The sequence below is a fragment of the Lactobacillus sp. RTP31084st1_F9_RTP31084_210423 genome, assembly GCF_040919545.1.
Taxonomy (GTDB): Bacteria; Bacillota; Bacilli; order Lactobacillales; family Lactobacillaceae; genus Lactobacillus; species Lactobacillus paragasseri.
Window position 1 is genome coordinate 389,728 of sequence record NZ_JBCOVH010000002.1, and the last position, 43,389, is coordinate 433,116.

Annotated in this window: 38 protein-coding genes and 1 pseudogene; 30 read left to right on the forward strand and 9 right to left on the reverse strand. The window is 35.5% G+C overall.

Going from position 1 to position 43,389, the window contains the following annotated elements:
- From AB5359_RS07245 to trxA, 18 genes are all read left to right on the forward strand, one after another.
- Positions 1 to 888: Rib/alpha-like domain-containing protein (locus AB5359_RS07245; RefSeq protein WP_368287202.1), on the forward strand; the 888-nt coding region annotated here is incomplete at its 5' end.
- Between the two features lie 254 nt (positions 889 to 1,142).
- Positions 1,143 to 2,906 carry an ABC transporter ATP-binding protein gene (locus AB5359_RS07250; protein ID WP_048685490.1) on the forward strand — a complete coding sequence of 588 codons (1,764 nt, stop codon included), beginning with the start codon at positions 1,143 to 1,145 and terminating at the stop codon, positions 2,904 to 2,906.
- A 140-nt stretch (positions 2,907 to 3,046) separates the two neighbouring features.
- Positions 3,047 to 5,620: a DNA mismatch repair protein MutS gene (mutS, locus tag AB5359_RS07255; protein ID WP_077410156.1), complete on the forward strand. Its 2,574-nt coding sequence runs from the start codon at positions 3,047 to 3,049 to the stop codon at positions 5,618 to 5,620.
- Positions 5,621 to 5,625: 5 nt separating this feature from the next.
- The gene (gene mutL / locus AB5359_RS07260; protein WP_048685485.1) at positions 5,626 to 7,518 is read left to right on the forward strand and encodes a DNA mismatch repair endonuclease MutL; all 1,893 of its coding nucleotides are present in this window, start codon (positions 5,626 to 5,628) and stop codon (positions 7,516 to 7,518) included.
- A 5-nt stretch (positions 7,519 to 7,523) separates the two neighbouring features.
- Positions 7,524 to 8,102, forward strand: coding sequence for a Holliday junction branch migration protein RuvA (gene ruvA, locus AB5359_RS07265; RefSeq protein ID WP_003649357.1), 579 nt, complete (start codon positions 7,524 to 7,526; stop codon positions 8,100 to 8,102).
- A 27-nt stretch (positions 8,103 to 8,129) separates the two neighbouring features.
- Positions 8,130 to 9,149 (forward strand): Holliday junction branch migration DNA helicase RuvB, encoded by a 1,020-nt coding sequence (gene ruvB / locus AB5359_RS07270; protein WP_003649356.1) that lies wholly within the window; start codon positions 8,130 to 8,132, stop codon positions 9,147 to 9,149.
- Positions 9,150 to 9,209: 60 nt separating this feature from the next.
- Positions 9,210 to 9,662 (forward strand): preprotein translocase subunit YajC, encoded by a 453-nt coding sequence (yajC, locus tag AB5359_RS07275; protein ID WP_003649355.1) that lies wholly within the window; start codon positions 9,210 to 9,212, stop codon positions 9,660 to 9,662.
- A 106-nt stretch (positions 9,663 to 9,768) separates the two neighbouring features.
- Complete coding sequence (gene zwf, locus AB5359_RS07280) at positions 9,769 to 11,217, forward strand: glucose-6-phosphate dehydrogenase (protein ID WP_048685482.1); 1,449 nt, start codon at positions 9,769 to 9,771, stop codon at positions 11,215 to 11,217.
- Positions 11,217 to 12,338 (forward strand): DNA polymerase IV, encoded by a 1,122-nt coding sequence (gene dinB / locus AB5359_RS07285; protein ID WP_048685481.1) that lies wholly within the window; start codon positions 11,217 to 11,219, stop codon positions 12,336 to 12,338. The genes zwf and dinB overlap by 1 nt, the downstream gene beginning before the upstream one ends.
- A gap of 40 nt (positions 12,339 to 12,378) precedes the next feature.
- Positions 12,379 to 13,344 carry a bifunctional oligoribonuclease/PAP phosphatase NrnA gene (locus AB5359_RS07290; RefSeq protein WP_020807781.1) on the forward strand — a complete coding sequence of 322 codons (966 nt, stop codon included), beginning with the start codon at positions 12,379 to 12,381 and terminating at the stop codon, positions 13,342 to 13,344.
- Positions 13,328 to 14,713 carry a DEAD/DEAH box helicase gene (locus AB5359_RS07295; RefSeq protein WP_077410158.1) on the forward strand — a complete coding sequence of 462 codons (1,386 nt, stop codon included), beginning with the start codon at positions 13,328 to 13,330 and terminating at the stop codon, positions 14,711 to 14,713. Before AB5359_RS07290 ends, AB5359_RS07295 begins: the two co-directional genes overlap by 17 nt.
- A 231-nt stretch (positions 14,714 to 14,944) precedes the next feature.
- Entirely contained in the window at positions 14,945 to 17,593 is a 2,649-nt protein-coding gene (gene alaS, locus AB5359_RS07300; RefSeq protein ID WP_048685479.1) for an alanine--tRNA ligase, read from the forward strand.
- A gap of 54 nt (positions 17,594 to 17,647) precedes the next feature.
- A complete protein-coding gene (locus tag AB5359_RS07305; RefSeq protein WP_003647717.1) occupies positions 17,648 to 17,905 on the forward strand; it encodes an IreB family regulatory phosphoprotein in 258 nt (85 codons plus the stop codon).
- Positions 17,905 to 18,336, forward strand: coding sequence for a Holliday junction resolvase RuvX (ruvX, locus tag AB5359_RS07310; RefSeq protein WP_048685476.1), 432 nt, complete (start codon positions 17,905 to 17,907; stop codon positions 18,334 to 18,336). Before AB5359_RS07305 ends, ruvX begins: the two co-directional genes overlap by 1 nt.
- Position 18,337: 1 nt before the next feature.
- Positions 18,338 to 18,652 (forward strand): DUF1292 domain-containing protein, encoded by a 315-nt coding sequence (locus AB5359_RS07315; RefSeq protein ID WP_020807778.1) that lies wholly within the window; start codon positions 18,338 to 18,340, stop codon positions 18,650 to 18,652.
- A gap of 55 nt (positions 18,653 to 18,707) precedes the next feature.
- Entirely contained in the window at positions 18,708 to 19,250 is a 543-nt protein-coding gene (locus AB5359_RS07320) for a CvpA family protein (RefSeq protein WP_003649346.1), read from the forward strand.
- Positions 19,251 to 19,293: 43 nt separating this feature from the next.
- Positions 19,294 to 21,660 carry an endonuclease MutS2 gene (locus AB5359_RS07325; protein ID WP_020807776.1) on the forward strand — a complete coding sequence of 789 codons (2,367 nt, stop codon included), beginning with the start codon at positions 19,294 to 19,296 and terminating at the stop codon, positions 21,658 to 21,660.
- Between the two features lie 79 nt (positions 21,661 to 21,739).
- A complete protein-coding gene (trxA, locus tag AB5359_RS07330; RefSeq protein ID WP_020807775.1) occupies positions 21,740 to 22,051 on the forward strand; it encodes a thioredoxin in 312 nt (103 codons plus the stop codon).
- 102 nt (positions 22,052 to 22,153) lie between these two features.
- On the opposite strand, the gene AB5359_RS07335 is transcribed toward trxA, so the two are convergent.
- Positions 22,154 to 22,549, reverse strand: coding sequence for a YslB family protein (locus AB5359_RS07335; RefSeq protein WP_003647712.1), 396 nt, complete (start codon positions 22,547 to 22,549; stop codon positions 22,154 to 22,156).
- Between the two features lie 96 nt (positions 22,550 to 22,645).
- Here AB5359_RS07335 and murI point away from each other — a divergent pair, with 96 nt between their 5' ends.
- The 3 genes from murI (at position 22,646) to AB5359_RS07350 (ending at position 25,385) form a co-directional block, all read left to right on the forward strand.
- A complete protein-coding gene (gene murI / locus AB5359_RS07340; protein ID WP_048685471.1) occupies positions 22,646 to 23,446 on the forward strand; it encodes a glutamate racemase in 801 nt (266 codons plus the stop codon).
- Between the two features lies 1 nt (position 23,447).
- Positions 23,448 to 24,071 (forward strand): XTP/dITP diphosphatase, encoded by a 624-nt coding sequence (locus AB5359_RS07345; protein ID WP_048685469.1) that lies wholly within the window; start codon positions 23,448 to 23,450, stop codon positions 24,069 to 24,071.
- Between the two features lie 135 nt (positions 24,072 to 24,206).
- Positions 24,207 to 25,385, forward strand: a complete 1,179-nt coding sequence (locus AB5359_RS07350; RefSeq protein WP_020807772.1) for an acetate/propionate family kinase — start codon at positions 24,207 to 24,209, stop codon at positions 25,383 to 25,385.
- Between the two features lie 42 nt (positions 25,386 to 25,427).
- On the opposite strand, the gene AB5359_RS07355 is transcribed toward AB5359_RS07350, so the two are convergent.
- Positions 25,428 to 26,324 (reverse strand): mechanosensitive ion channel family protein, encoded by an 897-nt coding sequence (locus AB5359_RS07355; RefSeq protein ID WP_003649340.1) that lies wholly within the window; start codon positions 26,322 to 26,324, stop codon positions 25,428 to 25,430.
- Between the two features lie 126 nt (positions 26,325 to 26,450).
- Here AB5359_RS07355 and AB5359_RS07360 point away from each other — a divergent pair, with 126 nt between their 5' ends.
- Both AB5359_RS07360 and AB5359_RS07365 read left to right on the forward strand, forming a co-directional pair.
- Complete coding sequence (locus AB5359_RS07360) at positions 26,451 to 26,882, forward strand: DUF948 domain-containing protein (RefSeq protein ID WP_020807771.1); 432 nt, start codon at positions 26,451 to 26,453, stop codon at positions 26,880 to 26,882.
- Between the two features lie 22 nt (positions 26,883 to 26,904).
- Complete coding sequence (locus tag AB5359_RS07365) at positions 26,905 to 27,246, forward strand: hypothetical protein (protein WP_003647706.1); 342 nt, start codon at positions 26,905 to 26,907, stop codon at positions 27,244 to 27,246.
- Between the two features lie 91 nt (positions 27,247 to 27,337).
- Here the strand turns inward: AB5359_RS07365 and AB5359_RS07370 are convergent, their stop codons facing one another.
- Positions 27,338 to 28,444 carry an aminopeptidase P family protein gene (locus AB5359_RS07370; RefSeq protein WP_003649338.1) on the reverse strand — a complete coding sequence of 369 codons (1,107 nt, stop codon included), beginning with the start codon at positions 28,442 to 28,444 and terminating at the stop codon, positions 27,338 to 27,340.
- 143 nt (positions 28,445 to 28,587) lie between these two features.
- Between AB5359_RS07370 and AB5359_RS07375 the strand changes: the two genes are divergently transcribed.
- Positions 28,588 to 29,583, forward strand: coding sequence for a substrate-binding domain-containing protein (locus AB5359_RS07375; RefSeq protein ID WP_048685459.1), 996 nt, complete (start codon positions 28,588 to 28,590; stop codon positions 29,581 to 29,583).
- Between the two features lie 80 nt (positions 29,584 to 29,663).
- Here AB5359_RS07375 and AB5359_RS07380 read toward each other — a convergent pair.
- From AB5359_RS07380 to AB5359_RS07395, 4 genes and pseudogenes are all read right to left on the reverse strand, one after another.
- Positions 29,664 to 31,298 (reverse strand): annotated as a pseudogene (locus AB5359_RS07380) (ATP-binding cassette domain-containing protein).
- A gap of 166 nt (positions 31,299 to 31,464) precedes the next feature.
- Positions 31,465 to 34,293, reverse strand: coding sequence for a transglycosylase domain-containing protein (locus AB5359_RS07385; protein ID WP_003649335.1), 2,829 nt, complete (start codon positions 34,291 to 34,293; stop codon positions 31,465 to 31,467).
- A 97-nt stretch (positions 34,294 to 34,390) separates the two neighbouring features.
- Positions 34,391 to 35,788, reverse strand: coding sequence for a dipeptidase PepV (gene pepV / locus AB5359_RS07390; protein ID WP_126327859.1), 1,398 nt, complete (start codon positions 35,786 to 35,788; stop codon positions 34,391 to 34,393).
- 17 nt (positions 35,789 to 35,805) lie between these two features.
- Positions 35,806 to 37,188: a glycerophosphodiester phosphodiesterase gene (locus AB5359_RS07395; RefSeq protein WP_048685446.1), complete on the reverse strand. Its 1,383-nt coding sequence runs from the start codon at positions 37,186 to 37,188 to the stop codon at positions 35,806 to 35,808.
- Between the two features lie 100 nt (positions 37,189 to 37,288).
- Here AB5359_RS07395 and AB5359_RS07400 point away from each other — a divergent pair, with 100 nt between their 5' ends.
- Genes AB5359_RS07400 through AB5359_RS07420 form a run of 5 tightly spaced genes read left to right on the forward strand, consistent with a single transcriptional unit; the run spans position 37,289 to position 40,952 of the window.
- Positions 37,289 to 37,615, forward strand: a complete 327-nt coding sequence (locus tag AB5359_RS07400) for a hypothetical protein (RefSeq protein ID WP_003647701.1) — start codon at positions 37,289 to 37,291, stop codon at positions 37,613 to 37,615.
- 13 nt (positions 37,616 to 37,628) lie between these two features.
- Entirely contained in the window at positions 37,629 to 38,996 is a 1,368-nt protein-coding gene (locus AB5359_RS07405; RefSeq protein WP_144842154.1) for a bifunctional UDP-sugar hydrolase/5'-nucleotidase, read from the forward strand.
- Positions 38,997 to 39,007: 11 nt separating this feature from the next.
- A complete protein-coding gene (locus tag AB5359_RS07410) occupies positions 39,008 to 39,553 on the forward strand; it encodes a YutD family protein (protein ID WP_003649331.1) in 546 nt (181 codons plus the stop codon).
- Between the two features lie 2 nt (positions 39,554 to 39,555).
- Positions 39,556 to 40,338, forward strand: a complete 783-nt coding sequence (locus tag AB5359_RS07415) for a TIGR01457 family HAD-type hydrolase (RefSeq protein WP_368279887.1) — start codon at positions 39,556 to 39,558, stop codon at positions 40,336 to 40,338.
- The gene (locus AB5359_RS07420) at positions 40,326 to 40,952 is read left to right on the forward strand and encodes a TIGR01906 family membrane protein (RefSeq protein WP_003649329.1); all 627 of its coding nucleotides are present in this window, start codon (positions 40,326 to 40,328) and stop codon (positions 40,950 to 40,952) included. The genes AB5359_RS07415 and AB5359_RS07420 overlap by 13 nt, the downstream gene beginning before the upstream one ends.
- Here AB5359_RS07420 and AB5359_RS07425 read toward each other — a convergent pair.
- Both AB5359_RS07425 and AB5359_RS07430 read right to left on the reverse strand, forming a co-directional pair.
- Complete coding sequence (locus AB5359_RS07425) at positions 40,949 to 41,599, reverse strand: VTT domain-containing protein (RefSeq protein WP_003649328.1); 651 nt, start codon at positions 41,597 to 41,599, stop codon at positions 40,949 to 40,951. The genes AB5359_RS07420 and AB5359_RS07425 overlap by 4 nt on opposite strands.
- Positions 41,600 to 41,625: 26 nt before the next feature.
- Positions 41,626 to 42,582, reverse strand: a complete 957-nt coding sequence (locus AB5359_RS07430; protein ID WP_077410166.1) for an NAD(P)/FAD-dependent oxidoreductase — start codon at positions 42,580 to 42,582, stop codon at positions 41,626 to 41,628.
- A 100-nt stretch (positions 42,583 to 42,682) separates the two neighbouring features.
- Here AB5359_RS07430 and AB5359_RS07435 point away from each other — a divergent pair, with 100 nt between their 5' ends.
- The gene (locus AB5359_RS07435; protein ID WP_003649326.1) at positions 42,683 to 43,048 is read left to right on the forward strand and encodes a CvfD/Ygs/GSP13 family RNA-binding post-transcriptional regulator; all 366 of its coding nucleotides are present in this window, start codon (positions 42,683 to 42,685) and stop codon (positions 43,046 to 43,048) included.
- Positions 43,049 to 43,389: the final 341 nt, after the last annotated feature.

Sequence of the window (43,389 nt, forward strand, 5' to 3'; positions counted from 1 at the left end):
AAGACGCCAGACACAAGCGTCGCAGGAGATGTCCCAGCAACAGTAGTTGTTCACTACCCAGATGGTTCTAATAAGCCAGTTGATATTACTGTCCATGTTGTAGATGACACTCCAGTAGTACCAACCAAGAACCCAGATCCAGTTGGTCAAGATATCACAGTAAAGAAGGGCGATACTCCAGATCCAGAAGATGGGGTTAAGAACCACGGTGATTTAGATAAGATCACAGATCCAAAGCACCCAGGCACTAAGACAACCTACACCTGGAAGAAGACTCCAGATACAAGCGTAGCAGGCGATGTCCCAGCAACAGTAGTTGTTCACTACCCAGATGGTTCTGAAAAGACAGTTGATATCACAGTTCATGTTGTTGACAACACCCCAGTAGTACCAACAAAGAATCCAGAACCAACCGGTCAAGACATTCACACTCCACAAGGTAAGGTTCCAACTCCTGAATCAGCTATTACTAACAAGGATAAGATGCCAGATGGAACTAAATACACTTGGAAAGAAATCCCAGATGTTAATACTTTAGGTAAACATCCTAGTGTAGTTGTTGTAACTTACCCAGATGGAACTGCTGTTGAAGTGAAAGTTAATGTCTTTGTTGACGGCACTCCAGAAGCAAAGAAAGAAACTAAAGCTCCAGTAGTTAAGAAACAAGTTGTTGAACCAACAAAAGTTGAAACAAGACAAAAGTTGGTTAATAATTACGTGGCTCCTCGTGCAGTAGAAGTTCAAAGAGCTCAAGCTAAAGGTAAGCGTCAATTACCACAAACTGGTGCTAAAGAAAATATTGCAAGTGAAGTACTAGGCATGCTTTCAGTAGGCTTAGGTGCATTGACTGCAGGATTTGCTTCAAAGCGTCGTAAGAAGAATAGATAGTTTTTAGGATAACTAATTAAAAACACTCCATGATTTTTCAGAAATCACGGGGTGTTTTTGCGTAGAAAAAACATAAAATTTTAATTTTAAAATAATTTTGCATGATATAATTTAATAAAAATATTATCTTAGGAGGATGAAAAAATGATCATGGTAGTAACAAACGCTCATCAAAATGTACAAATCACTAGATAATAGATGAGCGGAACTTAATTAAATTTCATTTTGTTAAATCCGTTCATCGAGGAGGCAAAATGAAACATTTACATAAATTAAACCAATATTTCAAAGAATTAATTCAAACTTATCGTCTGTTCTTCAAATCAGCTCCTTTAGTTGCCACGTGTGTCTTATTACTTGCGCCACTTCAAGCTGTAATTCCTCTACTTGCCGTGTCAGCAGGGCAAAAGGTAATTGATCAAGTTACTAATCATTCACCTTTTATGGAAATGATCATTGTTTGGATTGTAGCTACGGCATTTCAACAATTTTTACCATCGCTTTCGACAATGGTTCAAGGAGTTCTAACTGATAAATTAACAGGTTTTATCAATATTAGCTTGATGAAAAAATCAGCAGACTTACAATCAATCAGTATTTTTGATGACAGCAAATATTTTGATGATTTACAAATGCTCAGAGATGATGCAAGCTGGCGTCCAGTTAATTTAATTGTTTTTGGTGTATCGGTTTTGCAATCATTTCTAACGTTAGCTTTTATGCTAATCTATCTAGCACGATACAATTGGTGGCTAGCTTTGCTTTTGTTAATTGTAATGGTGCCACAGAGTATTTCTTACTACCGTATTCAGCAGCAGTCATTTGAAACAATGGTTGAAAGAAGTAAGAACGCTAGGTATTTGCACTACTATAGTGGACTATTGCTTGATCGTAGGGATGCTAAAGAAGTTAGACTTTTCAATATGTTTCCAAAGATCATCGAAAAGTATATAAGCTTATTTGAACAAACTAAAAAAGATGTTAATCAAATTCGTAAAAAGCAACTTGCGACTAGTTCACTGTTTGTTGTATTAACTGTTGGAGTATTCGGCTATGGCTTTTATTGGTTCACTAATTCAGTAAGAATAGGTGCATTAGAAGTTGGCGTCTTATTGATGTTTGTTTCAGTGATTGGCTATATTTCTACTAGCATGGCTCGAGTAGTGGAAGACAGTAGCTTGTTATACGATTCATTATTATGGATTGAAAAATACTTCAATTTTCTTGAGTATCAAGATAACTTTGAAAACGGTACGAAAAATTTTCCCGATGATTTCGAGAATCTTAGCGTTAAGAATTTATCCTTCACTTATCCATTTTCTAATGCTGAGATTTTGCACAATGTTAGTTTTTCAGTAAAAAGTGGAGAAAAGATTGCAATTGTTGGAGAAAATGGGTCAGGAAAGTCTACTTTGGTAAAATTATTAATGCGTTTTTATGACCCGACTAATGGAAAAATTTCTGTTGATAATTATGATTTAAAAGACTTTAATATCTTCGACTTGCATAAAAATTTGTCAGCTACTTTTCAGGATTTTTCTCGCTTTAAATTAACTCTTAAAGAAAACGTGATTACTGGATATTCATTCAATAAAGATAGGGTAAATAATGTTCTTAAAGCATCTGGATTGGGTGATTTGTTAGCTAATGACCATCTTAATCTGAATACGATGCTGGCTAAAGATTTCAAAAATGGAACTGATTTGTCAGGTGGTCAATGGCAAAAAGTAGCTTTGGCACGAGACTTATATGCTGATGGTAAGATTGAATTTTTAGATGAACCAACGGCAGCTTTAGACGCTAAGAGCGAAGCAGAAATTTATCAACGTTTCTTGAAGGAAAATGATAAGAAGACAATTTTCTTTGTTACTCACCGCTTGTCAGCAGTTAGATTTGCTGATAAAGTGCTATTTTTAGATGGTGGAAAAATTAGCGGGTTTGACACGCATACTAATTTGTTGCAAACTAATCCAAAATATAAAGAAATGTATGACTTACAGAAAGATGCATATCTGTAAAGTTAAATTTTAAATAAGTAATAAAATTCTTCATGCAAGTAGGCATGGAGAATTTTTGCGTTTTAACAGTTAAGATTTTTTATCAGTTTTTACGTTATAATAGAACATAGGTTTTTGGAAGAAAGGATATTTGGTAACGAATGGCAAAAAAAGATACGACACCAATGATGAAGCAATACTACGAGATTAAGGAACAATATCCCGATGCGTTTTTGTTTTATCGTGTGGGCGATTTCTATGAATTATTTGAAGATGATGCAGTTAAGGGTGCACAAATTCTAGAATTAACGTTAACTCATCGTTCAAATAAAACTAAAAATCCAATTCCAATGGCAGGAGTTCCTCACCTAGCTGTGGATACTTACGTCAATACTTTGGTGGAAAAAGGATATAAGGTTGCACTTTGTGAACAACTTGAAGATCCAAAGAAAGCTAAAGGAATGGTCAAACGTGGGATTATTCAGTTAATTACGCCAGGAACCATGATGCAGGAGCGTCCTGACCAAGCAAAAGATAGTAACTACTTAACCTCAGTTATTTCAACAAATTCTGGCTTTGGCCTAGCTTACAGTGACTTATCCACTGGGGAAACTTTTTCCACACACTTAACTGATTTTGAAGGTGTCGCAAATGAATTATTATCCCTTCAAACAAGAGAAGTTGTGTATAACGGGCATTTAACAGAAGCAAACAAAGACTTTTTGAAGAAAGCTAATATTACTATTTCTGAACCAGTTAAAGTAGAAAGTGAACATGCAGAAATTTCTTATGTAGCCCAAAACTTAACTGACGATGCAGAAATTAAGGCCACTAAGCAACTAGTAGCTTACTTACTGTCAACGCAAAAGCGTAGTTTAGCCCACTTACAAGTTGCTCAAAGCTATGAACCGACGCAATATTTGCAGATGTCTCATACTGTGCAAACAAACTTAGAATTAATCAAGTCAGCTAAGACTTCTAAGAAGATGGGATCTTTATTCTGGCTCTTAGATAAGACAAGTACGGCAATGGGCGGCAGATTGTTAAAATCATGGATTGAGCGTCCGCTTTTATCAGTTACTGAAATTAACCGACGTCAAGAAATGGTTCAAGCACTTCTTGATGATTACTTCACCCGTGAAAAAGTTATTGACAGTTTAAAGGGTGTATATGACCTAGAAAGACTGACTGGTCGAATTGCTTTTGGTTCAGTCAATGCACGTGAAATGCTACAATTAGCGCATTCTTTAGGTGCAATTCCTGATATTTTGAATTCTTTGCTTGAAACGAATAATCCACATCTGCAAAACTTTGCTAAGCAAATTGATCCTTTAAAGGGAATCCATGATTTGATTGTTAATACTATTGTGGATAATCCCCCACTTTTAACGACAGAGGGTGGTTTGATTAGAGAAGGAGTTTCAGACCAATTAGACCGCTACCGGGACGCGATGAATAATGGAAAAAAATGGCTATCTGAAATGGAAAGTCACGAGCGTGAAGTGACTGGAATTAACAACTTAAAGGTTGGCTATAACAAGGTCTTTGGTTACTATATTGAAGTTACGAATTCAAATAAAGATAAAGTGCCCACTGATCGCTACACTAGAAAGCAAACATTAACTAATGCAGAGCGTTATATCACGCCTGAACTAAAGGAACATGAATCATTAATTCTAGAAGCAGAAGCTAAGTCAACTGGCTTAGAGTATGACCTGTTTGTAAAGCTAAGAGAGGATGTTAAAAAGTATATTCCAGCTTTACAAAAATTAGCTAAACAAGTTGCAAGCTTAGATGTTTTGATAGATTTTGCGACAGTTAGTGAACAAAATAATTATGTTCGTCCAGACTTTACAGTTGATAAGCAAGAAATTAACGTAGTTAATGGTCGCCACCCAGTTGTTGAACAAGTTATGACTGCTGGTAGTTATATTCCAAATGACGTGAAGATGGATCAAGATACTGATATTTTCTTAATTACTGGACCAAATATGTCTGGTAAGTCTACTTATATGCGTCAAATGGCCTTGATTGCAATCATGGCGCAGATTGGTTGTTTTGTCCCAGCAGATAGCGCAACTCTACCAATTTTTGATCGAATCTTTACTCGAATCGGAGCAGCAGATGATTTGATTTCTGGTCAGAGTACTTTTATGGTAGAAATGAGTGAAGCTAATGATGCTTTGCAACATGCGACAAAACGTTCTTTAATTTTATTTGATGAAATTGGACGAGGCACTGCTACTTATGATGGGATGGCTTTGGCTGGAGCAATTGTGAAGTATCTTCATGATAAGGTCGGAGCAAAGACGCTCTTTGCGACTCACTACCATGAATTAACTGATTTAGACCAAACACTAAAACATTTAAAGAACATTCACGTTGGTGCGACCGAAGAAAATGGCAAGTTGATTTTCTTACATAAAATTTTGCCAGGACCAGCTGATCAATCTTATGGTATTCATGTTGCTCAATTGGCAGGCTTACCACGTAAAGTTTTAAGAGAAGCAACTACGATGCTGAAGAGATTAGAGCAGCAGGGAGCAGGAGAGTTACAGCCGGCTAGTGAGCAACTTGATCTCTTTACCGCTGAAGAAGCAAGTGAACCGGCAATTTCAGATGATGAAAAAGATGTCTTGGATGATATTCAAAATGTGTATCTTGCTGACAAAACTCCTTTGCAGGTCATGGAACTTGTATCTCAGTGGCAGCAAGAGTTGAAAGATAAGGACTAATAATCATGAGTAAGATTCATGAACTTTCACCTGAATTAACTAATCAAATTGCGGCTGGTGAAGTTATTGAACGACCAGCTAGTGTTGTTAAAGAATTGTGTGAAAACTCCCTTGATGCTGGTAGCAGCCGTATTAGAATTGACTTTATTGATGCGGGCTTAAAGCAAATTACGGTTCAAGACAATGGAAGCGGAATTGCAAAAGATCAGCTTGACTTAGCTTTTACTCGTCATGCAACAAGTAAAATTGCAACTGAGCGAGATTTATTTAACATTTCTACTTTAGGATTTCGCGGAGAGGCCTTGGCCTCAATTGCCGCGGTTTCTCATGTTGAAGTAATAACCAGTAGCGATAATTTAGGCGGTGTTCGTGCAATTTTTGTAGGCAGCGAAAAAAAACTACAAGAAGATGCAGCTTCACCAAAGGGAACCAAGATTTCAGTTAGTGATTTATTTTTTAACACGCCAGCTCGGCTTAAGTATTTACGCTCTGAAAGAACGGAAATTCTAAAGATTGTTGATATTGTCAACCGACTTGCTTTAGGACATCCTGATGTTGCTTTTACTCTCACTAATAACGGTAAGATCTTACTAAAAACCAATGGACGTAATGATTTAAGACAAGATATTGCGAATATCTATGGCCGTCAGCTTGCAGAAAAGATGGAGGTCCTTAAGGGCACTAGTCCTGATTTTAAGATTACTGGCTTACTTTCTGATCCTAATACAACTCGTTCAAATCGAAACTTTATTTCTTTATTATTAAATGGCCGCTATATAAAAAATTATCGTCTGACTCAGGCAATTATAGCTGGTTATGGCAGTAAGTTAAGGCCGCGCCGTTATCCAATTGCTGTTGTCAACATTGAACTTGATCCACTTTTAGTTGATGTTAACGTCCATCCAACTAAACAAGAGGTGCGCTTGTCAAAGGAGCAGGAATTAGAACGTTTATTAACGACAAGTATTTCAGAAGCCTTAGATCAGACCAGTCAGATCAATTCAGGTTTGAATAATCTATTAACTCCTAAAAAGTCGACAAATATTGACCAATTAAAATTTAACTTAAATAAAGATGTGGTTGATACTGTTCGTCCAGTTGAGTTTACTCCGCAGATGGAAGCTGATAAAAGTGCCGAAGTTCATGAAACAGCAGCGAGTTTTGTCAGTTTAGATAAGGTTCGCAATGACGATAAATATGTGATTACTGCAAGCTGGGATGAAAATGTGGATAAACAGGTGCGGCTAAGTCCATTTGATGAAGAAAAAGATATTCAAGGAAAAGATGATAGTCTTATTTCTTCAGGGGATGAAATTTTAGCTAACAATTTACCCGAATTAATTTATTTAGGTCAGACTAAGTCATATTTAGTTGCGCGCCATAATGAAGACTTATACTTAATTGATCAAATAGCAGCTTATCGGCGTTTAGCCTATGATCAAATTTTTCATGATTTAAATAGTGAAAATATTTCTCAGCAGGGTTTACTTAGTCCTTTGATTTTAGATTTTAGTAATGTTGACTATTTGAAACTAAAAGAAAATCTTAATAATCTACAAGAATTAGGGATATTTTTAGAGGATTTTGGTCAAAATAGCCTGATCTTAAGAACTTATCCGATCTGGCTCCAACCTGATGTAGAAAAAAATGTGCGCATGATTTTAGATTTATATTTAAATCAAAATGAACAAGATTTTACCAAGCTTAAAGCACAAATTGCTGGCGAAATAACAATGCGCCAAAGTACTAGAAGAAGAAATTTAAATCCAGTTGAAGCACAAGAACTATTGAAAGACTTGAGAAATAGTAGTGATCCTTATCAAGATTTTGAAGGAAAAATCATTATTATTCAATTAAGTGAGAATGATCTCAATAAGATGTTTAAAAAAGATGAGTAGGTAAAATGTTTGAATATCTCAAAGGAATAGTAGCAAAAATTGATCCAGCTTATGTAGTATTAGATGTAAATGGCATTGGGTATAAGATTCTTTGTCCCACTCCTTATAGCTATCAAGAGAATCAGCCAGCAACTATTTATGTTGAACAAGTTGTTAGAGATACAGGAATTACCTTGTATGGCTTTTTATCTTTAGAAGACAAAGAATTATTTTTAAAATTATTAAGCGTTTCAGGAATTGGACCAAAATCGGCCGTAGCGATTATGGCAGCTGAGGATACGGATTCGTTAGCCAGTGCAATTCAAAATGGAGAGGTAAAATACTTAACTCGTTTTCCAGGAGTCGGAAAGAAGACTGCTTCTCAGATTGTCTTAGACTTAAAAGGAAAGTTAGGCGACTATGTGAAGAAATCAACAGTTGCTGCCGATCTTTCGCCGAGCCTGCAAGACGCTGTGCTTGCCTTGGTAGCACTTGGTTATACTCAAAAGGAAGTTGATCGAATTACTCCAAAATTAGCCAAGTTACCTGAAAATACTGCCGATGGCTATATTAAAGAAGCGTTGGCTTTACTACTTAAGAAGTAAAAGTAAAAATTAGTTAAGGATAAGGAAGTGAAAGATGTGAATGATGAAGAACGAATTATAGGCGCTGAAAGTAGCGAAGAAGATGAAACGATCGAATTGTCTTTGCGTCCGCAACTACTTGCTCAATATATTGGACAAGATAAAGTAAAGAGCGAGATGAAAATCTATATTAAAGCTGCTAAAAAGCGAGACGAAGCCTTAGACCATGTTTTGTTATACGGACCTCCTGGTTTAGGTAAAACTACTTTGGCATTTGTAATTGCTAATGAAATGGGTGTTCACTTAAAGAGTACCTCGGGCCCAGCAATTGAAAAAGCGGGAGATTTGGTGGCTCTGCTTTCAGAATTAAATCCAGGGGATGTCTTATTTATTGATGAGATTCACCGCTTAGCAAAGCCAGTCGAAGAAGTCTTATATTCAGCAATGGAAGATTTTTATATTGATATTGTGGTCGGAGAAGGGCAAACAACTCATGCAGTGCACGTGCCACTTCCTCCTTTTACTTTGATTGGAGCAACTACCAGGGCTGGTCAATTATCTGCGCCGCTAAGAGATCGGTTTGGAATTATTGAACACATGCAGTACTATTCTGTTGATGATCTAGAAAAAATTATTCAAAGATCAAGCGTAGTTTTTAACACTAAGATTGATCCAGAAGCAGCAATTGAATTAGCGCGACGTTCTCGTGGAACGCCACGTGTTGCTAACCGTTTACTTAAGCGGGTTCGCGATTTTGCGGAAGTAAAGGGAGAAGAAGCTATTTCTTTAGCAACTACTAAGCACTCACTTCATTTGCTAGAAGTTGACGATGAAGGATTAGATCAAACTGACAGAAAACTTTTAAGAATGATGATTGAAAATTATGGTGGCGGTCCTGTTGGAATTAAAACCATTGCAGCTAATGTTGGTGAAGACACAGATACAATTGAAGAAGTTTATGAACCATATTTACTTCAAAAAGGATTCATTACTCGAACTCCTCGGGGAAGAAGCGTTACGCAAAAAGCTTATTTACAATTAGGATATCCACCAAAAAAAGCAGAGTAAGTTTTTAGTTAGACTAAAAATACGGTATAATTATTATTTGAAAGTTAATTAATAAAAATAATGAGGTGTAATACTTTGAATACATTTTTCTTAGCACAAAGTGCTGCTGGTATGAATAACATGTTCATGATTATTGCAATGATTGCAATTTTTGTCTTCTTCTACTTTTCAATGATTAAGCCACAAAAGAAGCAACAACAAGAACGGATGAAGATGATGTCTGAACTTAAGAAGGGCGATCAAGTAATTATGGTTGATGGTCTTCACGGTAAAGTTGATTCAATCAATGACGCAGATAAGACTGTTGTGATTGATGCCGATGGAATCTTCTTAACATTTGAAAGAATGGCTATTCGTCGCGTTCTTCCAACTGCTGCCGCTCCAGCAAAAGATGTTGAAGCTAATGAAGCAAAAGAAGAAAAGGTTGAAACAGAAGAAAAGCCTACTGAAAGTAGTAAAACAGAAGAAACAACTTCTAATAAAGCTGATAATACTAATTCTGAAGATAAATAAAAAACGTCCGCAAGGACGTTTTTATTTTTTCATTGTCATAGATTAATATTGTAAAATATGAATTGGTAAAGTAAATTTTAATAAGTTTAATAGGTAGGTAGTTAGAATGGAAAATATTCCAGTTGTCATGATTATTTTTGGTGGCTCGGGTGATTTAGCTCATAGAAAGCTTTATCCAGCCTTATTTAACTTATATCAGAAGGGATTAATTCATGATCATTTTGCCGTAATTGGTACAGCTAGAAGACCATGGAGTCATGAATACTTACAAGAACAAGTTGTTGCAGCAATCAAAGAAAGCAACAATAGCTTTGATGAGAAAGATGCAAAAGAATTTGCTTCGCATTTTTATTACCAGTCACATGATGTAACTGATGTTGATCACTACATTGCTCTTAAAGAATTAGCTACAAAGCTTGATAAGAAATATCATGCAGAAGGCAACCGTATTTTCTACATGGCAATGGCACCAAGATTTTTTGGCACAATTGCAACTCATATTAATGATCAAAAGCTAGTTGGTAGTGGTTTTAACCGCTTGGTAATTGAAAAGCCGTTTGGTCATGACCTAGCTTCTGCTGAAAAATTAAATCAAGAAATTGGAGAAAGTTTTGCTGAAGATTCGGTATATCGAATTGACCACTATCTCGGTAAAGAGATGGTTCAAAATATTATGCCGCTTAGAATGACTAATCCAATTGTTAATAATATTTGGTGCAAGAAGTACATTGCTAATATGCAAGTCACTCTTGCTGAAAGCTTAGGCGTTGGTACTCGTGGTGGATATTATGAAACTTCTGGTGCTTTACGCGATATGGTTCAAAACCATATTTTTCAAATTATTACTCTCTTAGCAATGCCAGAACCTAAAGCCTTAGATTCAGATCATATTCATGAAGCAAAGCAAGAACTACTTGATAGCTTGGTTATTCCAACTCCAGAAATGGTAAAGAAGCATTTCTCACGTGGTCAATATTTAGCAAGCGACGATGAAGTAGAGTACTTAAAGGCTGACCAAGTTGCTCCTGATTCTAAAGTAGAGACATTTGTTGCTGGTGAAGTTAACTTCAAAAAGGGTCCTGTAGCTGGTGTTCCAATCTACTTTAGAACTGGTAAGAAGATGAAGGATAAAGTTTCTAGAATTGATATTGTGCTCCACCACATGAATAATTTGTACGGCAATGCACATTCAAATAATATTTCAATTATTATTGATCCAAGAAGCGAGATTTTCTTTACAATTAACGGAAAGAAGATTACTACTGAGGGCTTAAGAAGAGAAAATCTTAGCTATAAGTTTTCTAAAGAAGAAATGGATCAAGTTCCAGATGGCTATGAAAGATTACTTCATGATGTCTTTGTAGCTGATCGTACTAACTTTACGCACTGGTCTGAATTAAAGCAATACTGGAAGTTTGTTGATGCAGTTGAAGCTGCATGGCAAAAGGAAAACAAAGATATTAAGCAACTTGAGCAATATCCAAGTGGTGAATTTGGTACTGAATCAAGTAACCATATTTTTGAAAAAGATACTGAGCACTGGATTTACCGTTAATGGACTTACTGCCTAAAAATAATATTAAGCGTAAAATTATTCATCTGGATATGGATGCTTTTTATGCCTCAGTAGAGATTCGCGACAATCCTGCTTTAAGAAATAAAGCTGTTTTAATTGGCGGCGATCCTAAAAAAAATAGGGGACACGGGGTTGTGGCAACTGCTAATTATTTGGCCCGTCAATATGGTGCGCATTCAGCCATGCCAACTGCTAAGGCAGTTAGGTTAATTCCAGCAGAAAAACTTGTAATTATTCAACCACATTTTGAAAAGTATCGAGCTGTTTCAGCTGAAATTCACCGTTTAATGCATGAGATGACTGATCGAGTAGAATCAGTTGCTTTAGATGAAGCATACTTAGATGTAACGGAGAATAAGCTTCACTTAGATGATCCTGTTCGAATTGCAACTATCCTTCAAGAGCAAATTTACCAAAAGGTTGGATTGACAAGTTCATTTGGCGTTTCTTACAACAAGTTTTTAGCTAAAATGGGGTCGGAATATGCTAAACCCTTTGGTAGAACTGTAATTAAGCCTGAAACTGCACTTGATTTTTTAGCAAAGCAAAAAATCGAAAAGTTTCCCGGCATTGGACCTAAAACGCAAGAAAGATTAGCAGAGATGGGAGTCTACACCGGAGCTGACCTAATAAAAATTCCAACAGATGTGTTGATCAAAAAATTTAATCGTATGGGCTATTTGATTGCCCAACATGCACATGGTATTGACTTGAGAGAGGTAGTTACTGATTCAGAAAGAAATCGAAAGTCGATTGGGATTGAGCGAACTTTTAATCAGAGTTTATTTGATGAAAATGAAGCTTTAACTAAACTGCGAGCTTATAGCGGTGAACTTGAAAATAAGTTAAAAAAGCGACATTTTCTTGCAAATTGTGTTGTTTTAAAGATTCGCGATGTTAATTTTAAGACAATTACTAAAAGAAAGAAGCTAAAACAAGGCACTAATGATAAAATTGTTATTTACGACACTGGTCGTGTCTTGTTTGAAACAGAAAAAGGGATGCTCGCAACTGGAGTACGTCTGTTAGGACTTACTGTAACCGATTTTGAAGAACATCCAGTTGAGAACTTATCGTTAGATATTTTTGAAAACAAGTAATGATAAAATAAATTTAGTAAACAACAAGGAGAACAGATTAATGGCAACTTTTGATGAAATTTATGAAAAGATAAAAGAATACCCAACAATTATTTTGCACCGTCACACTAGTCCTGACCCAGATGCAATTGGCTCTCAAGCTGGTTTAGCAAGATCATTGAGATTAGCTTTTCCAGATAAAAAGATTCTTTGTGCTGGTGAAAATGATGAAGGTGACTTGATCTGGATTAATAAAATGGATGAAGTAACACCTGAAGATTATCAAGGAGCTTTAGTAATTACTACTGATACTGCAAATACTCCACGTATCTCTAATAAGAATTACGATAAGGGAGATCTTTTAATTAAGATTGACCACCACCCAGATGTAGATCCATATGCAGATATGAGCTATGTAGATCCAGACGCACCAGCTGCTTCAGAAATTGTCTTTGACTTTTTGAAAGCAGAGAACTTACCAGTTACTAAGGAAGTTGCGGCAGCTTTATATGCAGGTATTGTCGGCGATACAGGTAGATTTATGTATCCTGAAACTTCAGCGCACACTTTTGACGTTGCAGCCGAATTAACTAAGACAGGAATTAACATTACTGATATTGCTAGAGAAATTGCAGATGTTACTTTTGATGAAGCCAAGTTGCAAGCTTTAGCAATGGATAAGATGGAAATTAACCCAGTTGGAGCAGCTTACACAATTTTGATGCAAGACGATTTGAAGAAGATGGGCTTAACTGACGATCAAGCAAATGTTGCTGTTTCAACTCCAGGTCGAATTAAGGACGTTTTAGCTTGGAATGTATTTGTTGAAAAACCAGACGGTACTTTCCGCGTTCATTATCGTTCAAAGGGTCCTGTAATTAATCATTTAGCTGAAAAGCATGATGGTGGTGGCCATGCATTAGCATCTGGTGCCAATGCCAAGGATATGGATGAAGTAAAACAAGTCTTTGACGAAGTAGTAGAAGTAACAAAGAAGTACAATGAAGAACATGGCACAAACAAATAGTATATTTCAAAGTGAAAAGATTAGACCAGAATTACGAACTGGTCTAGAAAAAATTAACTTTAGTAAACCCACTAAGGTTCAAGCTGCAGTTATTCCGGCTCTTTTAAATAATAAAAACGTCGTAGTTCAAGCAGCTACTGGTTCAGGTAAGACTCATGCCTACCTGTTTCCACTTTTGAACATGATTGATGAAAATGCCCCAGTAACGCAAGCTGTAGTAACCGCGCCTAGTCGTGAATTAGCAAATCAATTGTATAAAGTAGCGCGTCAATTAAGGGATGCGAGTGGTCTAAATATTTCAATTGAATATTTAGGTGGTGGCAATGACCGGAATCGCCAAATTGAAAAAGCTGAAAATAGGGCTCCACAATTAATTATTGCTACTCCTGGTCGTTTATATGACTTTGCATCAAAGAAAGTTATTAATTTAGATAACGTCAAAGCCTTTATCATTGATGAAGCAGACATGACACTTGATATGGGCTTTTTAGGGCAAATGGATGAGATTATCTCTAAGTTAGATAAAAAAGTCGTTTTAGGTGCTTTTTCAGCAACTATCCCAGTTAAGCTAGAAAATTTCTTAAGGAAGTATATGTCAAAGCCGGACTTTATCGTTATTGATAATCCAGCAATTATTGCTCCAACAATTCAAAATGACTTAATTGATGTTGGTTCAAGAGATAAAAAAGAAATTTTATATAAGCTCTTAACAATGGGACAACCATATTTGGCCTTAGTTTTTGCTAATACTAAAAAGACTGTTGATGAATTAACTGATTATCTTGAAGAGCAAGGCCTTAAGGTGGCTAAGATCCATGGCGGAATTACTGAACGTGAGCGCAAGCGTATAATTCGCCAAGTTAGAGAAGGTCAGTACCAGTATGTTGTAGCTAGCGATTTAGCTGCTAGAGGAATTGACGTACCTGGCGTTAGTTTAGTGGTTAACTATGAGATTCCTAAGGATCTTGAATTTGTTATTCACCGAATTGGTAGAACTGGTCGAAATGGCCTTAAAGGTCACGCAATTACCTTGATCTATGATGAGGAAATGCCACAAATTGAAGACTTAGAAAAATTAGGTATTCACTTTGACTTTAAAGAAATTAAAAATGGTGAATTAGTTGAAAGAACACACTACCATCGTCGTGCCAATCGTCAAGCTCGCAGTCACAAGCTTGATAATCGCATGATTGGAATGGTTAAGAAGACTAAGAAAAAAGTAAAGCCCGGGTATAAGAAGAAAATTAAGCAAGCCATTCAAAAAGACCGCCAGCAAAAGCGTAAGATCGAAGAGCGTCATCAAATTAGAAAAGCTAAACGTAGACGTAAGCGTGAGCGCGAACAAGCACGCGGAAATTTTGACAACTAGAAAATTTGTAGTAAAATAAATCACGTTTAGGACATATTACTGAAGTATTTTTCTTCAAAGAGAGGACCAGGCGGGTGAGAAGGTCTAGAAGTACTTAGTAATGCTACCTAATTTAACTAAGAAATTAAATATTTAAAGAGGTAACAAACACTGTTGCAATCAAGGTGGTACCGCGCTGGGAGCGTCCTTGTTTTATGCAATAGTGTTTTTTATATTTGTAGGAGACTTTTTATGAAACAATTGACTAGTTCACAAGTACGTCAAATGTTCTTGGACTTTTTTAAAGAGCATGGCCATATGGTTATGCCCAGTGCATCATTAATTCCACAAGACGATCCAACCTTATTGTGGATTAACTCTGGTGTTGCTACGATGAAGAAATATTTCGATGGTTCTGTTGTACCTAAGAATCACCGAATTACTTCTTCTCAAAAATCAATTAGAACTAATGATATTGAGAATGTTGGTAAAACTGCACGTCACCAAACTTTCTTTGAAATGCTTGGTAACTTCTCAGTTGGGGACTACTTTAAGAAAGAAGTTATTCCTTGGGCATGGGAATTTTTAACTAGTCCAAAATGGTTAGGCTTAGATCCAGATAAGCTTTATGTAACTGTTTATCCTAAGGATACAGAAGCATACCATATGTGGCATGATGTTGTTGGCTTACCTGAAGATCACATTGTGAAGTTAGAAGATAACTTCTGGGATATTGGTGAAGGTCCATGTGGTCCTGACTCAGAAATTTTCTATGATCGTGGTCAAGAAAATAACGATGTTGCTGAAGATGATCCTGAAAACTTCCCAGGTGGGGAAAATGCTCGCTACCTTGAGATTTGGAACATCGTATTTTCACAATTCAATCACTTACCAAATGGTAAATATGTTGATCAACCACATAAAAACATTGATACCGGTATGGGATTAGAGCGTGTTGTTTCAATTATTCAAGATGCACCAACTAACTTTGAAACTGACTTGTTCATGCCAATTATTAAAGAAACTGAAAAGTTAAGTGATGGCAAGAAGTATGCAGCAAACAAGGAAGATGATGTGGCATTTAAGATTATTGCTGACCACGTTCGTGCTGTAAGTTTTGCGATTGCTGATGGAGCTCTTCCTTCAAACTCAGGTCGTGGATATGTTTTACGTCGTTTAATTAGACGTGCCGACTTGAATGGTCAACGTTTGGGTATTAAGGGTGCATTTTTGTACAAATTAGTACCTGTAGTTGGCGAAATCATGAAGAGTCACTACCCAGAAGTTGTTGATCAACAAGCATTCATTCAAAAAGTAATTAAGAACGAGGAAGAAAGATTCCAAGTAACGCTTTCATCTGGTTTGAACTTACTTGATAACATTATTGCTGAAGCTAAGAAGAGCGATGACAAGACTGTTTCTGGTAAAGATGCGTTTAAGTTATTTGATACTTACGGCTTCCCATATGAATTAACTTTTGAAGCTGCTCAAGATGCCGGTCTTAAGGTTGATAAGAAGGGCTTTGATGAAGAAATGAAAGCCCAAAAAGAACGTGCTCGTAAGGCTCGTGGTAACTTGCAATCAATGGGCTCACAAGATGTTACTTTGATGAACATCAAGGACAAGAGTGAATTTGAGTACGGCACTCTAGAAGAAAAGCATGCTAAGTTAATCGATATTGTTGTTGATGATAAGCTAGTTGATAAAGCCGATGGTGAACACGCAACTTTAATTTTTGATAAGACTCCATTTTATGCAGAACGCGGTGGACAAGTTGCTGACCATGGTGAAATTTTGAACCAAAATGGTGAATTAGTTGCTCGCGTAACAGATGTACAACATGCACCAAACGATCAAAATTTACACTTTGTTGATATTATTTTGCCACTTGAAAAGGGACAAGAATATATCTTGAAAGTTGACCAAAAACGTCGTCGCGGCTTAAAGCACAACCATACAGCTACCCACTTATTGCATGCTGCTTTACGTGAGGTTTTAGGTACTCACACTCACCAAGCTGGATCTTTAGTTGAACCAGACTACCTACGTTTTGACTTTACTAGTTTAGAGCCAATGACTAAGAAGGAAATTGCTAACGTAGAAAAGATCGTTAACGAAAAGATCTGGGAAGAAATTCCAGTTAAGACAACAGTTACTGATCCTGATACTGGTTTAAAGATGGGTGCTTTAGCCTTATTTGGTGAAAAATATGGTGACACAGTTCGCGTTGTTCAAATTGATGACTTCTCAACTGAATTCTGTGGTGGTACCCACTGTGAAAACACTGACCAAATCGGTATGCTTAAGATTGTTTCTGAATCTGCTGTTGGTGCTGGTACTCGTAGAATTATTGCTGTGACTGGCCCAGAAGCTTATAAGTATGTAACAGACCGTGACGAGATCTTGAAAGAAGTTCAAGATGAAGTTAAGGCAACTAAGGCTGAAGATGTAACTAACAAGATTTCTTCTCTTGAAGAAGACTTACGTGCAAGCCAAAAAGAAGCTGAACAATTAAAGGCACAAATTAACAAGGCAAAAGCAGGCGACTTGTTTAATGATGTTAAGCAAGTTAAAGATTTAACTGTAATTGCTGCTCAAGCTGATGTAGAAGGCATGAATGATTTACGTGAACTTGCCGACAATTGGAAGAGCAGTGCTAAATCTGATGTTTTAGTTTTAGCTGCTGAAGTTAACGGTAAAGCCAACATGGTTATTAGCTTGAACGATAAGGCAATTAAAGCTGGTCTTAAAGCAGGCGACTTAATTAAAACAGCTGCTCCAATCTTTGGTGGTGGCGGTGGCGGTCGTCCAAATATGGCACAAGCCGGTGGTAAAAATCCAGCAGGTTTAAAGGACGCTATCGCTAAAGTGTTACAAGAAGTTGAAGAAAAACAAAATTAATTGAGTTCGTTCGATATTTCAAGTAAAATTAAGAAGAATAGGAGGAATTTTATTATGAGTTCGCTAGATAAAACAATGCATTTTGACTTTAACCAAAATAAGGGTAAGAATGTATACGACACTCTACAAGACGTATACAATGCACTTGAGGAAAAGGGCTACAGCCCAATTAATCAAATTGTTGGTTACTTACTCTCAGGCGACCCTGCATATATTCCTCGGCATAATGATGCCCGTAATTTAATCTTGAAACATGAACGTGATGAAATTATTGAGGAATTGGTTAAGAGTTATTTAGGTAAAAATAAATAATGCGATTACTTGGACTGGACGTTGGCTCTAAGACTGTGGGGGTCGCAATTAGCGATCCTTTGGGAATCACTGCTCAAGAGCTTGAAACAATCAAAATTGACGAGAGCAAGCTTAGTTTTGGCATGCGTCAAATCAGAAAGATCGTCCGTAAATATGACGTCGAAGGTTTTGTTTTAGGACTACCCAAAAATATGGATGGCAGTAGTGGGCATTCTGTAGAAAGAAGTAAGCAGTACGGTGAACGCTTGAAAGAGAAATTTGACTTGCCTGTTCATTATATGGATGAGCGGCTTACAACCGTACAAGCTGATCGTATTCTAGTTCAAGAAGCTGGCGTACATGATCGTGTTGAAAGAAAAAAAGTTATTGACCAAATGGCTGCTGTTTTGATTTTACAAAGTTATCTAGAAGCAACCAGAAAGGATAAGTAAAATGAGTGAAAAAATTAACGCTAACCAAGATAATGATCGTCAAATCACTTTAGTTGATGATCAAGGCAATGAAGAACTTTTTGAAATATTATTCACTTTTACGTCTGAAGATTATGGTAAATCCTATGTTTTACTATATCCAGCAGCCGTTAGCGACGATGATGATGTGGAAGTACAGGCTTTTAGCTACGATGCTGACGAAGACGGTGATGTAACCAGTTCTGACTTACACGAAATCACTGATGATGACGAGTGGAATATGGTACAAGGCGTTTTAAATACATTTTTGTCAGACGATCGCTTAAGTGGCGAATAATCTTCAAAAAAGACTGGCGGAGGGGCTAGTCTTTTTTGCTTAATAAGGATGAACAATGATTTCTATTCTCATTTTATTAATTTTTATTTATTGTTGTTATGTAGGTTATCGACGTGGCATAGTGTATGAAGGCTTGGCTGCAGGTGGATATGTAGTAGGGTTGATTTTTGCAACATTATTGTACAAACCCTTTAGTAACTTCTTAAATCTTTGGGTGCCATATCCTTCAGCGAGTGATCGAAGTAGTTTTGCCTTCTTTGATAAGACTACAGGATTAACCTTAGATAAGTCATTCTATGCAGCAATAGCTTTTTCGATTGTTTTGTTGCTTGTTTGCTGTATATGGCGTTTGGTGATGTTAGGTTTTAATCAGCTAAGGTATATTACTGTAGATGCTAGATTAAATACATGGGGCAGCATTATTATTGCTTTTATTGTGACCCAGATTAGTGTTTATTTGCTTTTATTTATTTTAGCTACGATTCCTAATAATAGTTTGCAAAATATGCTGGGGCATTCTATTTTAGCAAGTGGTATCTTGCATTTTTCTCCAGGAATTTCACAAATTTTCATAAAATTATTCATTACAACAATATAAAAAGTGGGCCCAGTTATGGGGCCCTTTTTGCTAGGTGGAAGATATGAACTCTAAAATTATTGAAAAATTAGAATATAATCGCATAATTAAACAATTAAGTGACTTGGCAATTACTGCACCTGCAAAAGCTCAGGCTTTGAAATTAATGCCAAGCAGTGACTTTGATGAAGTAAAAAAATCGATTGATCAAACTAGGGTACTTTCGAATATCTTGCGGGTTAAGGGACCAATGCCGATAACGGACTTTAAAGATGTTCGACCTAGTTTGAAGCGACTTAAAGTTAAGGCTAACTTAAATGGCGAAGAATTAGGTAATATATTTCTAGTCCTTAGTCTGGCTAAAGACGTGGGACAATTTACATCGGACCTTGAAGAGCGTGAAATTGATACACGTCCTATTGAAAAATATCTCAAAAATTTAGCAGTTTCAGAAGATTTGTTTAAAAAATTAAATCAGTCAATTGAATATGATGGAACAGTTAAGGATACAGCTTCTTCCAAATTGATGCAGCTTAGACATGATATTCAGAGTAATGAAACTGATATTAAGAACCACATGAATGACTATATTAGTGGCAAACATACGCAATATTTGTCTGAAAATATTGTAACTATCAGAGATGGACGTTATGTTTTACCGGTAAAACAAGAATATAAGAATAAATTTGGTGGAGTTGTTCATGATCAAAGCGCTAGTGGTCAAACTTTATTTGTTGAGCCACAAGCAGTCTTGGTACTTAATAATCGTCAGCAAAATTTGCTGGCTCAAGAGCGACAAGAGATTCACCGTATTTTAATCGAGTTATCAGAACTTGCTGGTACTTATCAAAAAGAAATTAAGAATAACGCAGTAGCTTTAGCTCAATTAGACTTTTTAAGTGCTAAAAGTAAATTAGCAAAGAAAATGAAAGCTACAGAGCCTGTCCTAAATCAAGATCATGTTATCAAATTAAGAAAGGCACGACACCCTTTAATTGATCCTAAAAAAGTAGTACCCAATAATATTGAACTAGGAACTACTTTTGACACTATGTTAATTACAGGACCAAACACCGGTGGTAAAACGATCACGTTGAAGACTTTGGGATTACTTCAATTAATGGCACAAGCTGGCTTATTTATTACTGCAGAAGAGGGGAGTCAGTTAACGGTCTTTAATGAAATCTATGCAGATATTGGAGATGAACAATCGATTGAGCAATCTTTAAGTACATTTTCATCGCATATGGATCAAATTATTAAGATCATGAATAATGTTACTGAAGATGATTTGGTTTTAATTGATGAACTTGGTGCTGGAACTGATCCAGAAGAAGGTGCAAGTCTAGCAATCGCAATCTTAGATGATTTACGCCAAACACAAGCAAAGATTGCGATTACTACGCACTATCCAGAATTAAAACTGTATGGTTATAATCGCGAGCGAACTACCAACGCTTCAATGGAATTTGACTTAAAAAAATTGGCACCAACTTATCGCTTGAGAATTGGAATTCCTGGTCAAAGTAATGCCTTTGCGATTGCACATCAATTAGGGATGAATGAAGCTGTTGTAGATAAGGCTAGAAGTTTAATGAACGATGAAGACAGCGATATTAATAAAATGATTGAGCGTTTAACTGAACAAACTAAGGCTGCTGAACAACTTCATGAAACTTTGAAGCAAAATGTTGATCAAAGTATCACGCTTAAACGTCAACTTCAAAATGGACTTGATTGGTATAACCAACAAGTACAGAAACAACTTGAAAAGTCTCAGGAGAAGGCTGATGAAATGCTTGCTAAGAAACGTAAGCAAGCTGAAAAAATTATTAATGATCTTGAAGAGCAAAGAAGAGCTGGCGGACAAGTTAGAACAAATAAAGTAATTGAAGCTAAAGGCGCTTTGAATAAACTTGAGCGTGAAAATCAAAACTTAGCTAATAATAAGGTGCTACAGCGTGAAAAAAAGCGTCATGATGTAAGTGTAGGCGATAATGTTAAAGTCCTTTCATATGGCCAACAAGGTGTAATTACGAAGAAGTTAGGCGATCATGAATTTGAAGTCCAAATTGGTATTTTGAAGGTGAAAGTAACTGATCGTGATGTTGAAAAGATCGCTGCACAAGCCAGTCAAAAAAAGCCAGAAAAATCTGTTCGCTCTAGCCGCGGTCTTCGCTCTAGCCGTGCAAGCAGTGAACTTGATTTAAGAGGGCAGCGCTATGAAGAAGCTTTAACTAACTTAGATCGTTATCTTGATGCCTCGCTTTTAGCTGGTTTGAATACGGTGACCATCATTCATGGTATTGGTACAGGTGCAATTCGAAATGGTGTTCAACAGTATTTGAAACGTAATCGACATGTAAAGAGTTATAATTATGCTCCAGCCAATCAAGGTGGAACAGGGGCTACAATAGTTAATTTGCAATAAGCAATATACTTGCAAAAAGTTAGTACTTCTACTAAACTATATTTATAATTTAAAGAATTTATTTTGTGAGGTAATAACTATGGTTGATGAAATTACAGATGCAACTTTTGAAGATGAAACTAGCGAAGGTGTTGTTTTAACTGATTTCTGGGCAACTTGGTGTGGTCCATGTAAAATGCAATCACCAGTAATTGACCAACTTTCAGAAGAAATGGACGATGTAAAGTTCACTAAGATGGATGTTGACCAAAATCAAGAAACAGCTCGAAACTTAGGAATCATGGCAATTCCAACTTTACTAATTAAAAAAGATGGTAAAATTGTTGACCGCCTAACTGGCTATACTCCTAAGGAAAAGCTTGAACAAATTTTAGATCAATACACTGATTAATTTACATTCAAAAAGGGTACAAACTATGAATTTTAAATAGTTTGTACCCTTTTTAGTATTAATATTTTTTCTTCATTAAGAGTAATTAATCAGAAAGAGTAATTAATCAGACTGAGCTGTGATTTGAACGACATGTTTTTTAGTAATCGTAGCTGAAGCCTCAGTAGGAGTACCATTTTGGCGTTCTAAACATTCTGCAATAATTCCACTTTCTAATGAAAACTCATCACTTTGACTATCTAGTCGATCAGTAACAACTTGTCCTGAAAGTTCGAAAACTGCAGTGTGTTTACGATCTTTGAGTACTTTTAAAGTTCCAAATTGAGCCATGTCAAAAAATTCGATTAAGTCATCGATATCTGATAAGTCATATTTACGACTGACATGTTTACCAGCCCAGTAAAGAATTTCTTTATCTTCGCTACCTAAGATAGTAGGCAAGATAAAGTCACGGTATAATGAATTTAAAAAATAAAGATGTTCGTTTGTATGTTCCATGCTTTCATTTCCTTTTGTCTTCTATAACATTTTAACTTAAAATAGGTGGAGGGGAAAAGAGATTTTAATCATCATTTGTTTAAAGGAGTTTTTTTAATGGATAATCGACCAATTGGAGTTTTAGATTCAGGCTTAGGTGGCTTAACTGTATTAAAAAAAGTAATTGAAAAAATGCCTAATGAATCAACTATTTTCATTGGTGATCAGGCTAATATGCCATATGGAGATCGCTCAAAAGAAGAAATTATTTCTTTAACTCGCGATAGTGTAAACTTCTTATTAAGTAAAGATGTAAAGATTATTATTTTTGGTTGCAACACAGCGACTGCAGTTGCAATGTCTACTATTCAAAAAGAAGTTCCTTTGCAAATAATTGGAGTGGTTCAATCTGGTGCCTTAGCTGCAGCTAGGGCCACAGAAACAAAGAATGTTGCGGTAATTGGTACTAAGGCAACTGTTAATAGTCATTCTTATTTAAAAGAAATTCAATATCGTGATCCAGAAATTCAAGTAAGCGAATTTGCACAACCTAAATTAGCACCTCTTGCTGAGGAAGATCCTGCTGAAGAGATTAAACAGGCTGTTGTCAGCGAAAGCTTAGCGCCATTGAGAAATATTGATTACGATACTCTTGTTTTAGGCTGTACTCATTATCCATTATTAAGAGATGAAATTGTTGCAGTGGTTGGTCAAGATAAAAAAATTGTTGATCCAGCTGATCAGGTGGCACAATATACCTATAACGTTTTACGGCGTGACGGCTTATTTGCTGCTGATGATTCTGATACAACACATGAGTACTATACGACAGGGGAAGCTAAGAAGTTCACTGAAATAACACGTCAATGGATGAATGATGAAACAATTGTTGGTCATCATGTAAATGCTGAGGATTAAAATGGATACTTTATTATTTGCAACTAACAACAAAAATAAGGCTAAGGAAGTTGAAGAGGCCTTACAAAAGAATAACTTTCCAATTCATGTGATTACTAATCAAGATTTAACTGATCCGCCACATGTTTTAGAAACTGGTACCACATTTTTAGCTAATGCCAAGCTAAAGGCTCACCAGATGGCAGAATTTAGCAATCTACCGACTTTAGCTGATGATTCAGGATTATCGGTCGATAAATTAAATGGCGCTCCTGGTGTCTATTCTGCGCGCTATGGCGGGGAAGCTCATAATGACGCTTTGAACAATGCTAAATTATTAGCTGAATTAGGCGGCGTGCCAAAAGAAGAAAGAAAGGCTACTTTTCATACAACAATGGTTGTTTCCTGGCCAGGTAAATTTGAGGATGATTTAGTAACCGAAGGCAAAATTCGCGGTGAAATTTTAACTTATCCACAAGGTAAAGGCAATTTCGGTTATGATCCGCTTTTCTTTGTTCCTGATAAGGGCAAAACGTTTGCTGAAATGACAGTGGATGAAAAGAATGCAATTTCTCATCGAGGTCAAGCTTTGAGAAAATTACTTACTGAATTACCAGCCTGGTGGAAAAAGATGGAAAATAAATAAATTTCGAAGAACTTATTCTGATTAATGGATAAGTTCTTTTATTTTCTACTTTTAATTGTTAAGATGAAAGCGCTATACTAAAATTGTGAGTTTACTTGATAAATGTAAGTTTAGTTGAAATTGAGGTTATAGCGTATGAAAAAAGTTTTAGCAATTAATTCAGGAAGCTCTTCCTTTAAATATAAATTATTTTCTTTCCCTGATGAAAAAGTCATTGCTTCAGGAATGGCTGATCGAGTGGGGATGGAAAATGCTGTCTTTAAAATCAAGCTAAGTAATGGCCGAGAATATATCAAAAATATGCCTATTCATGATCAAGAAGAGGCAGTGAAGCTTTTAATTGAGGATTTGAAAAAATTTCATGTAGTTGAAGACCTGAGAGAAATTACTGGAATTGGTCACCGAATTGTAAATGGCGGTGAAATATTTAAGGAATCTGTTCGTGTTGGTGACAAAGAGTTACAAGAAATATTTGATTTAGGTGAACTTGCACCTTTGCATAATATTCCTGAGGCAAATGGAATCAAGGCCTTTTTGAAAATTGTTCCTAATGTTCCACAGGTAGCGGTTTTTGATACTTCTTATCATCAAACTTTAGATCCAATCCACTATCTATATTCGATTCCTTATGAATATTATGAAGATTATGGCATCAGAAAATATGGTGCGCATGGAATTTCTATTTCTTATGTTGCACCGCGTGCAGCCAAGATGCTTAAGAAAAATCCTAACTTAGTTAACTTGATTGTTTGCCACTTAGGATCAGGTGCTTCAGTTACTGCGGTTAAACGTGGAAAGTCTTATGATACTTCAATGGGAATTAGCCCGTTAACTGGTGTAACAATGGGAACGAGAAGTGGAGATTTTGATCCTTCAGCGCTGCAACGTTTAATGCATAAGACCGGAATGAATATTGATGAAGCAATTGATGTTTTGAATTATAAGTCAGGATTATTAGGTATTTCAGGTGTATCTTCTGATATGCGTGATTTAATTGAAAGTAAAGATAAGCGTGCTAAGTTAGCACGTAAGATATTCATTAACCGAGTTGTTCGCTATGTAGGCGCCTATGCAGCAGAGTTAGGCAGAATTGATGCAGTTGTCTTTACTGCAGGAGTAGGTGAACATGATCCTGGCATTAGAGCTGGTATTATGTCTTCATTAAGATATTTGGGTTTAGAACCAGATTTTAAGGCTAATCGAACAGATGGCGAAAAGTTTATTTCTAAACCTAAGTCTAGAGTAAAGGCACTTATTGTCCCAACTAATGAAGAATTAATGATTGCTCGCGAAGTAGTTCGCGTTGTGCAATAAAAAAGGATTAAGCAATAGATAAAAGTCTAGTTGCTTAATCCTTTAAGATGCAGAACTATTTTCTTGTTTTGTTGGCATGGGACTGAATTTAAGCCCGCGTTGATTGAATTCTTTGATATAAGCACTGAGATAGGCATTTTTAATCGTACTTTGGCTATTTGCAATTACTTGAAAATGAATTTGATAGGTAATACTTGAGCCGGTTTGATTAATGATTCCAATAATTTGAGGGCCCTTTTTGATTTGTTTTTTAAACTTATCTTTTAAAGCGGCGTTTACCGTATCAACGGCATGATTAATTTCAGTAAGATTATTTTCTACTGAAAGATTTAAATTAATATCCATGCTCCAGCCAGAGTGTGAACCATGACTCAAATTTTCAACTACGGTAATGTTACGATTAGGAATATAGATTACAGCGCCATTAGTAGTTTTAAGGCGGGTATTACGCAAGGTAAAGGAGAGAACAGTTCCGGTGTAGTTGCCAATTTTGACAGTATCGCCGATATTGTATTCACCTTCGCTTAAGATGTTCATCCCAGTTATGACATCGCTAACTAAGCCCTGTGCGCCCATTCCTAAGGCTAGAGATACTAACCCTACACTAGCTAACAACGTTCCGACTGGGATTCCCATTAACGTTAAAACGCTATATAAATAAAATAAGAGAACAGTGTATTGAAAAAGAGCAATTCCTAATTGAGCTAGAGTTCTTTTCCTTCCAGTCATACGTTCTTGAAATTTAGGATTCTTTAATAAATATTTCGTTAATAAGCGTTTCCCTATATGCCAAATTAAAAAGAAAATAATTGTAGTAATAATAATTTGTATACCACGACTTAATAAAGTATGAAGTACATTGTCCCAATTAATTAAGGAATCAATGTTATTAGTTTTTTTAGTTGTAGAAGTTCCTTTTAGAAGAGTAGACCAGTTCAACTCATGCCCTCCTTATCTAATTTCTTTAAAAATAGTATATCAAAAACTTGGGTACTATTTCATTGCTTGAGGGGAGGAATAATGCTAGACTTTTTTATGAGAGGAATAATTAATGGAGGATAGATTATGTCAATTTCATATGGTGCATTAGCTGGCTTAATTGCAGCAGTTGCCTTTTTAATCTTGGTCTTATTTACTTTACCTTTAATTGTTAGAGTTACTAAGACAATGAAAAAAGTTGACGCAACTATGGACAGCGTTAATACAGCTGTTGATGATTTAACGAAACAAACTTCTGTATTAATGAAGCAAAGTGAAGATTTATTAGAAAAAAGTAATGCTCTTCTAGCTGACGTAAATGGAAAAGTAACAGAATTAGAACCAGTTGTAAAGGCGGCAGCTGATTTAGGTGAAAGCTTGTCAGACATCAATTCTTCATCAAGAAGAATGGTTGAACGCTTCTCTGGTATGGGTATTAGAGGAGCCGGAATTGGCATCTTTTCATCTCTAGTTAGTCGCATGTTTGCAAGACGTAAACGTCGTCGCGGTGAAGACTAATATTTATTAAAGGAGAACAATTATGCGTAAACTTGGTGGATTTTTATTAGGTAGCGTTGTTGGTTTAGGTGTTGGCTTAATTGCTGGCTCATTATTGTTGCCAGAAGACGCAACTGACGATGTAAAGAAAAAACTTGCTGAAAATGAAAAATTGCAAGATTTGAAAGAAAAGTATGATAAAGGAACTGAAGCAATTAAGAATCAATTAGCTTCTTTCCCTAAGTCAGTTGAAGATGATTCAGAATTAAGAGATTTTGATGATATCGTAATTGATGACACTAACAAAGATCTTGGCGAAGATGAAAAATCTGACAAGGATGCTGTTAGTGACTTAAACAATGCTGAAGATACTGAAAATAACTAAAATTAAATATTTATAAAGAGAATCAAGTTTTGCTTGATTCTTTTTTTACAATAAAAAACCTGCTGATAAAGTTTATCAACAGGTTTTTTGATTAGTCTTTAACTGGAATGTATTTTAATTCCTTACTTGTCTTAGTGAAGGTTTCAAAACCGTTTTTAGTGACTACACCACAATCTTCAATTCTAACGCCGGCTACGTTAGGAATGTAAATACCAGGTTCAATTGAGAAGCACATACCTTCTTCAAGAACTACGTCGTTTCCTTCCATGATTTGTGGAAATTCGTGAACGTTCATCCCAATACCATGACCAAGACGGTGAATAAAGTATTCTCCATAACCAGCCTTAGTAATAATATCTCTAGCAACAGCATCAAGTTCGCTGGCAGTAATACCTGGTTTCGCTGCTTCAATAGCTGCTTGTTGTGCTTCACGGTCGACTTCATAAATTTCTTTTTCTTTAGCAGTTGGTTCGCCGTAAGCGACAGTTCTACTTGAGTCAGAAGCATAGCCGTTGTGCATGGTTCCAAGATCGAATAAAACTAATTCGTTTGGTTCAATTTTGTTCATTGTTGGACCAAGGTGAGGGTTAGCTGCATTTGTACCTGCTTGGACGATCGTTTCAAAACTAGTATGCATTACACCTTTTTGAAGTTTTAGTTGGTAATCAATTTGTCCAGCAACATAACGTTCAGTTACGCCGTTTCTAAGAGCATTGAAACCAATTTGAAAAGCAAAGTCAGCTTCTGCACCGGCAGCTTTTAATTGTTTTACTTCTTCGGGGGTTTTACGTAAACGTGCTTCAGCTACGAATGGAGAAACGTTATTGGTAAATGAAGAATCAGGAAAGGCAATGCGTAATTGTTCTAAACGATCAACTGAGAGATGTGATTTTTCAATTGCGATATTATTAGGTTTACCGACACGTTGATTTACTAAATCAGCAATTTTTGCCCATGGATTTTCATGGTCAAGATAGCCATAAACATCGCCATCCCAGGCAGAATTTTTAGCTTCTTCAACATTTAATTCAGGCGCAAAGATAAATGCAGGCTTGTCTTTAAAAGCAAGTAAAGCAAAAATTCTTTCATGTGGATCCATGCTATAGCCAGTGAAATAATTAATACTGATTGGATCAGAAATATAAGCAACGTCATTATTGGTTGAAATTAACCAATTTTGTAACTTGTCTAAGTTCATAATTTTGGCTCCTTTTTTAATATTTACTGGGAGTATACCATATAATATGGTAAAATAATGAGTTTTTAGTCGTAAACGGTTGCAATGTGTTGATATTCTTGATAAGTTATAAAAGAGTGTTTTTACAGGAGTGTGAGAAATTTATGCAAAAGCAAGAAGTAACTATTTATGATGTTGCTCGTGAAGCAAAAGTTTCTATGGCTACTGTTTCAAGAGTAGTAAATGGAAATAATAATGTACGTAAAGAAACACGTGAAAAAGTATTAGCTGTCATTGATCGTTTGCATTATCAACCTAATGCAGTTGCTCAGGGATTAGCTTCAAAGAGAACTACAACAGTTGGATTAATTGTTCCTGATTTGACAAACATGCACTTTGCTGAATTATCTAAAGGAATTGACGATATTGCTACGATGTATAAGTATAATATCTTACTTTCCAGTGTTGGTAATACTTTGTTGAATGAAGATCAAGTAATCCAAAACTTACTTAATAAGCAAGTTGATGGTGTAATTTACATGTCAAACTTAATGAGTGAAAAGGCTCAAGAAATCTTCAAGCGTACAAATACACCAGTTGTTTTAGCTGGTACTGCTGATGCTAACCAAGACTTTCCAAGTGTAACAATTGACTATAAAGCCGCTGAAAAGGAAGCATTGAGTCTTCTTTTAGAAAACGGTAAGAAGAACTTAGCCTTAATTGTAGGTGACGGAAAAGCTTATGTTAACAAGGACAACCGTTTCGTTGCTTATACGGATTTCATGGAAGAACATAATTTGAAGAATGTTCATATCTATGAAGATGCTAAAACTTATGAAGATGGCTATAAGTTATTTAAGCAAATTAAAGCTGATAAAGTAGATGGGATTATTGCTACTCGTGATGTAACAGCTGCAGGTATCGTTAATGCGGCTGTTCATGCAGGCGTAAAGATTCCAGAAGACTTAGAAATTATTTCTGCTGCATCAACTAATGTTGCTAAAATTGTTCGTCCTCAATTAACAACTGTTCAACAACCACTTTATGATATCGGTGCTGTTGCAATGAGAATGTTAACTAAGTTGATGGACGATGAAGAATTAGATGATGCTCATGTTATCTTGCCATATACTTTGAAGAAGTCTCGTTCTACTAAGTAGATAAGTTAATATTAAAAAAGTACTGTTACTCTGCGGTTGAAAAAACGTCCATGTTAACAGTACTTTTTTGTATTGTGAATTTAAATGGTTTCACTAGCTGTATTTTTTATTTCATTTAAATTAACTACTTTGTTAGCTAATTGTTCGATTTCGTTCCTTAAGTGATGAGTTACCATAATCACTGTTTTATCCTGTTTAGTCAGAATCAAACGTTCGAGCTGTGTACTTGAGGCTTTATCTAATGCAGACGTTGCTTCATCTAGTAAGTAGATTGGAGTATCACGTAATATTTCTCTAGCAAATGCAATACGTTGCTTTTGGCCGCCAGATAATTACTTTCCTTGATCATCTAAAACTGTATCAATTCCATTAGGTAGTTTAGTAATTAAATCTTCTAGGCCACATTCTTTGATTACCTTATTAATTTTCTGAGTTGATATCTTTTTTCCTAAAGTTAAATTCCATTTTAGGGATGCTGAAAAAATATACGGATCTTGCTGTAAATAAGAAATTTTCTGATGTAGGTCATGATCTGAAATTTGATCGTAACTCATATTGCCAAGGTTAATTTCTCCTTTGTAGTCTCTTAGTAAGCCACCAATTAGATTTAAAATTGTGGATTTTCCAGCTGCAGAATCTCCTGTTAGAATATATTTATTTTGCAATATAAAATCTAAATTCAAATTATGGAAAATTGGTTCATCACTTTCAGTATAATGGTAGGAAACATTCTTTAGGTTAAGTTTTCCTAGTTGCCAATTAGAAATTGAATGCGGCTCACTTTCATTGTTAGATACAGATTTAAATTTTTCCATTATTGGTTTTATAGACTTAAATTCCTGCCAATTAAAACTAATACCACTTAATTCAGCGAAAATTGTACTAGCAAAGAATTGTGCACCACTAATCGTACCAACTGCTGTAAGATGATGTAAGATTAGCCAACCAGTTTGTCCTAAAATAATGACTTGGCTAATAAATGCTAAGCCATTAGTTATTGCTTGAGTTATTCCAGCGGTTTTACTGTAGTTTAGTGTATGCTTTTTTACATCGTCTGAAGAACCATCTATTTTTTTTACGATAGTCTGAGGGAGATTAGCTAAAAAGAGTGTATTGAAGCCATTTAATATATCATTAATTGTATTAACTAATCGTTCGTTAGCATGAGTATATTCTAATGATCGTTTAGCTAAGATTTTAGAAAACATATTTGGCACGATTCCCATAATAACTGTTAAGACAACAACAGTTACTACCAAACTTATATTGAAATATGCTAGTGTAAGCATCCCAAAAACTATTTCACTAACTTGTCTGACAATCATTAAAAAGTCAGTAATTCCGAAATTATTAATAGTAGTAATATCATTAGTTAGCCAAGAACTGTATGTTGCTACAGTTTGTTTATGAAAAGTAGCATAATTTGCCTTGGATAAGTCTGTTGCAATACTATTTCTGATTAATTTGTCTACATTTTGAGATAAACGTGTCTGTTCTACGTTAACAAGACAATTAACAATAGCATAAATGATATAGGCTCCGCCCATTATTGCAACCCACATAAAGAATTCAGCGGCACGTAATTTAGCAACCGAACTCAATGCATTAGCGCTAGAAATACCTGCTAGTGTTAAAAATCCAGCATTAACAACTATGAGAAAGACTACTAATAGAAATTCCCATTTTAACTTTTTGAAATATTTTAGTAATTCCATTAATTGTCCTTTAAATATTAAAATTTTATTTAAATAATAATACTTTGATTAATTTTATTCAATATATTTTAATAATTAGTTTGAAAATTATAGTTTTAGTCAAACAAAAAACTGATAATCGTTAATTTTGATTATCAGTTTTTATTGATTTTAAAACTATATTTTTCTATGGAGCAGTTGGACCATTATTAGTGGCTGTACTGCCTTCAGTGGTCTCGCTGCTAGTATTTGTGTTAGCAGCTGAACCTTCATTAGAACTAATATTTGAATTTACATCATTTGCAGCATTGTTGCTCTCGGAATTACTACTTTCCGCGGAAGAAGATGATTCACCTGTGGAACTTGAACGATTTCGCCTAGTAGAAGTAGATGATGAAGAACCATTATTATTTCCTCCTTGACCAGTACTTCGAGCTTGTTGGTCATTTGCTCCGACATTTCGGTTAGTTGAAGACGAGGAATTATTATTTGATTCACGGTAAACTTCGTGGTTTTTGCCGTAATAATTTTTAGCATCTTCTGAAGTTGAACCATCAGCGACAGCAAATAGGCTGTTGATGTTTTTCTTCTTAGAAATTGTCTTGCCAGTATAGATTAAGACTTTGCCATAATCATTATTCTTGCCTTCTAAGTAATCATAGAAGAGGTTGTAGTCTTTAGTTGATCCACCGATACCAAATCTAGCAGTAGCAGCTGGAGCAGGGGACAAACTTAATGCAGTAGTCTTTTTGCCAGAGAGCTCAATATTATCGCCATCATAGCTTACAGTTCCTGGTAATGTTCCAGTTCTTGCTAAGACTCTATTTTTATAAACCGAGCTTGGACGACTTGGTGCATCATTTAATTTAAAGATCGATGGATCTTCTTCGTAAAGTGCATTAGCGATATTTGCCCAAAGATTTAAGTTGGTCTCACTAGAATTAGAATCTAGGTTGTATGAGTGACCATAGAAGTTATCATAACCCATCCAACTAGAAATCGTGATCCCAGGAGTAGACCCATTAAACCAAATATCACGATAATCGTTACTGGTTCCAGTCTTACCAATTAAGTTCTTGTAATTAAACTTCAAAGTACCGGTTAAACTTGATGCAGTACCCTTAGTTACTACTTGGTGAAGCAGCTTCTGCATAATGTAAGAAGTACCAGTAGAGAAGACCTTTTGTGGGTTTTGCTTATGCTTATAAATTACTCTACCTGATGGATCTCGAATTTCTTCAATGTAGTAAGGATCAGCACGCTTACCATTGTTATAGAAGTTAGAGAAGGCACTAGCATTATCGGCAACTGAAAAACCATAATCTGTACCACCGAGGGCCAAACCTAGGTTTTCAAATTCGCTTTTACTCAAGTTTAAGCCGAGTTTTTTCATATCCTGACGCAAGTTAATGTTCTTATCGTTGACTAACTTACTGTATAAGTTTACGGCAGGTAAGTTGTAAGATTTACTTAGAGCTTCTTGAGCTGAGATAAACCGGTTTTCTACAGTTGAATTATAGTCAGTTGGAATATAGTTGCCAAATCTAGTAGGGAAATCTGCCAGTGCTGTTTGGCTAGAAATCAGCTTATGTTCAATTGCTGGACCATAGACTAGGTATGGCTTAATAGATGAACCAGGTGAACGATAAGTATCAAAAGCGTGGTTAATTTGAGAGTTCTTAAAGTCAACTCCGCCACTGAATGCTAATACCTTGCCAGTTGCGTTATCAATTACGACACTACCATTTTCTACATGCTCAGTAGTATTAACCCACTTGTTAGTAGATGAGTCAAAATCACGAGATGTCTTATCTTGACCATATTTATTTTGCTTAACTATACGTTGCATGGTTTGATAAAGTGGCTGTCTAATCGTGGTCTTAATATGATAGCCCTTTTGATGAAGTAATTCAGTTGCACTAGTTAGGTATTGATTATAACGGTTAGTATCTTGTTTAACATCTGATACCTTTAAACCATCTTGCTCAATTAATTTTTCTGCTAAGAGACTGGTACTCTTATTCATTACTAGATTATATAAGTAGCCACTTTGCTTCTTTTGTTTGGATGCTTTTTCAGGAGCAAGAAAATCAGCGCGTAAATCATATTTTTTAGCTGCAAGATAGTCTTTTTTACTAATATCGCCATTTCGATACATCCGAAATAGAACAATATCTTTTCTGCGCATTGCTAAATCAAGGTCTTTTTTAATTTTTCCGTTTAAACGATATGGGGTATAAATAGATGGACTTTGAGGTAAACCAGCAATGAAAGCAGCTTGTGGCAAGTTAAGTTCAGAAATAGACTTACCAAATATACCTTGTGCCGCAGTTTTAATACCCACAATGTTTTCTCCACGGTTGTTTTTACCATAAGGAGCAGCATTTAAATATGAACGGAGAATATCTTCTTTTGAGAAATGCTTTTCGATCTTATGAGCATAAAACATTTCGGTAACTTTTCTTCTCCAAGTGGTCTGACTAGTTAAAAACTGCATCTTAACCAATTGCTGAGTTAAAGTTGATCCACCAGTTTGAACACCAACACCAGTTAGTTCAGAAAGGACAGCTCTAACTAGGGATTTAGGTAAAACTCCCTTATGAATATAGAAATTTTCATCTTCAGTAGCTGTTACAGCATTCTTAACTAAAGGGGTTAGTTCGCTTTCACTTGCCTTTTTGGTGACTGTATCTGAGCGAACCGTAGCAATTTTTTTATTGCCAGCATAGTAAAGTGTGGCTGAATTTTGTGCATGGTTTATTTGCTGATTTAATTCGCTAATTGTTGGAATGGGCTGCTGGCGAACAATGCCAAGGGCGTAGCCACCACCAAAACCAATTAGGAGAAATAAACCAAAAACTGCAATTAAGATCAAATAATGGAAAACACGACGTAAAGTTAAATAAACGATGCCGCTGTAAAATTTCCATTGGCTTTCGTCTGATTCGCTTTGAAGTGTTTTAACTTCTGGCCCCGCAGTTAGGAACTCTATGATTTTTTCTTTTAAATTTTTCACAGATCAGGATCCTTTGTTAATTACTTTCCCACTATTATAGCAAAAAAAGGACTAGCATTGACGCTGTCCTTTTTTACGAATTTATTAATATTTTGATTTATTTAGTTAATTCATAGATTGCTTCAGCATAAATAGCAATTGAATTAATCAAATCTTCAACCTTCATGTATTCATTTGGTTGGTGCATAACAAGTGGAGCACCTTCTGGTTGAGCACCAAAGGCTACACCATGTTTAAATAAACGACCATATGTACCGCCACCAATGATAACTTCATGACCTTTCTTGCCAGTTTGCTTTTCATAAACTGACAGAAGAGTTTTAACGATTGGATCGTCTCCAGGAACATAATGAGGCGCTTCTGCTGAGCCATCAACTCTGGCATCTAAGATATTGCCAAATTTTTCGTTGATGTTTTTAACCATTTCTTCTGGTTCAATACCTTGTGGGTAGCGAACGTTGTTTAGTAGGTATGCATTTTGACCTTCAAAGTTAAACATACTTGGTGAACTGGTTAAGTCGCCCATTAAGTCGTCATGATGGAAAATACCTAACTTCTTACCGTTAAAGTCTTTATGTTCAACAGTTGCAAGGAAGTGTAAGAAATTCTTGGCTTGACCATCAAAATTAAGACTATCAAGGAAAAGAGCAAGGTAAGTAGCAGCATTTCTACCAGTTTCAGGAGCTGAAGCATGAGCACCGTGACCGGTTAGAGTTAATGAAAGACGACCGCTAAGCATTTCTGCTTTTCCTTCAAGTTTATGTTCTTTAAGGAATAAGTTGAATTTTTCTTTGATGCCATCAATATCGCCTTCAAGTTGAGCATGAGCGGTTTGAGGGATGACATTAGTTGCAATTCCTGATTGGAATGTCCAAAGTTTAACGTCGCCTTGGCTTGGATCATCTTTAAAGTCAAGTTTTAAGGTAACAATGCCTTGTTCACCATTGATAATTGGAAATTCTGCGTCAGGTGAGAAAGCAACATCTGGGGCAGGTTGATGCTTTAAGTAGTAGTCAATTCCAACCCAGTTAGTTTCTTCATTAGTTCCAACTACGAAGTCAATTTTCTTTTTAGGTTTAAAGCCGTGTTCTTTTAAAATTAGCATCCCATAGTAAGCTGCTAATGATGGGCCTTTATCATCGGCACTACCACGTCCATAAATTTTGCCATCTTTGATAGTCATCTTAAATGGATCGGTCTTCCAGCCTTCACCAGCAGGAACGACATCCATGTGACCGATAATACCGACACGCTTGTCGCTAGAACCCATGTTGATTCGACCAGCATAGTTATCAAAGTTTTCAGTATCAAAGCCGTCACGTTTAGCAAATGATAAAAACTTTTTCATAGCCTTAACTGGTCCGGGACCTACAGGATATTCTTTGCTAGTATTATTTAAATCTTCAGAAGAATCAATTGCAATCAATTCTTTTAAATCATTTAAAATAGCATCCTTCTTTTCTTGTGCTAATTTTTTATAATCTAGTTCTTCCATAACATACTCCTTTATTTTTATCTCTGATTAAATATTACAGCATTTACATCTGAATAAGTCGACCAAAAGCTTTTATTTGGGACTTTTTCAACTGGTAAATAGGGAAATAGGGCAACGTTTGTTTGACGATAAGCAGGATCAAGTTTTTGATAATTCTTATAGGCAAATGTATTTTTATTAAATAAGCCATAATATAAGACTTTAGAAGACTTAACCCAGCCATCATTAGTAAGAAGCCATAAATCTTTAACTCCGCCACTTGCACCTAGTATTTTATAGTGTTTTCTTGGCATAAGTCGATTCTTTTTACCAGATTGCTTATCAGGTTTATTATAAGTGAAAATTGGATTTTGAGTAGGGTTAATAATGCTTAAATTCCAATATGGCAGAATCCATTCTGGCTGTAAGTCTAAACTAACCAGGTCGGCAGGAACAAATTCCTTATCGCCAATTTGATAAAAAGTTTGTCCTGAGGCGATAACAGCTGAAGAAACATGAACTGGGTCTAAAAAGTTAAGTTCTTTTGATGTTGTCACTTTTAGATATGGATTTTCACTAATTGCAGTAGGCATCCGACCAAAGTAAATTCCATCTTTATTGACGTCATATTTTTTAGTACCAGTTTTAGCTAATTTGTATTTATAGCCTCTTGCGGGGAAGTTAGTGACAACTCCATCAACATCATTGTTGATTAACCAGTTCCATAGCTTCGGCGTTTCATTCATTTCAGCCCAAACAAATACTTTTTGATGTAGTGCATGAAGCTGGCTAATTAGCTTGGGATTTTGAGTAATTAGATCAGATGAGATATTGATCCCGTTTACGTAACTTAATACTTCAAAATTAATTCTTTGCAAAGAACCAACAATAAAGATTCTTGGAACATCTGGTAGCAGTTGACTCATAGTTTTTAAGCTCGGTGCAGAAAAGCTGTGAATCATTACCCGATCTTGCATATGGTACTTTTTGATACTGGCAGCAAGTAATTCTTCCATATTTTTAGGACTATTATGTTTAGTTTTTTTGGTTTCAAGTAGGAATTTAGTGTTAGGTTTATCTTTGTAGTAATCAAATAATTGATCTAAAGAGATAATTGATTCACCATTAGCTTGTTTTAAGGTGTTTAAATAGGAGAAATTATTTTGTGATACAATAACCGATGATCCAACAACTCGGCTTAAATCACGGTCATGAGAAACAACTAAGACGTTATCTTTGGAAACATGCAGGTCAAGTTCAACATAGTCCGCGCCATCCGCAAAAGCTGAGTTATCACTTTGAATTGTTTCTTCTGGATATTTACTGGGATTACCGCGGTGACCAATGACTAGGAATCCCGATTCAAAAATAAAAATCAAACTAAAAAAAAGGGCTAGGAAATAATGCCTGCTTGTTTTCATGTGTACACCTCTATTCTTTTTAACAATAGCATGGATGTATACTTTTTTCTATAATTAATATAGTAGTTAATAATCATTTTAAGAAAGTAGATGCTGAAATATGGCTTATGAGCAACTAGATTTAATCGAAGAAGTTACTCGCAATGACGGATCTAAATATTATGAAATTTCAAATATTGATCAAAATGGTATCGCTGAATTAGCCGTAGACCGTGGATTAATAAAGAAAGTACGGATACTTCAGCTAAATTTGGCTAGAACAAAGGCACTTCAATTATACGAAGAATATATTAATAAAACATATCAACTAGAAACTTTAACTAATGAGGATGATTGGAAAGATCCGCAGTGGGTTGAGTGGGAAAAACCTAAAGGAAAAGTTTTAGACGCCTTTAATACAGTATTAAAAGCCAATCATATTGGTTAGAAGAGAGTAAAGTATGGAAAAATTACGTATTGTTCATACCAATGACTTACATTCTCACTTTGAACAATTTCCTAAAATAAAAAGATATTTACATCAAGCGCAAAATGATAAAAGCGTTGATCAAACTTTTACCTTTGATGCTGGCGACTTTATGGATCGTTCTCATCCTTTATCAGATGCAACTGAAGGTCAAGCTAATATTAAATTAATGAATGAATTTAATTATGATGCGATCACAATTGGTAATAATGAAGGAATTTCTAATTCACATGCAGTTTTAGAAAAATTATTTGATCATGCGAATTTTCCAGTTATTTTGGCTAACTTACGTGAAGAAGATGAAAGTATGCCGAAATGGTGTACTTCATATAAAATTTTTGAAACTAAAAAGAAAACGAGGATTGCAGTTGTTGGTTTAACTGCTGCTTATCCAATGACGTATGGCCCTAACCATTGGCATGTAAAGTTGATTTCTGATACTTTAGATAGATTACTTCCTACAATTAAAGGACAATATGATATGTTAATCATTGTTAGTCATATTGGCTTAAGGATGGATCGATATATTGCACATCATTATCCAGAAGTGAACTTGATTGTTGGTGGACATAGCCATGATTATTTGCCCAAGGGCGAGAAAGTAAACAAAACATGGATTACTCAGACTGGAAAATGGGGTCAGCATGTCGGCGATATTGCGATTCAATTAAATGATAACCACCAGATAGTGTCAATTGTGCCAAATACTGTCAAAACAGCTGATTTACCAAGTTTAGAATCGGACCAAGCTAAAATTGCTGCTTGGCGTAAGCAAGGTGAGCAGATGCTTCAATCACGTCAAATTGCAAAGCTACCTGCTAAATTTAACAATGATAAAATGGCGGCAATTCAAGTTTCTCTCGATGCAATTAGTAATTTTGCTGGAACTGATATTGCGGTTTTAAACAGTGGCTTGTTTTTAACGCCATTTCATCAGGGAATTTTAACAGAAGCTGATTTACAAGCTGCTTTGCCTCACCCAATGCATGTAGTACAAACTAAATTGCTTGGAAGTGATGTTTGGCGCATGGTAATGGAGATGGAAAAGAATCGTCATTTTCTAAGTAAGTTTGCTCTTAAAGGAATGAGTTTTAGAGGAAAAATCTTTGGCGATCTTGTTTATAAAGGTATTCAAGTTGATCATGCAAGTAGAACAGTCTACATCAACGGAAAAGAGATTGATCCTGAAAAAGAGTATACGCTTGCCTTGCTTGATCATTATGTTTTAATTCCATTTTTCCCTACCATTTCAATTATGGGCAAAAACAAGTTTTTGTTCCCTGATTATTTACGGACTGTAATTGGAAACTATTTAAAAGAAAAATACCCGATAGATAAATAGAAAGAAAAATAATGGAGTATAAAGAAGCAGATAAAGAACAACCGCTTTATCATCCTTTGGCTCATGTAATTGTCAATGAAGACACGATAATGATTAATGGGCGAAAGTATGAAATTTTAGCTAATGTAAAAGATGCTCTAGATATTGAATTGCTAAAGGAAAAATATGATCCTTACCTTGATCAGTACGATTATTTAGTAGGGGATATTTCAAGTGAGCATTTAAGATTAAAGGGATTTTATGATGAAAAAGATCGCGTTGCAATTGATAAAAAGGCTAATGCGATTGTGGATTATTTAGAGGAATATTGTAATCCCGGCAGTGCGTATTTTGTTTTACGACTAGCTCAAGAAAATCAGATCAAGAAGGTTGCGTTTGGCAGACAAAATAAGAGAAAAAACATGTCTAATAATCGCTATCATTCTAAACGTCCCTACTTTAAAGAAAGACGTGTCCACAAAACAAGAATTGGTGGTCATAAAACAGCTGTAAAATTTCAACGTGGAAAGGGAAGTCATAAAAATAGGGGCTTCGTAATTAAGAAAAGAAAGGGCTAATTGTGGAACATAAAGATTATAAATGTTACTTAATTGATTTGGATGGAACTATCTATCGCGGTAGCGATACGATCGAAAGTGGCGTGAGATTCATTCATCGTTTGCAAGAAAAAAATATTCCCCACTTATTTTTAACTAACAATTCTACTCGTACGCCGCAAATGGTAGTTGATAAGTTGCGCGGACACGGAGTTAATACAGATATTTATCATATTTATACGCCTGTTTTAGCTACAGAGTCTTACTTGCTAGCTCAAAATCCAGATACTGCTAAGATACCAGTTTATATCATTGGACAAACAGGATTAGTGCAAGGGCTATTAAAAAATGAACGTTTCTACTACGATGATCGAAATCCTAAATATGTGGTAGTTGGAATGGATACGGATTTAACTTATCATAAAATTCGCGTGGCTACTCGCTCGATTAGAAATGGTGCAACCTTCATTGGGACGAATGCTGATAAAAATTTACCTTCTGGAGATGAGCTATTGCCAGGTAACGGTGCACTGTGCACAATGCTAGAAGTAGCAACAGGTGTTAAGCCTACTTATATTGGTAAACCGTCATCAATTATTGTGGCTAGTGCTTTGAAGATGCTAAATGCTCAAGGCAAGGATGCAATTTTGGTTGGGGATAATTATGATACTGATATTATGGCAGGCGTTAACTGCAATATTGACTCTTTGTTAACTTTGACTGGTGTAACTACTAAGAAACAATTGGCAGAAAGGGATAAGCAGCCAACTTACGTTGTAGAAAATCTGGATGAATGGAAACTATGAAGAAAAAGCCAATCGTTGCAGTTGTTTACAATTGTTTGATGGCTCTTGCTACTGCTACTTTGGGAGCAGTAGTTTTAAGCTGGCCGTTATTAGCAGTTTTTGTAAAAATCCAAAAAACAAATTTAATAGTAAAAACAACCTTAGCAACAGTGATGGAGAACTATACACAGCTCTTAGATTATTTATTGTTGCCATTTAATGATAAACTTCAGATGTCTAATTTTCCGACTTCTTCAAGCGCAGCGCGTCATTTTTATGAGTGTAAGTTATTATTTGAATTAGCAATAATTGTTTTTGTAGTTGGATTACTTATTCTTATTTTCTTAAAAATGAGAAAGAGAATGAGTTATATTTATATTTCGAGAACAACAGCGCTAATTTTCATGATTTTACCTGTGATAATCTTACCGTTTGCTTTAATGAATTTTGATGAATTTTTTATAGCATTTCACCATCTCTTGTTCAACAATGGTGATTGGCTGTTCAATCCTGCAACTGATCCCATTATTAACGTATTAACTGAAGAATTTTTTGCTGGTTGTTTTGCAACTGGCGGAATAATTTATGAGTTATACTTTTCTTGCTTTATTTTGTCAAAAAAAAAGGAGCTTTAACGAAGCTCCTTTTTTAATACTAATTTTTTCTTTAACCAGATAATTAAGACTGGCAAAACCGAAATTAAAATGATTGCAATTACGATCAATGAGAAATGTTCCTGGACAACTGGAATGTTCCCAAAGAAGAATCCTAATGCAGAGAATAGAGTTACCCAGAGAAAACCACCAATAAAGTTATAAATGATGAAAGTTCGATAATGCATCTTACTTGCACCTGATACAAATGGAACAAATGTACGAATAAATGGAATAAATCTTCCAATTACAATAGTAATGCCGCCGTGTCGATCGAAAAAGTTTTCAGCGGCTTTTCGTTTATCTTGATTAATTAATTTGTTGAACCAACTATGTTTAGTTCCTTCAGCTTGCGACCAGTGTCCGATTTCATAGTTAATCGTATCACCTAAAACAGCAGCTGCTATGAAAATTAGATAGCAAACCCAGAAATGAAGATTATATTTAGGTGTGGCTGCCATAGCACAACATGCAAATATAAGTGAATCTCCAGGTAGAAATGGAAAGATAACCAGACCCGTTTCGATAAAGATAATTGCAAATAAGATTAAGTAAGTCCAGTTTCCAAACATATTCACAATGGTGACTAAATGGTCATCAATATGAAGAATAAAATCGATAAGTCCCATAAATAAAAATAGATTCCTTTCACAAATTAAATACTGGTAGAATGAAAAGTCATTGTTTTTTCTGGAAATAGGTCTTGCATAATATTGCTAATTGCAATTTGTGCTTCACCAAATCCTAAAGCAATCATTGGTACTCTTCCAGGATAAGTAATGGCATCGCCAATTGCATATACATGGGGAAGATTAGTATGCATTTGTTGAGAAACAGCGATTAGATTATGGTCTAATTTGATTCCCCATTTACGTAATTGTCGATTATCACTCTTGAAGCCATATGCAACTAGTATTTCATCAACATTTTTAGTAGCAAAATCTTGACTTGCACCAACTTTATGCAAAACTAATTCCATTCTATTATTGTTTAACTGCACATCTTTTGGAAGATAAGGAGTTAAAAGTTCAACATTTTTTAAACTTTTAAGCTTGTTGACGGAGCTTTCAAGACCACGAAACTCATTTCTACGGTGAATTAAAAATATATCTGATGTGGTTGCTAACTCTAGCGCCCAGTCAAGTGCAGAATCTCCACCACCAAGAATAGCTACTTTTTTGTTAGCAAAGATTTCAGGATGCTGCATTGAGTAATGGATATGTTTTTGTATGTCTAAAGTAGTTGATAAAGGAAGTGTTTTAGGCTTAAATGCTCCAAGCCCTGTAGCAATTAATAAACTTTTAACTTCATATGTTTTATCGATTAGGATATTTTCGTTTTCTAAAAAAGAAATCTCTTTTACTTTATGAGAGAGTATGAATTTAGTATTACTGTTTTGCTCAAGTAATTGAGAAACTAGTTTTTCACCTTTAATAGAAGGAAAAGCGGGAATATCCTTAATATTTTTTTGTGGATAAAGCATATTAATTTGCCCGCCAACTTCGTCTAATGCATCAAAAGAAATTGTCTTTAATCCGTGTAAATTAGCGAAAGAGGCTGCAAAAAGTCCAATAGGACCTGCACCAATAATAGCTAAATCATATTTTTCCATCTTTATAAGAAATCCTCCATAAAAACTAAGCATAGAAGTCATGTCTTTAGCGTTAATTAAAAAGACAGTTATAATTAATATTAGTAAGGGATGAGATAGTATGCAAGTTAAAATTGGCGATATAGTTCATGGAAAAATTAGTGGGATACAACAATATGGAATTTTTGTAAGGCTAGATAGCAAGGTAGAAGGTTTGATCCATATCTCTGAAATACATGGTGGATATGTTAAAGATATCGGAAGAGAGTATCAAGTTGGCGAAACAATAAAGGTACAAGTTATTGATATAGATCCATACTCTAATCAGATTAGTTTATCAAGAAGAGCAGTCCTTCCAGAAGTAAAAGAAGCAAGAAAAAAGCGAGTCCATTTTTGGACTTCAAAACGAGTTAAAAAAGGTTTTACTCCTTTAAAAGAGGTCCTGAGTACCCAAATTAAAGAAGCAAAAAATAGATATTCGAAATAAAGAGCAAATAAACATGTTAAGTATTACTGCTTAACATGTTTATTTTTATATCCGAATTTTTAAAATAAAGATTGCTTTTAAATTGGAAAAACAAAAGACGAAAATCAGACAATCGAAATTTATTAATAGTTAATATTCGGAATATATCTTTTTGTTAAAAACTATATTGACGAAAAGGAGAAAAGTCTGTAAAGTAATACATGCTGTTTGAGGCAAGCAAGAAGCAGAGCGAGGAGGCAAAGCGAGAAGCTTGTCAAGAGAGCAGAAAGATGATAATATTATAAAGCTGTCATTTGAGAGAGATGAGAAAGAGGAAAAAAGGCTTGTCAAAACTCAAGAGG

Bases quoted from the DNA above. Each gene is read 5' to 3' on its own strand.
- AB5359_RS07435 (WP_003649326.1), top strand. From the start codon at position 42,683: ATGCAAGTTAAAATTGGCGATATAGTTCATGGAAAAATTAGTGGGATA.
- AB5359_RS07360 (WP_020807771.1), top strand. From the start codon at position 26,451: ATGTCAATTTCATATGGTGCATTAGCTGGCTTAATTGCAGCAGTTGCC.
- AB5359_RS07315 (WP_020807778.1), top strand. From the start codon at position 18,338: ATGAGTGAAAAAATTAACGCTAACCAAGATAATGATCGTCAAATCACT.
- AB5359_RS07320 (WP_003649346.1), top strand. From the start codon at position 18,708: ATGATTTCTATTCTCATTTTATTAATTTTTATTTATTGTTGTTATGTA.
- AB5359_RS07425 (WP_003649328.1), bottom strand. From the start codon at position 41,599: ATGGGACTTATCGATTTTATTCTTCATATTGATGACCATTTAGTCACC.
- AB5359_RS07405 (WP_144842154.1), top strand. From the start codon at position 37,629: ATGGAAAAATTACGTATTGTTCATACCAATGACTTACATTCTCACTTT.
- AB5359_RS07410 (WP_003649331.1), top strand. From the start codon at position 39,008: ATGGAGTATAAAGAAGCAGATAAAGAACAACCGCTTTATCATCCTTTG.
- AB5359_RS07375 (WP_048685459.1), top strand. From the start codon at position 28,588: ATGCAAAAGCAAGAAGTAACTATTTATGATGTTGCTCGTGAAGCAAAA.
- trxA (WP_020807775.1), top strand. From the start codon at position 21,740: ATGGTTGATGAAATTACAGATGCAACTTTTGAAGATGAAACTAGCGAA.
- AB5359_RS07430 (WP_077410166.1), bottom strand. From the start codon at position 42,582: ATGGAAAAATATGATTTAGCTATTATTGGTGCAGGTCCTATTGGACTT.
- AB5359_RS07395 (WP_048685446.1), bottom strand. From the start codon at position 37,188: ATGAAAACAAGCAGGCATTATTTCCTAGCCCTTTTTTTTAGTTTGATT.
- alaS (WP_048685479.1), top strand. From the start codon at position 14,945: ATGAAACAATTGACTAGTTCACAAGTACGTCAAATGTTCTTGGACTTT.
- pepV (WP_126327859.1), bottom strand. From the start codon at position 35,788: ATGGAAGAACTAGATTATAAAAAATTAGCACAAGAAAAGAAGGATGCT.
- AB5359_RS07305 (WP_003647717.1), top strand. From the start codon at position 17,648: ATGAGTTCGCTAGATAAAACAATGCATTTTGACTTTAACCAAAATAAG.
- mutS (WP_077410156.1), top strand. From the start codon at position 3,047: ATGGCAAAAAAAGATACGACACCAATGATGAAGCAATACTACGAGATT.
- ruvA (WP_003649357.1), top strand. From the start codon at position 7,524: ATGTTTGAATATCTCAAAGGAATAGTAGCAAAAATTGATCCAGCTTAT.
- AB5359_RS07370 (WP_003649338.1), bottom strand. From the start codon at position 28,444: ATGAACTTAGACAAGTTACAAAATTGGTTAATTTCAACCAATAATGAC.
- AB5359_RS07345 (WP_048685469.1), top strand. From the start codon at position 23,448: ATGGATACTTTATTATTTGCAACTAACAACAAAAATAAGGCTAAGGAA.
- ruvX (WP_048685476.1), top strand. From the start codon at position 17,905: ATGCGATTACTTGGACTGGACGTTGGCTCTAAGACTGTGGGGGTCGCA.
- AB5359_RS07365 (WP_003647706.1), top strand. From the start codon at position 26,905: ATGCGTAAACTTGGTGGATTTTTATTAGGTAGCGTTGTTGGTTTAGGT.
- AB5359_RS07400 (WP_003647701.1), top strand. From the start codon at position 37,289: ATGGCTTATGAGCAACTAGATTTAATCGAAGAAGTTACTCGCAATGAC.
- mutL (WP_048685485.1), top strand. From the start codon at position 5,626: ATGAGTAAGATTCATGAACTTTCACCTGAATTAACTAATCAAATTGCG.
- zwf (WP_048685482.1), top strand. From the start codon at position 9,769: ATGGAAAATATTCCAGTTGTCATGATTATTTTTGGTGGCTCGGGTGAT.
- AB5359_RS07420 (WP_003649329.1), top strand. From the start codon at position 40,326: ATGGAAACTATGAAGAAAAAGCCAATCGTTGCAGTTGTTTACAATTGT.
- yajC (WP_003649355.1), top strand. From the start codon at position 9,210: ATGAGGTGTAATACTTTGAATACATTTTTCTTAGCACAAAGTGCTGCT.
- AB5359_RS07290 (WP_020807781.1), top strand. From the start codon at position 12,379: ATGGCAACTTTTGATGAAATTTATGAAAAGATAAAAGAATACCCAACA.
- AB5359_RS07250 (WP_048685490.1), top strand. From the start codon at position 1,143: ATGAAACATTTACATAAATTAAACCAATATTTCAAAGAATTAATTCAA.
- AB5359_RS07295 (WP_077410158.1), top strand. From the start codon at position 13,328: ATGGCACAAACAAATAGTATATTTCAAAGTGAAAAGATTAGACCAGAA.
- AB5359_RS07335 (WP_003647712.1), bottom strand. From the start codon at position 22,549: ATGGAACATACAAACGAACATCTTTATTTTTTAAATTCATTATACCGT.
- murI (WP_048685471.1), top strand. From the start codon at position 22,646: ATGGATAATCGACCAATTGGAGTTTTAGATTCAGGCTTAGGTGGCTTA.
- dinB (WP_048685481.1), top strand. From the start codon at position 11,217: ATGGACTTACTGCCTAAAAATAATATTAAGCGTAAAATTATTCATCTG.
- AB5359_RS07325 (WP_020807776.1), top strand. From the start codon at position 19,294: ATGAACTCTAAAATTATTGAAAAATTAGAATATAATCGCATAATTAAA.
- AB5359_RS07350 (WP_020807772.1), top strand. From the start codon at position 24,207: ATGAAAAAAGTTTTAGCAATTAATTCAGGAAGCTCTTCCTTTAAATAT.